Genomic DNA, 55,027 nt, shown 5'->3' with positions numbered 1-55,027 from the left:
GGCGCCGTCCTCCACCACCTCCGGGATCCCGCCCACCGCGGAGGCGACCACCGGGGTGCCGCACGCCATCGCCTCCAGGTTCACGATGCCCAGCGGTTCGTAGACCGAAGGGCACACGAACACCGCGGCGTGCGTGAGCAGTTGCACGACCTCGGGCCGGGGGAGCATCTCCGGGATCCAGATCACCCCGCCGCGCACCGCCCGCAGTTCCTCCACCAGTTCGCGGAACTCCCGGTCGATCGCCGGGGTGTCGGGCGCCCCGGCGCACAGCACGATCTGCAGGCCCGGATCGATCCGCCGGGCGGCCCGCAGCAGGTGCGGGACCCCCTTCTGCCGTGTGATCCGCCCGACGAACAGCGCGTACGGGCGGCCGGGATCGACGCCATGCGCGGTCAGTGCCGCGGTGGACGCGTCAGGCCGGTAGAGCCGGGTGTCGATGCCGTTGTGGACGACGTGCACCCGCGCCGGTTCGAGCGCGGGGTAGCTGCGCAGGATGTCCGCGCGCATCCCGTGCGACACGGCGATGACGCCGTCCGCGGCCTCGACCGCGGTCCGTTCCGCCCAGCTCGAGAGCGCGTACCCGCCGCCGAGCTGCTCGGCCTTCCAGGGGCGCAGCGGTTCGAGGGAGTGGGCGGTCAGCACGTGCGGCACGCCGTACAGCAGCTTGGCCAGGTGGCCGGCGAGGTTGGCGTACCAGGTGTGCGAGTGCACCAGGTCCCGTCCGGCCAGCGCGGCCGCCATCGACAGGTCCACCGACAGGCTGCGCAACGCCTCGTTGGCGCCCTCCAGCTCCGCGGCGGCGGCGTGCCGGGTGACGCCGGGAGCGTCCCCGCCGTCCGCCCCGGCCCCCCAGCAGTGGACCTGAAGCTCCGTCAGCGATCGCAGCTCTCGGGCCAGGAACTCCACGTGGACGCCCGCCCCGCCGTAGACGTAGGGCGGGTACTCCCTCGTGAGCAGTGCCACCTTCACGGGCGCCTCCCCGGGTCCCGTCGCCGTGTTGGGACATCCATGCCCCGCAGAACGGTGTTCGATCCGTGTTCCCCGCCTTTCGCCGCCTGATTCCCCGCCCGCAATTCCTTCGACTTCTCCGCCCGCTTCGTGGATCGTCGGACGCATGCGACAGGACGACATCTGGGACGCGGCGACCGCCCGGAGCTACGACACCCCCGGGACGGGCATGTTCGCCCCGGAGGTGTTCGGCCCGGCCGTGGACCGCCTCGCCGAACTCGCCGACGGCGGACGGGCGCTCGAATTCGCCATCGGCACCGGCCGCGTCGCCGTGCCGCTCGCGGCGCGAGGCGTGCCGGTCAGCGGCATCGACCTCTCAGGGCCGATGATCGACCGGCTGCGCACCAAGGCGGACGACGCGACGATCCCGGTCGTCACCGGCGACATGGCCACCACCCGAGCCCCGGGCACCTTCCGGCTGGTCTACCTCGTCTACAACACCATCTCCAACCTGCTCACCCAGGCCGAACAGGTCGCCTGCTTCCGCAACGCCGCCCGCCATCTCGCACCGGGCGGGCGCTTCGTGATCGAACTGTGGGTCCCCGAGCTGCGCAGACTGCCGCCTGGCCAGCAGGCCGTGGTCTGGCACTCCGAGTCCGGCTCCATGGGCGTGGACACCTACGACGTCCTGCGCCAGCAGGTCGTCTCGCACCACTTCCGTTTCGCCGACGGCGAGCGGGCACGGCTGTTCCGCTCCCCGCACCGCTACATCTGGCCCGCCGAACTCGACCTCATGGCCCGCCTCGCGGGATTCGGCCTGGAGTCCCGCCACGCCGACTGGAGCGGAGGCGAGTTCACCGCCGAATCCCGTTCCCATGTCTCCGTCTACCGGCTCCCCGCCGCCGAGCGGTGACCGGCGGGTCTAGTCCTCCTCCCCGCTCAGGGCGCCCGCGGAGGTGAGGGTGGCGGTGTCCGGGGCCGTGTCCGGGGTGGGGGCCGCGGGGACGGGGTGGGCGTCCGCGACGCGCTTCGCGGTGGCGCGGGTGAGGGAGACCGTGGGGGGAGCGGGGGGCGGCGCGAGGGAACGGGCGAGGTCGCGGTCGAGGCGGCGCAGCTGGGACTGCATGTGGGCGGTCAGACGGCCGCGGTAGGCGTGCTCGAAGGTGCGGAGGTCGTCGACCTTGCGCTGGAGCGCGGTGCGCGCGGAGGTCAGCGCGATCATCGCCTGACGGTGCTTCTCGCGGGCCTCGTGCTCGAGGGCCTGGGCGCGCTCGCCGGCGTCGCGGCGCAGGTTCTCCGCCTGGCCGAGGGCCTCACCGACGATCTTGTGGGCTTCGGCGCGGGCTTCGGCGACGGCCTGCTCGGCGGTGCGCTCGGCCAGGGCGAGCAGACGGGCCGTGCTGTCGACGGCGAACCCGGGCTGCTTCTCGGTCGACTCCTCGGCCTCCTCGGCTGCCGCGGGCTCGGCGGCTGCGGCTTCCGCTTCGGCATCGGCCGCGAGGGGGACGGGCTCCGGCTCGGGCACGACTTCGGGCTCCGGCTCGGGCTCGGGTTCAGGTGCGGACGCCACCTCGAGAGCGGGCTCCTCGTGCTGCCGGGCGGCTGCGGACGCGGCGGCGGAGAGCTCGGCGCGCAGATCCTGGTTGATCCGCAGCAGCCGGGTCAGCTCGGCCTGCACCTCGTCCAGGAAGTCGTCGACCTCGCGCTCGTCGTAGGCCTCGCGGAGGCGGACGGTGGTGAACTGCGTCCTGCGCACGTTCTCGGGGGTAATCGGCGTCTGTGCCATCTGCTCACCTCGAGGTGTTCGTCGACAAGTCCTGACCGCATCCGTCAACTCCAGCTTGGGCGGCGGGCCGGGCCGGGGCAGCCCGGGAACACCGCGCGGGCGCGGTGCGGGCGGTGTCACCAGCGCCGATCGTGGGACCCGGGTGAGCGGCGTGGAGGGCGCAACTACGGGCGGCGCAGTGGCAACTGTGATCATGCGCGTCGTCACTGCGCCCGCAGACAGCGTGGATTTCCCTCCGCGCTCGGCGAAAGGGCCGGACGGGTGAATGCGGTCCCCCGGGGCCCGGGTACGGACCGCGCATGGGGACCCGGGCGGGGACGAAGGGGTGTGGTTCGTCCCCCTGGCGATGGACCAGGAGGGGTACGGGGCGCTGCGCGACCTGCCGGTACCAGCGCCCGACGAGGACCGCACCGACCGGCACGCCCACGTCGGCCGGATCCGCGACGAATCGCGCGCCCTGTCGGCCGGCCCCGGGCACTGACCGGAGTCAGCGAGCGCCCCGCTAGGCTCGCGGCGACGTCGGACCAGTTCGTCGGGGGGTGTCGGCCCGCCGGCGGCCCGCGCGGCCCGACCCACCGTCGAAGGGAACGCCATGACGCAGCCCGTCATCATCGGAAGCGAGCGCAGTGAGGTCGGCCTGCCGGCCGGGATGGACGTGCTGCGGCGGGGCGGGACGGCGCTGGACGCCGTGGAGGCGGCGATGCGCCGCTGCGAGGACAACCTCACGGACCACTACGTCGGCACCGGCGGGCTGCCCAACGCGCAGGGCGTCGTCGAGCTGGACGCCTCCGTGATGACGGGCTCGGACCGCAGGTTCGGCGCGGTCGGCGCGCTGCGCGGGTTCCCCAACCCGATCTCGGTGGCGCGCGCGGTGATGGAGCGGCTGCCTCAGCACTGCCTGCTGGTGGGGGAGGGTGCCGCGTTGTTCGCCCGGGAGAACGGGTTCGAGGGCGCCGAACTACTGACCGACGAGTCCCGGGCCATGTGGCGCCAGCAGTTGCTGACCGCCGCCGAGGCGGTCGAGGGGGAGAACACCCCGGCGGTCGACGGTGACCACCGCTACCGCCGGGCGGCGCTGGAGCTGGTGCGGCGGATGGCGCCGCACGAGGGGCCGTGGGGGACGATCAACATCGTCGCGCTCGACGCGCACGGCGAGATGTGCGTGGGCGTCTCGACCTCGGGCTACCCCTTCAAGTACCCGGGACGGGTGGGCGACTCCGCCGTCCCGGGGGCGGGCAACTGGTGCGACCTGCGCGGTGGCGGGGCGGCCTGCACCGGCCGCGGCGAGCTGAGCCTGCGCGGCGGGACGGCGCGTACGGTGGTCGACCTGCTGGCGCTGGGCAAGGAGCCCGCGGACGCGTGCCGGGTCGCCCTGGAGGAGACGGCCGGCCTGCCCGACGAGTTCCGGTCCGAGCTGCGGGCGCTGGCGCTGACGCCGGACGGGCGGCACGGGGGCGCGGCGGGGCAGGAGGGCAGCGTCTACGCGGTGATGACCGATGCCTCCACCGAGCCGGAGCTCCGCCCCCGCACGCTGGTCTGAGGGCCGCCCGGGCCTGGGGCGTGTCGTCACATGCCCTCCCCCGACCTTCGGCCGGGGGTGCCCCCACTCAGCGGCGCCTGGCACGGCACTCCCCCGGCTCCGCTGGGAGGTGCCCCCACGCTGCGTTGTCGAATCGTCTGAGTAGCCCCCTACGAGGACGACTCTCCGCGTTGCGATGCACCGCACCTGGGGGCCCCTCCCAGCGGTAGCTGGGGGAGCCCATGTGACGACACGCCCTACGGCTCGGGCGCGATCAGTTCCCCGCTGGTCGCGTCCCGGATCGTGATCGCCTCCACCGGGCAGGACTCGGCGGCGTCGACCAGGAGCTCGTCCGGTTCGGCCGTCGGGTGCCTGGGGCAGGACTTGCGGTCGCGGAGCTCGAAGTGCTCGGGGGCGATGCCGGCGCAGGAACCGGTGCCGATGCAGGTGTTCCGGTCCACCTCGATCTGCCAGGTCATGGCGCGCCTCCTTCGGGGTCGTCAGGTGTCATCAGGTGCCGTCGGGTGTCGTCAGGCGTCTCGGCTCCGGTCCCAGGTGACCGGCATCCGTTCGGGTCCGCGCAGCGCGACGCCGGACTTCCACACGACGCTCTCCTCCGGCCCGGCCAGGCGCAGTCCGGGCAGCCGGTCGAGCAGGGTGCTCAGCGCCACCTGCAGTTCCATGCGGGCCAGTTGGGCGCCCAGGCAGTGGTGCGGTCCGTGCCCGAAGCCGACGTGGGAGGCCTCCTGACGCAGTACGTCGAGCCGGTCGGGGTCGGTGTAGACCGCCTCGTCGCGGTTGGCCGACACGGGGCAGACCACCACCGCCTCTCCGGCGCGCACGGTGCCGCCGCTGAGTTCGACGTCGTCCAGCGCGTAGCGGGGCATGCCGGCGCCGTTGCCCAGGGGGACGTAGCGCATCAGCTCCTCGACGGCGCCGGGGACGAGGCCGGGGTCGGCGCGCAGCGCCGCGAGCTGCCCGGGGTGGGTGAGCAGGGTATAGACGAAGTTCGGGATCTGCGAGGCGGTGGTCTCGTGGCCGGCGACCAGCAGCGATACCGCCAGGACCTGCAGCTCGCGTTCCGACAGGCGCTCGTCGTTGTCGCGGGCGTCGACCAGCGCGCCGAGGAGGTCCTCGTGCGGCGTGGTGCGCCGTTCGGCGATCAGCCCGGCCATGTAGGCCATCAGGGCGTCCGTGCAGTCCTGGATCTCCTGCGGGGTGTACTTGGTGGTGGACAGCAGCGCGTCGGACCAGGTGCGGAAGTCGGCGCGGTCGGCCAGGGGGACGCCGAGCAGTTCGCAGATGACGGTGACGGGCAGTGGCAGGGCGAAGTCCGCCACGAGATCGGCGGGTGCGCCTCGGGCGGCCATCCCGTCGGCCAGTTCGGCCGCGATCTGCTCGGTGCGGGGCCGCAGGCGCTCGATGTGCCGGGCGGTGAAGGCCTTGGCCACGATCCGCCGCAGCCGGGTGTGGTCCGGCGGGTCGAGGTCGAGGATGCTGCCCTCCAGGCCCCGGTGCGGCCGCAGGCGCGGCTCGTCGCGGTGGACGGCCTCGGCCCGGCTGAACCGGGGGTCGCCCAGGACGGTCCTGACGTCCTCGTACCGGGTGACCAGCCAGGCGGCCTCCCCGTAGGGGAACCGGACCCGGCACAGCGGCTCGTCCTTGCGCAGTCCGGCGAAGGCCGGGTCGACGGTCAGCCGGTCGGCTTCGGTGAAGGGGTAGTTCCGGGGCTCGGTCGCGGCCATGGCGCATGCCTCCAGTGGACTCGGGGGGTCGGGTGCGGCCCTCACGTCGGGCCGGGGGGACGGCGCGGCGCGGCGGGCCGGCCGGCGAGGGCGGGGCGCAGCAGGTGGCACAGGTCGTCGGCGAGGAGTTCCAGCGGGTCGTCGGTGTCGACCGGAAGGCCGCCGGCGATCCAGGCGGTGAGGAACGACCCGGTCTGGAGCACGGCCATCAGGGCGCGCTGCCGTGCCTGCGCGGGGGTGACGCGCCGCCAGCGGCGGGGCGCGGCGGTCAGCAGGGCCACGTAGCGTTCGTGCGCCGCGAGGTAGCGGTCGCGGGCGCTGCCGTCGTCACCGGCGGCCGACGGGGTGGCGGCCAGCAGAACGCGGATGGTCGGCGCGAGGGCCCGCCAGCTCGATGCCGCGTGCTCCAGCCACTCGCGCACGGCGGCGCGGGTCCACTCGGGGACGGCGGCCAGCTCGGCGTAGAGGGCGTCGGTGGCCTGGTACACCCGGTCCGTCAGGGCGGCGGCGATCTCCGCCTTTCCGCGGAAGTGCGCGTACACCGTGGCCCGGGTGACGCCGGCGGCGCGGGCGATGTCCTCCATGGTGGCGGCGACGGACGACTTCGCGGCGAAGACCTCGACCGCACCGTCCAGGACCCGGTTGCGGGTCAGGTCACGCTGCTCGGTGCGCAGGCTCACCCGCGGTGCGCCCACCGCGGTCGCGGATCCGGCACCGGCCGGCCGACGACGTTCCATAGGGAAAGCGTACAAAAGGGAGCGAGTCTATACATTTTGTGTACGGCGGGAGGGGGAGCGAGTGCGGGGGCAGGGCCGTGGCCCGTCAGCCCTGGTTGCGGGGGTGGGCGCGGGCGCCGCGTTCGTTGCCGCGCTTGTAGTTGCCGGTCCAGCGGGCCATGACCAACTGGGCGTCGCCGCGCTCCACCTCGTCCAGGAACCGCTCGGCGCGCTCCCCGCGCAGGACGGCGGCCGTGTGCGCGCCGTGGATGACGACCACGGTGCCGTCGCCGTACCGGCGGTAGGAGAATCCGTGAGGCCGGGGCATGGCGGCGAGCGTAGAGCCGGACCGGGCCGGCGCGACAGCGATTTACGCGGCGTCGCCGGCCGGGAGGTGCGGCCGGCGCACGGCCAGCGCGGCGATGTCGTCCTCGAGCCGCCCGCCGCTGTAGCGGACCAGTTCGTGGTGCAGCCGGTCCAGCAGTTCGCGGGGCGCCGCCGGGCCCTGGCGCAGCAGCCACTCCGGCAGGGGGAAGAACGCCCCGGTGCGGTCGCGGGTCTCGGTGACGCCGTCGGTGTAGAGCAGCAACTGGTCGCCGGAGGCGAAGGCATGGGTGTCGACGAAGTAGTCGTCCCCGATGAGGTCGGCGAGGTTCAGCGGCGGGGAGGCGGCGCTCGGCTCCAGTACCCGGATGCGGCCGGCGTGCACGATGATCGGCGGGGGATGCCCGCAGTTGAGCAGCCGCAGGCGGCCGCCGTCGTGCGGGATCTCGGCGATCACGGCGGTGGCGAAGCGCTCCGGCAGGTCCGGGCCGGGGTAGCCGGAGCTGTGGCGCCCGATGCTCGTCTCCAGGCGGTGGATGATGCCCCGCAGGTCCGGCTCGTCGTACGCCGCCTCCCGGAAGCAGCTGATCACGGCGGAGGCCGCGCCCACGGAGGACAGTCCCTTGCCGCGTACGTCGCCGATCAGCAGCCGCACCCCGTAGGGGGTGTCGACCACCTCGTAGAAGTCGCCGCCGATGCGCGCGTGCTCCTGCGCCGCCAGGTACAGCGACTCGATCTCCATGCCCTGGATGTGCCGCGGCAGCGGCCGCAGCAGTACCGTCTGCGCCGCGTCGGCGACCGTCCGGGCGTGGAAGAGCGCCTCCTCGCGCTGGATCCGTACATGGCTGGCGTAGGCCGCCGCCAAGGTGACCGCGACGATGGCGGCCCCGGTGTACGGGGTTCCCAGGTCCGTGTAGACGAAGCTCAGGCCCACCATGACGAGCAGGCAGAACGCGCCCAGCAGCACGGTCGCCAGCACCGGCCACATCGCGGCGGCCAGGGCGGGGGCCACGGGCAGCAGACGGCTGATCGCGATCTCGCGCGGGGTGGCGAAGGCCAGGGCGGCGATGAGCACCGTCAGGATCACCGGGGCCGGTCGCCCGACCCCCCAGCGGCCGTCGAAGCGGGCACGTCGGCGCCGCAGCCATCCGGACATGATCACGAAGCGCATCATACCGGGGCAAAAGGGATGAAGAACCGGCCCGCCCGGCCGGACGGAGCAGTCGGCCGCCCCGGGGCCGGGCCCCGGGGCGGCCGTGGGTCGCCGGCGGCGGCCGGGCGTACCGGCCCCGGCTCAGTCCTCGCCGCGGCGCCCCGGCAGGACCTGGATCGTGTCGCCGACGGCACGCTCACCGGTCGCGTCGGAGGGGACGTTGGCCAGGACACCGTCGACCACCATCGCCGACGAGCCGCCGCCGTCGAGGTTGAGGGCCTGCACCGCGCCCAGCGACCTCATGAAGCGGGCCGCCTCGCCGAGGGTGAAGCCCTCGCTCACCCCGGGCTGCCGTCCGTCCACCGTCACCAGCAGCAGACGGCCCCGCCGGTCGATGCCGGCCATCGTCCGCGGCTGGCGCACGTTGGACCACGCGAAACCGAACGAGAGGTCCAGCGGGTCCAGGGTGCCCTCGGCGGCGGCGTCGATGTGGACACGGCCGTCCTCCACCAGGGTGGGCGCCGCGCTCACGATGCTGTCGCCGCGGCCGAGCCGGACCTGACGCCCCTCGGCGTCCCGGACGACCTCCTTCACGACCAGCCGCCTGCCGGTCCGCGCGTGCTCGGTCAGCCACGCCGCGGAGGCGCCGGTGCCCTGCAGCACCGTGCCGCGCTCGGGGACGGACCCGCCGCGGGCGCCGGTGGAGAGCACGATCCCGTGCACGTCGAGCACCACCTGCGCGCCGCTGCCCGTGGGCAGCGCCGCACGGAACGCGGGGGTGAACTCCACCAGGTCGTCCGCCAGGGTGCAGGTCGTGTCGTGGCGGGGCTGCTCGGTCGGGACGCCACCGGGACGGCCGCAGTTGCGGGCCTTGCCGGGCAGGCGGTTGATGCCCTGCACCGCGTGGCGGGCGGAGCCGGCCCGCACGATGACCGTCGTGGACAGGTCCGCGATCCGCGGCCGCCGTCCGCCGTCGCCGAGGACCAGCGCCGCCCGCGAGCCGACCGCCATCGACTCCAGCTTGCCGTCCACCGCGGACAGACCCGCGACGGTGCCCTGGACGCCGTCGGAGTCCGAGGTGATGAAGAAGCCGCCGTTGACGCCGAGCAGCGATCCCAGCCGGCCGGCGACCGCCGAGGTCCTCTCCCGGTCGGCGACGTTGCCGCCGTCGCTGACCGCGACCGACCCGCGCAGCCGCGCCGGGTCCACCACGGCAACGTGGATGCGCTCGCCGTCGGCGGCCTGCCGGCCGTCGTAGCCCGTCCACTCCGTCGACGTGCGGAAACCGGCCGCCACGACCGCCGCGTTCGCCGTGCCCGCCTCGGCCTGTGTGGCGTACCGGCCGACCCGGACCTGCCAGCCCATCACGCCGCGCGGAGTGTCGGCGTAGGTGTCCCACTCCACCGCCTCCAGCCGCGGCTCGAGCCCGGCCTCGCGCAGCCGCCCGGCGGTCGCGTCGGCCCAGGCGCGGTCACCCAGCGGGGCCCACGTGGCGGCGCCCGTCAGCCGGTTGACGGCGGGGGCCTGCACGGTCACCGTCCACGCCCCGGCGGCCGACGGGTCCCGCAGCACGCCGCTGCGGACCTCCAGGCCGGGCGCCACCTGCTGCGTCGTCCACGCGATCCCGTGCGTGCCGGAGTCCGCGGGCGACTGCGCCCCCGCGAGGGCCGGCGGGACGACGGCGACCAGCGCCAGGGCGGCGGCGAACACCGCACCCCTTCGCGCGGCCTTCCCCGCCCGGCGTGCCCTGTCGCGCGGTTCGGCGGCTGTGACGGACATGCGTTCTCCTGACGTTCGTCTCCACCGGGCGGTGCGTGGCGCCGCCCGGTCCTTGATCCGTCATCCCAGACCCGCGCGGGGACGGGCAGCCCACGCGGCGACGGACCCGCGGGGAACCCTCGGTGACAACCGGGAGCGGTCACGGCGCAGTTGGCCCCGGCCGCGGCGGCGGGGCCGCCCCGGCCCCCTCCGTGGCACCCGCCCTGGCCCCCTCCGTGGCACCCACCCCGGCCCCGCCCCGGCCCCCTCCGTGGCACCCACCCCGGCCGCGGAGGCGCGGCCCGGGCCAGGTAAGAACGTGCCGTGACCTTCGCACTCTCCGCCCCCCGGCGGTCCTGATGCCCTCGCTCGACCCGGCGCAGTGGGCCGTGGCGCTGCTCGCCCTCTTCCTCGTCGGCTACTCCAAGACCGGGGTGTCCGGGGCGGGGACGGTGGGGGTGGCGCTGTTCGCGCTGGTCCTGCCGGCCAAGCTGTCCACGGGCGTGCTGCTGCCCCTGCTGCTCGTCGGCGACGTGGTCGCCGTGGCCGCCTACCGCCGGCACGCCGACTGGGGCCGGCTGGTCCGGCTCTTCCCATGGGTCGTGGTCGGGGTGCTGCTGGGCGCGGTGGTCGTCGACCGGGTCGACGACGCGCGGATGCGCGAACTGATCGGCGCGCTGCTGCTGTCGATGCTCGCCGTCCACTGGTGGAGCCGGCGCCGGGGCCCGGACGACCCGGTCGCCCAGCACCGGGCCGTCGCCGCGGGCGCCGGGATCCTGGCAGGCTTCGCCACGATGACGGCCAACGCGGCGGGCCCGATCATGGCGCTGTACTTCCTGGCCGTGGGGCTGCCCATGCTGGGCTTCCTCGGCACCAGCGCGTGGTTCTTCCTGCTGCTCAACGCCTTCAAGGTGCCCTTCAGCGCCGCCCTGGGGCTGATCACGCCCGACACCCTCCTCTTCGGCGCGATGGCCGCCCCGGCGGTGCTCGCGGGGGCCGTCGCCGGACGCGCGACCATCAGCCGTATCAGCCCGAAGGTCTTCGAGCGCGTCACGGTCGCCCTGACCCTGCTCGCGGCGATACGGCTCGTCACCCTTTGAACGTGGCCGGGGCGGGGACGGAGGCGTGCGACGGGGTGTGGCGCCTCAGGCGACGATCGCGGCGATGAGGCGCCGGCAGCGCTCAGCCATCTCCTGCGCGGACTCGCCGGGATGGTGGATCCACCAGGTGACCAGGGTGCTGACGGTGCCGGTCCACAGGTGCTTGAGCGCGTCGGAGTCCAGCGGGTCGCCGATCCCGCGGGCGGCGAGGAACTCCGCGCTGCCCGCGGCCGCCAGCCCGTCGATGGCGGCACGGTGGCGCTCGGCCGCCTCGCGCAGCGCACCCGTGGCGGGCAGGGTCCGGTCGTACAGCACGAACCAGGCGTGGCGTTGCCCCTCCAGCGTGCCGAAGATCGCGCCGAGCACGGACAGCGGCGTCCCCAGCGAGGTCGCACCGGGGACCAGCGCGCCGTTGAGCGCGCGGGTCAGCGAGCCGGCGACCCGCTCCAGGGCCGCGGCGTACAGCGCGCCCTTGGACCCGAAGTACTGGTACAGCAGGGGCTTGGTGACCCCGACCCGCTCGGCGACGGCCGCCATCGACGCGCCGCCGTAGCCGCGGCGGCCGAACTCCTCGACGGCCGCGGTGAGCAGTTGCTCCTCGCGCTCGGCGCGGGGTACGCCCTTGGTCCCGGCGGTACGGGTTCGCGCGCTCGTCACGTCCGTGATTGTAGGCAAGGAACTGACCTCATGGTCAGTTCGCCTCCCCAAGGATGTGACCCGGTGGTAATTTACTCGCTGGTCATATCGCAGCGAGGTGAGGGGCGGGACACGCATGACGCACGCCGGAACACGCTCGTGGTGGGGGTGGGGCACCGTCGAGCACGCGGTGCGCGGCGCCGAACGCACCGCGCTGACCGACCGGGTGGCCGGACTGCTCCCGGACGCCGACCTCACCGTCCACCTCCCCCCGGACGTCGCCTCCCTTGCCCTGCCGCCCGTACGGGTCACGGCGCCGCGGTCACTGGCCCACCTGTGCTCCACCACCCCGCACGACCGCGCCGCGCACACCCACGGCAAGGCCTTCCGGGACGTCGTCCGCAACCTCCACGGCGACCTGCGCCACGCCCCCGACCTCGTCGCCCGCCCCCGCACCGAGCAGGACGTCGCCGACCTCCTCGACTGGTGCACCCGCGAGGGGATCGCCGTCATCCCCTTCGGGGGCGGCAGTTCCGTAGTCGGCGGCGTGGAACCCCGCCTCGCCGGCGGCCGGCCGGCGGTGACCCTCGACACGGGGCGCCTCGACCGCGTCCTGGAGGTGGATCCCGTGAGCCGGTCCGCCCGCATCCAGGCCGGTGTGCTCGGCCCGTACCTGGAGGACCAGCTACGGCCCTCCGGACTGACGTTGCGTCACTTCCCGCAGTCGTTCGAGTACTCCACCCTCGGCGGCTGGCTGGCCACCCGGGCGGGCGGACACTACGCCACCCTCTACACCCACATCGACGACCTCACGCAGGCGCTGCGCGTCGTCACGCCGTCCGGCACCGGTGAGTCCGGGCGACTGCCCGCCTCGGGCGCGGGGCCGTCGCCCGACCGGATGTTCCTCGGCTCCGAGGGGATCCTCGGGGTCATCACCGAGGCCTGGATGCGCCTGCAGCGACGCCCCCGGTGGCGCGCGAACGCCTCCGTCCACTTCGCCGACTTCACGGCCGCCGTCACCGCCACCCGCGCCCTGGCGCAGTCCGGGCTCCACCCGTCCAACTGCCGTCTGCTGGACCCCGCCGAGGCGCTCGTCAACGCGGGCGTCACCACCGGCGCCAGCGTCCTGATCCTGGCCTTCGAGTCCGCCGACCACCTGCTGGGGCCCTGGATGGACCGCGCCCTGGAGCTGTGCCGTGACCACGGCGGCCACGTGCCCGCGCCGGCCCGCCACACCGACGCGGGTGCGGACGGCGCCGACCACGCGGGCGGCGGCGCCGGGACCGACCGCTCCTGGCGTTCGTCCTTCCTGCGCATGCCCTACCAGCGCGACGCCCTGGCCCAGCAGTCCCTGGTCGTGGAGACCTTCGAGACCGCCTGCACCTGGGACCGCTTCGAGGAACTCCACGCGGCGGTCACCCACGCCGCGAACGAGGCGATCCGCACCGTCTGCGGCACGGGCGTGGTCACCTGCCGCTTCAGCCATGTCCACCCCGACGGGCCCGCCCCCTACTTCGGGGTCTACGCCGCGGGACGCTGGGGCAGCACGGTGGCCCAGTGGGACGACATCAAGGCCGCCGTCTCCCAGGCCATCGCCGACCACGGCGGCACGATCACCCACCACCACGCGGTCGGCCGCGACCACCGCCCCTGGTACGACACCCAGCGCCCCGGTCCCTTTGCGGCCGCCCTCACCGCCGCCAAGTCCGCCCTCGACCCGGCGGGCATCCTCAACCCGGGCGTCCTGCTGCCCGCGCGTTGAGAGCGGAGGGCCGCTCGCGGGCAGGCTACCTTCAGCCGCCGCAGCCGCGATGGGGGGCCGCCCTGTCACGGTCCCGGTTCGCCCTGTCACCGCTGGCTGAGACCCTGGCGTCGCTGCACGTGCTGGGCGCCGGGTACTGCGACCCGTGGCTGGCCTCCTGGTACGACCGCCACCATGGCGCCTTCCGCGCCGTGCTCGACGCCGACCCCTTCGCGAAGGGCCTGGTGCGGCTGCTGAGGTCCACGAAGTGGATGCCGGCGCACATCGTCCTGCCGCCGGCGGGCGGCATGCGGACCACGATCGACGGCGAACTGGCCGAGGTGGCCCGGGCGCCCGACGCACTGGTGCGCGCCGAGCTGGAGAAGTCGGTGGCGCACAGCTGGGAGGAGCACGACCTCGGCTGGCTGACCGGACGCGACTGGGCCGCCAGGACCGCCGAGCTCTTCCGGCGCACCTGTACCGCGCACGTCGCTGCCGACTGGCCGCGCCGTCGCGCACTGCTGGAGCGGGACGTCACCTACCGGGCCGGGCTGCTCGCCGCCTACGGCTGGCCCCGCGCCCTGGAGCAGATGAACCGGCACAGTGCCTGGGTCGGCGCGGACGCGATTCGCTTCAGCCACCAGGGCTCCCCGGACCGGGTTGTCGGCGACGAGGGCATGCTGTTCGTGCCGGTCGCCGCCGTGTCCCGGGGCACGTGGCTGTGCGAGGCGCCGCCCGCGTCGTACGCGCTGGTCTACCCGGCGCGCGGAGCCGCCGCGAGCGCGGGCCGCAAGGGGCCCGGCCACGCTCTGGGACGCCTCATCGGCACCGGTCGTGCGGCGATCCTCCATGAACTGGAGCGCCCCGCCACCACGAGCGAGCTCGCCGCCCACCTCGGCCTGTCGCTCGGCACCGTCGGCGGCCACCTGGCGGTGCTGCGCGACGCCGGACTGGTCACCGGCACCCGTGTCGACCGCCGCGTGGTCTACCGGCGCACCGCCTCCGGTGACCTCCTCGCCGGAGGCGCGGACGGCTGAACGCAGCACTCCCCAGGCCACGGGGGGAGACCTGGGGAGTGTGCGGAGATCATCGTCCCTCGAACGGCTGTACGTCAAGCCGGTAGTGAGAAAGGGGCGTTGGGCATCGCCGGGTACGCCAACCGATGTTGGGGCGACGACCTCCGGACCGCGCAGGGTTGATACGGTCCAGGTTGCCGGGGGACGGCAACGGCGGGTGCCCGGAGGGAGGCCGGATCATGGGGGGCGTACCGGGGGAGGAGTTCGAGGCGTACGCGCGGATGCTGGACGAGGTCTCGGCGACGGGCCGGAGGCTGAGACGGGACGAACTCGACGCGCTCCGCGCCTCCGGCCGGCGCGCGGGCGGCGGGGGGAGCGGACTGCGCGGCCTCGTCGGCGCGTACGTGGCGGCGACTCGCGACGCGTGGGGCACGCTGCGCGGCGTGGCGGCCGCCGACACCGCCACGGAGGTGCAGCGGGCCGGTGAGGCGGTGCTGACCGCCCTGGACGCCGCGGTGCTCGCGCTCGGCGAGGGCCACCAGCGCGGGCAGCGGCTTCTGGTCCGTCAGGACGAGGCGGCCCGCGGGGAGTTCGTCGACGACCTGCTGTACGGGCGCAGCGACCCGGGACGCCTCGCCGAGCGCGCCGAGCGCTTCGGGCTGCGGCTGGGCCGCGGGCACGCGGTGGCGGTGGCGCGCGGCGAGGACGCCTACGAGGACAGCCAGCCCGTGGTGCGGCGCGTCGAGCGTGAACTGGTGGGCCGCTTCGGCCATCGCGACGTCCTGGTGGCCGGCAAGGACGGCCGGCTGGTGTGCATCGCGCCCGGCGGCGAGCGCGCCGTCTTCGAGGCGTTCGCCGACACGGCGCTGCGCCCCGGCCCCGGGTACGGTGCGGCCCGCCGCGTCGCGGTCGGCCGTACCCACTCCGGTACGAGCGGCATCGTGCGCAGCTACGAGGAGGCCCTCGGGGCGCTGGACGTCGCCGACCGGCTGCGGCTGCATCCCCCCGTGCTGCGGGCCGAGGAACTGCTGGTCTTCCCGGTGCTGATGCGGGACCGGGCCGCCATGGCCGACCTCGTCCACAGTGTTCTGGGGCCGCTGGAGCAGGCGCGGGGCGGGGCCGGACCGCTGCTGGAGACGATCACCGCGCACGCCGAGGCCGGGCACGTCAACGCGGAGGCCGCGCGCCGGCTCGGTGTAGGCGTCAGGACGTTCACGTACCGCCTGGAGCGCATCAAGGTGCTGACCGGCTACGACCCCGGCGACCCGCTGCACCGCTACACCCTGGAGACCGCCGCGATGGGCGCGCGGTTGCTCGGCTGGCCCGACCTGCCGCTCTAGTTCCGGGCGTACCGCCGCCGGCAGGCCGTCAACAAGGCGCCAACAAGGCGTCAACGCTGCCGGGAACCGGCAATGTGCACGGACCGTCCGCCCTGCCATCATCGTCATGGCACCGACAACGGGGCCACCGCACGAAGCGGGGGAGGGCGGGGGCCCTGCCCGTTCGGCTTCGCGCTCGTGAGGCCATCGGGGACCGGGGGAGCGTCCTGACGGGTGGCCTGGACGTCGACGCCCTCGGCGGGGGACACGGGGGCACGGGGGAGAGGGCGTCGACGCCCGTCACGGTGGCTGCGGGGCGGAGGGCTTCGCCGACGCCGCCCGCTACGGGGTTCAGCCCGGCGTGCGGGCGGATGCGCCGGGCCGGGTGTAGGCCTGCCGGGGTGCGAGCGCGTCATGGCCGCCGGCGCAGACGACGACCGCCTCGACGGGCTCGTCGCAGTCGCGGTGGCGGACCTCCAGGGGCGGGCCCTCGGGGTCGGCGGTGTACCGGTCGCCCCACTGCTTGAGGGCGATCATCGCGGGCCACAGGTCCCAGCCCTTGGGCGTGAGCCGGTACTCGTTGCGGGTACGGCTGCCCGGCTCCCGGTACGGGACGGTGTCGAGGATCCCCGCGGCGACCAGCTTGCGCAGCCGGTCGGCCAGCACCGCCTCGGACAGCCCCATGTGCCGGCGGAAGTCGTCGAAGCGGCGCACGCCGTTCATGGCGTCCCGCAGCACCAGCAGCGACCACTTCTCGCCTACGAGGTCGAGGGTGCGCTGCACCGTGCAGTTCTCGGTACTGGTGTCCAGCCAGGTCATGCGGTCATCGTAGGCTGGCTTCGGCATTGACATCCAGATGTGCGGCTGGCTAACTTCGTATGTCAAAGTCAGTCGGTCAGGGAGGGAACGCCCCATGGCGAGGTCGCGCACGTTCGAGTGGGGGGACCCCAAGGTCTCCGCGGCCGCGGTCGGCCGCACCAGCGGTCTTGAGTTCCTGCGCGACGTGCTGGCCGGGCGCCTTCCCGCGCCGCCCATCGCCTCGACCCTCGGCTTCACCCTGGAGGAGGTCGAGGAGGGCCGCGCCGTCTTCGCCATGGAACCGGGGGAGGAGCACTACAACCCCATCGGCAGCGTGCACGGCGGCGTCTACGCCACCCTCCTCGACTCGGCCGCCGGCTGCGCCGTGCAGTCCGTCCTCCCGGAGGGCATGGGCTACACCTCGCTCGACCTGAACCTGAAGTTCCTGCGCCCGATCACCGTCGACACCGGCAAGGTCCGCGCCGTAGGCACCGTCCTCAACCAGGGCCGCCGCACCGCCCTCGCGCAGGCCGAGCTGTTCGACGCCACGGACCGCCTCCTCGCCCACGCCACGAGCAGCTGCATGCTTTTCCCCGTCCCCGCACGCTGAGCGGGCCCGTGCGCGGGCACGGGAGCAGGGTGCCGGGTGCCCCCTGGTCCGACCCGGCATGCGCCCTGACCGCCTCCGCCCGGCGGCGGAACCCTTCCGGGCGGGCCCGCCCCGCGTGAACCGGCCGCGTGCGGTTCCCGCTGCCTGCGCTCACACGTCCGGGCGCGCCTCGCGTGCGGCACCGGCCGACGCCGCCACCACGCACAGCACCGCGATCCACTGCGACACGTGCAGCGACTCCTGGAGCACGACGAGGCCGATGAGGGCCGCCATCGCCGGTTCCAGGCTCATCAGGATGCCGAACACGCGCGGCGGGATCCTGCGCAGTGCCTCCAGGTCCAACGAGTACGGGAGCACCGAGGACAGCAGCGCCACGCCGAGCCCCGCGAGCAGGAACCACGGCTGGACCAGCGCCGTTCCGCCGTCGGCCACGCCGAACGGCACGGTCACCAGAGCGGCGACGGCCATGCCCAGGGCCAGGCCGTTGCCTTCCGTGGTGTGCCGGCCCAGCGCCGCGCCGACCAGGATGTACAGGCCCCAGCACGTTCCCGCCGCGAGGGCCAGCAGGAGGCCGGCGGGGTCGAGTTCACCGCGCCCCTCCGTCAGCAGGACCACACCGCCCGCCGCGAGCACCGCCCAGAAGGCGTCCAGCCACCGCCTCGACCCGGCCAGGGCCACCGCCAGCGGCCCGAGGAACTCGACCGTCACCGCGATCCCCAGCGGGATCCGGGCCAGCGCCAGGTAGAAGCACAGGTTCATCGAGCCGAGGATCACGCCGTAGCCGAGCACCACCGTCCACGCGCGGCGGTTCATGCGCAGTGACGGCCGCCAGAACAGCGTCAGCACCGCCGCCGCGAAGAAGAGCCGCAAGGCGACCGTCCCGAAGCTGCCCACCTCGGTGAACAGGTGCTTGGCCAGTGCCGAGCCCCCCTGCACGCTGACGATGCCGAGCAGTACCAGCGCCGTGGGCGGGATCGCCCCGTAGGCGCGCCCGGCCCGCGCGGTCAGGGAGGGGCGGGGATGCCGGCCCCGTTCGGTGCCGTCGGCGTTCATGGTGGCCACGCGCGGATTGTCGGGCACCGCTCGCCGCGTGGCACATGGTCTTCCGGCGCCGCCGGGTCGCGGAGGCCGACCGCGTCGTGCCGCCAGAACGGCTCGGAGTGGACGAGGGTGCCCGTCATCCAGGGTTCGTACGCGGGGAGCGTCATCGCCCGGAAGGCCGCGTCGGGGATGCGCAGGGACGGCTTGCGGAAGCCGTGGTCACCGGCGGGCAGGAACCCGAGGCGTGCGTAGTAGGCGGGATCGCCCTCGACGAAGACCACGGGCACCGCCCGCGCGGCCAGGGTCCGCAGGCCGTGCCGGACCAACGCTGCGCCGATGCCGGTCCCTTGATGCCCGGGCAGGACGGCCAGCGGGCTGAGCACCCGCACGTCGACCAGCCGCCGCGGGGCGTCGAGCAGGCCGCGGGTGAACATGACGTGCCCGACGACCCGTTCGTCGTGCTCGGCGACCAGCGAGAGTCCGTCGGCGGGCGTGACGCTCCCGCGCAGGGTGTCCACCAGACCGGCCACGGCCGGGCCGTGGCCGCCGAAGGCCCGGAGATGGACGTCCCGCACCGACTCGGCGTCCCCCGGCAGTTCCTCGCGAAGGTCCATGCCCGGAGGGTAGGTTCCCGTCCCGGCCGGCGCACACGGTTTTTGAGCGGGAGGGGCGACCCCGGGGCGCGACCCGTCAATCGACCGGCCGGCGTGCCCGCTGCACCTCCCGGTGGACGGCCCAGGCGTCGGCGACCGGGCCGAGGTGGCCCAGCTTGTCGGGGTTGAGCACCGTGCGGACGGCCTGGACCCTTCCGTCGAGCACGTCGAGGACGAGGGTGTGCAGGACCCTGCCGTCCCGGTCGCGGAAGATCGCCCCGGGCTGGCCGTTGACCTCGCGCGGCTCGAACGTCACGTCGACCCGGCTCAACAGGGGGAAGACCGCGCCCAGTACCCGGGCCACGTTCTCCGCGCCCACGACGGCCCGCGCCAGCTGCGGTGCCCTGCCGCCGCCGTCCCCGACGAGCTGCACGTCGTCGGCGAGCAGTTCCCGCAGCGCGCCGACGTCGCCGTCCTTCAGCGCGTCAAAGAACCGCCGCGCGAGCTCCTGCCGTGCCCTGCGGTCCGCCGCGAACCGCGGCCGCCCGGCCTCCATGTGCCGGCGCGCCCGGACCACCAGCTGACGGCACGCCGCCTCCGAACGCCCCACCGCCTCGGCTACCTCGCCGAAGCCGAAGCCGAACACCTCGCGCAGCACGAACACCGACCGCTCGAGCGGGCTGAGCCGCTCCAGCAGCAGGAGCGCGGCCATCGACACCGAGTCGGCGAGCTCCGCCGACCGTGCCGGATCCTCGTACGGGTCGCTCAGCAGCGGCTCGGGGAACCACGGCCCGACGTACTCCTCCCGCCGCACCCGCGCGGAGCGCAGCACGTCGATCGAGACGCGTGTCACCGCGGCCGACAGGAACGCCTTCGTCGACACCGGCCGGGTCGACGAGGCGTCGAAGCGCAGCCACGTCTCCTGCACCGCGTCCTCGGCCTCGCCCACGCTGCCCAGGATCCGGTACGCGATCGAGAACAGCAGCGGCCGCAGCTCCTCGAAGTCCTCCACCTTGCTCACGCCCCACCCCCTTCCCCCGGTCCCGGTCAGTGGAACCGGCCGGGCTCGTAGTCACCCGCCGGCTGCCGGGCGATGACGTTCAGCCGGTTCACCGCGTTCATGAAGGAGACCAGGAGGACCAGGGTGGTGAGCTGCTCGCCGTCGAAGTGCCGGGCGGCCCGAGCCCACACCTCGTCGCGGACCCCGGCGCCCGCGTCCGCGATCCGGGTGCCCTCCTCCGCCAGTTCCAGCGCGGCACGCTCGGCCTCGGTGAAGACGGTGGCCTCCCGCCACGCCGCGACCAGATGCAGCCGTACCGCGGTCTCGCCCGCTGCGGCGGCCTCCTTGGTGTGCATGTCGAGGCAGGCGGCGCACCCGTTGATCTGGCTGACCCTCAGCGCGACGAGCTCCTGCGTCGCGGCGGGCAGGGACGACTCCTTGAAGGCCCGGCCCACCGCCATGAAGTGCTTGAGGGCCCGGCCCGCGGTCGGGTCGGCGAAGTAGTCGAGTCGCGCGTCCATGGTGTGCTCCTCAGGTGTCGTGCCCGGCGTCGTCCGGCGTCGTCCGGCGTCGCGCGCGGCGTCCGTGGCCGTCCACGGACTCACCCCCTGGGACGAGGCAGCCCGCGGCCCTGTGACACGGCCTGGTGTGAGCTGCGTCTCCAAGCTGAGTAGGCGTACTCATGCGCCCTCGTGCCGCACCTCGCGACCCTGGGGGCATGACAGACCTCACCGTCCCCGTCCGGCGTTTCGGCCTGCCCGTGGCGGCCGCCGCCTTCGCGCTCGCCGCCCTGGTGGTGTCCGGGATCCAGCCCCGTGACCGCGGCACATGGGTGCTGGAGACCTTCTGGATCATGATCGGGCTGCCGCTCGCGGTCGCCCTGCGCCGCAGGTTCCCGCTGACCGGGCTGCTGTGCGCGCTGCTCGCCCTGCACGCCCTGGTCCTGTCGGTGGGGGGGGCACTACACCTACGCCCAGGTGCCGTTCGGGGAGTGGCTGCGCGACACCCTGGACCTGTCGCGCAACCCCTACGACCGGATCGGCCACCTCATGCAGGGCTTCGTGCCCGCCGTGCTGGTCCGCGAGGTCCTCGTCCGCACCTCGCCGCTGCGCGGCAGCAGGTGGCTCGCGCCGCTGACCGTGTGCGCCTGCATGGCCTTCAGCGCGTTCTTCGAACTGCTGGAGTGGTGGGCCGCGTTGATCGGCGGCGACGCCGCGGACGCATTCCTCGCCACGCAGGGGGACGTCTGGGACACCCAGTGGGACATGTTCTGCGCCCTGGTCGGTTCCGTGCTGGCGCTGCTCCTGCTCGGCAGGGTGCACGACCGGCAGCTGGACCTCCTCGAGCCGCGCGGCGACCGGTAGCGGGCCGAGGCGGAAGCGGGACCGCCACGGCCCGGCCACGGGTCGTCGTTCACACGAGCGGCTGGCCGCCGTCGACCGCGAGGGAGACCCCGGTCATGAACGTGTTCGTCATCGCGAACACCACGGCCTGGGCGACGTCTTGCGGCGTGCCGATCCGCCGCGCGGGACTGCTCCCGGACAGGCGGGCGAAGAGCTCCGACTTGCCCGCGTCGCCCAGTCCGTCCCATGCGCCGGTGTCGATGGTGCCGGGCGACACGGCGTTGACGCGGATCGGGGCGAGTTCGACGGCCAGCGACCGGGTGACGGTGTTCACCGAGCCGTTCGTCGCGGCGACGGCGAGGAAGCCCGGGTCGGGTTCGAGGGCCGCCACGCCCGAGAACAGGACGAAGGAGCCGTCCGCGGGCATGCGCGGGGCGAAGTGCTTGGCGAGCATGATCGGCCCGACCACCTTGGTGTGGAAGGAGAGGATGATCGCCTCCGGTGCCAGTTCCGACACCTTCCCGCGGGCCCGGGCGGACGCCGTGGAGACCACGTGGTCGACGCCGCCGAGGTCCTCGGCGAGCGCCGCGATCGAGGCCTCGTCGGTGAGGTCGACCCGTCGTACGGCGACGTCCGTGCCCCGGTAGGCGTCCTCCAGGTCTCCCGGCGTCCGTCCGGCGGCGACGACCCGGGCGCCCTCGGCGAGCGCCGCGTCGACGACCGCCCGGGCGATGCCGCTGCCGCGGCCCACGACCAGGACCGTCCGGTCCTGCAGAGAAGCTGACATGGGACTCTCCCTCGATCTCGTCACGTGCGTCGGTGCGCGGCCGTCAGCGGCGGCGTACTTCGTCGGTGTCCAGGCCACGGTCGACGCCGTGCGGAAGGACCTGCTGGCCCGGCTCCGGTTCCAGCCGCCTGCCGTCGAGGGTGACCTCGACCTTGTCCGGCTCGAAGGAGACCAGGTCGTCGACGCGGCCGACCTCCGGGTAGGCGTCGCGGTACGACCACGCCGCCTTCCGGACGCCGCCGATGTCGTAGTACTCGGCGATCCCCTTGTAGGGGCAGAAGGTCCGGTCCTCGACGGGGGTCAGCGCCGTCCGGTCGACGTTCGCGCGCGGCACGTACCACCGGGGCGCGAAACCCGACTCGTACAGCACCACGGGGTGTTCGGAGCGGGCCACGACACGGCCCTGGGAGCGGACCTCCAGCACGCGGGAGGTGCCGCGGATGTCGATGCGGTGGTAGGCGTCGGCGGCGTGGCCGAGGATGCGGTCGTCCTCCTCGTAGAAGGCGTCCATCGCCCGCCAGGCGAAGGCGATCCGTCCCCGGAGGTCGGCCGCGTGGTCCGGGAGGGCGACCAGTTCCCAGGCGGCGCGCTCGGTCGTCCGGCCGCCGGCCCGCACGGCGAACCAGGCGGTGTCGCCGAGGTCGTTGTGCCGCGTGACGCGGTCCCCGGCGACCAGCGCCTCCGGCAGGATGTCGGGGCGCGGGAAGTACGCGACGGGGTAGCGGCCCGGCTCGTGGAGAAGCACCACGTCCTCACTGTCGGCGATCCACTCGCCCGCGAAGCGGACCCTCATGCGGCGTCGCAGGCGCTCGGCGAACAGCATCCGCTCGGGGAGCGGATCGGGGAGCAGGAAGTGCCCGATCCGGGTGGTGGAAAGCGGCCCCTGCTGCCAGGACAGTCCCATGGCTCTTCCTTCCTCGTGGGCCGTTTTCTCATGCTCTTCTTGACGCTAGAACCGTTAGTGGTGCGGAACAAGTGATCGATGATTCGTCTTTTGGATACGACCGAGCGGTAAATCGACGGTCAGGCATTCTGCCGGGCCTCCGCGGGCCTCCGCCGGTCTGTCGCCGGGGCTGGATCGCCGACGTTCTAATGGATACCTTTGACGCGTGGGCGTTCAGGTGGGGATCGAGGAGCTGCAGGCCGCGGGCTTCCCCATGGGCGGGGAGCCCCTGGTCGTGCTGGACCTCGCCGACACCGTCATGACCGCGCGCCGCCCGTTCGTCGACCTGCTCGACTCCCCGGCCGCTGCCGCCGCGTGGTGGCGGATCCAGGCGAAGAGGCTCCCACCGGGACCGGCCCCCGATCCGGTGGCGACACGCAGGCTCCGCGCGGCCGTCCGGGAGGCGCTGGACGCCCATCTGGAGGGCCGACCCGTCGACCCCGCCGCGGTGGAGGACATCAACGCCGCGGCCTCCTCCGCGCCCGTCAGCCCCCGGCTCGTCGTCACCCCCGAGGGCCTGCGGGAGACCTCCCGGCGGCACACCGAGTACGGAGGGAACGCCGCCCTCGCCGTGATCGCGGCCGAGGCCGTCGCGCTGCTCGGCAGTCCCGGTCGGCTGGGGCTCCTGCGGCGCTGCGCCAACCCGGAGTGCTCGATGCTGTTCCTGGCGGGGAACAGCCGCCGCAAGTGGTGCACCGGCAACATCTGCGGGAACCGGACGCGCGTGGCCCGCCACTACCGACGCCGCCGCGCCGGTGGCACCGCGCCCGGTTGAGCCGCCGGCTGCCGGCAGGGCGCCCCGGCGGGGTCACGCGGCTCAGGTCAGGACCCGGCCGAGGAAGCCCCGGATGTGCTCCGTGACCGTCTCCAGGTGGCTCTCCAGCGCGAAGTGCCCCGACTCCACCAGGTGGACCTCGGCGTCCGGCAGGTCCCTCCGGAAGGCGCGGGCACCGTCGGGTCCGAAGATCTCGTCACGCTCGCCCCACACCGCCAGCAGCGGGACCCGGGAGCTCCTGAAGTACTCGTGGACCGCCGGGTACGCGTCGATGTTGCGCGGGTAGTCGCGGAACAGGCTCAGCTGGATCTCGGCGTTGCCCGGGCGGTCCAGCAGCGCCTGGTCGTGGACCCAGTTGTCGGGGCTGACCAGGCTCGGGTCGTCCACCCCGTTCAGATACTGCCAGCGTGTGACCTCGAGGGTGAGCGCCGCGCGCACCGCGGCCTCGGTCTCGGGGTTCGGGTCCTCGGCGTAGGCGAACAGGCCGTCCCAGAAAGGCCTCGCGAAGCCCTCCGTGTACGCGTTGCCGCTCTGGCTGACGATCGCGGTGATCCGCCGCGGGTCCGCCAGCGCCAGCCGCCATCCGATGGGGGCCCCGTAGTCCTGGACGTACATGGCGAAGCGGTCCACGCCGAGCTGTTCGAGCAGGCCGGAGGTGACCTTCGTGAGGGCGTCGAAGGTGTACGGGAAGTCCGTCACCGCCGGCATGGCCGACTGGCCGAAGCCGATGTGGTCGGGGGCGATCACCCGGTAGCGGTCGGCGAGGGCGGGGATCAGGTTCCGGAACATGTGAGAGCTCGTCGGGAAGCCGTGGAGCAGCAGCAGGACGGGGGCCCGGGGGTCACCGGCCTCCCGGTGGAAGACCTCCAGGCCGTCGACCTCGTCGGTGCGGTAGTGGACGGTGCCGGTCATCTCGGGCCTCCTCGGGCGATGTGATCGGGTTGTCTGTCCGGTGACCACCTGCGGACCGCCGAGCCGCGCGGGCCTAAGCGGTCGGGAGGGCGGCGGCCGTGTTGACCTCGGGGAGCCCCCGGCCGCGCAGGTCGGCGACGAACCGCCGGACCAGGGCGTCCGAGGGCGTGAGCGTGAGTGCCACGATCTCGCGGTGGACACGGGGCTCCAGTCGCCGGACGACCGCCGCCGGGCGACCCGCCAGGGCGGAGACCGGCACCAGGGTCACCCCCATGCCCGCGCCCGCGAGCTGGGCGGCGGTGCGCGGGCTGCGGGTGCGCAGTACGGGGCTGAGGCTGACCTGGTGCGCCGCGGCGAACCGGTCCACCCAGACCGCCATCCCGTTGTCCGGGTCGTAGTGCACGAAGGGCTCGTCGGCGAGTTCCTCGACCGCGACCGACACCCGCGAGGCGAACGGATGGGAGGCGAAGGTGACCACCACGATCTCCTCCCGTCCCAGCGTTTCGACATGGGCCGTGGTCGCGGTGGGTTCCGGGCCCACGACCAGGTCGGTGGCGCCGTTCATCAGGTGCTCCACCATGCGGTCGGCGCTGGTGAACTCCGCCAGTTCCAGCCGTACCCCGGGGCGGCGCGCGTGCCAGCGCCGCAGCACCGGCACCAGGAGCCACGCGGTCATGGTCTCCGCGCAGGCGATCCGCAGCCGCCCGTCGTCGCCCGCGCCGACCTGCCGTCCGACGCGGACGGCCCGGGCCGCGGCGTCCAGCGCGATCCGGGCCTCCTCGGCCGCGGCGCGTCCGGCCGCCGTCACCCGCACACCGCGGGCCAGCCGCTCGACGACGGGGGTGCCGAGTTCCCGCTCCAGCGCCGCCACCTGGTGGGAGAGCGCCGGCTGGGACATGTGCAGGGAGGCCGCGGCCCGGGTGACCGAACCCTCGTCGACCAGGGCCACCAGGCACTCCAGTGCCCGCAGTGTCGCCATACGTAAAATCTATCCGAACTGTTCGAAACGTACATAAGCCGAAAACGACCCCCGTGTGACGGCGGGCCCCCGTGGCGTCCTGTGGGCGCGCACGAGCCTCCGCAGGGACGCCGCCGGCTCCCAGCGGCTCATGCCGCTCGGCGGAAACCTCGCTCCTGCACCACCCAGGTGTTGCCGTCCGGGTCGGCGAAGCCGACGAAGCTGGCGTAATCACGGCGCTCCGGGTCCACCCCGGGCCGGAAACCGCCCCGCCATTCCCCGACCGGCCATTTGTGCCGCACCTCGCCGACGGCGACGCCCCGCTCCGCCAGATCCCGGCGCGCCCGCTCGACGTCGTCGACGACCGGATGCAGGTTGCGCAGCGACCCCGGGACGTTATCGGTGAGGCCGACGCCGATCTGCACCGAGCACGCCGACCCCGGCGGTGTCAGCTGCACGACGCGGAAGCCGTCGGCAGGCGCGTGGTCGACGTCGAGGGCGAACCCGGCGCGCTCCGTGTAGAACGCCGACGACCGGTCGACGTCGGCCACCGGGACGATGACGACCTCAAGGCTGTAGTCCATCTCTCCATCTTTGATCAACACCCCGGGAATCCGCGACCGATGGGGCATGCGCGGCTCGAATGGCCAACGAAGGAAGAGGGAATCCCGCACCCGAGCAAACGCACCGCCGCGCCGTGCCCCCGGCGCCGCCGCGGCCGACATGCTGTGCGACCTCTGATCGGCCCCGCACCCCGGTCCATAGGATCGCATCATGGCAAACCCGCCGGATCGTGACGTTCCGTCAAGCCCGGCCGCCGACGACGGCATGCGCCTGTCGGGCACCAGCCGGGTCGAGGGCTTCAGCGACGCCGTGTTCGCCATCGTGATCACGCTGCTCGTCCTCGACCTCTACGATCCGCACCACGGGCCCGGCGAGCTCGTGCCGGGGCTCGTCGCCGCGTGGCCCGCCTAGGTGGCGTTCCTCGTCTCGTTCGTCTACGTCGGCGTGATCTGGCTCAACCACCACGGGCTGTTCCGCCGCATCCGGCGCATGGACGTCGGCCTGCTGTGGATCAACCTCGCCATCCTCTTCAGAGCCGTCATCGTGCCGTTCCCCACCGCGGTGCTGGGGGACGCCCTCGGCGATGAGGGGAACCCTCACGGGCAGCGCGTCGCGGTGGTGCTGTACGCGCTGGTCGCGGCCGTCATGTCGGCTCCGTGGTGGGGGGTGTTCATCTATCTGCGGGACCGTCCGGAGCTGCTGCAGCCCGGGGTGTCGCCCCGTTACCTCCGGACGCAGCGGATCCGGCCGCTGACCGGTCTCGCCATGTACGTGGTCTGCGGCATCGGCGGCTGGTTCATCGCCCCCGTAGTGGGAGTGGTCTGCATCGCCGTGGTGATCCTCTACCACGCCCTCACCTGCGAGGGCCTCCACGAGGGTCCCCTCGGCAGGCTCCTCGGGGCGGCCGGGCGGCGGTGAGCCGCGGCGGACCCACGGCCGCGCCCCCGGTCGGACCGGGGTCCGGCCGGGGGCGCGGCGCCCGCGGCTACACCCACCTGCAGGTGAGCCACTTCTCGGGGTCGTAGAGGTCCTGCGACGGGTAGCGTTCGACTATGGGGACCACTTCGGTGGTGTCCTCCGGCCGGACGCGTGCGGGCAGGGCGCCGAAGCGGGCCTGCCGCGTCGCCGCGCCGCTGTCCGCGGCCACGACCACCTTCACGACCTTGACCGCATTCTGCGTGTTCGGCATGCCGGTCCTCTCTCTCGCTGCGTCGTCCTCAGAAGACCTGGAGGAAACACCCGCAGGCGACGGTGACGATGGCCACGGCCACCGTGGCCACTTTCATGACGTTGAGCACCTTCACGGGAATCCTCCGGTGGGGGATCGGCGGAGTCGGATACCACCGCGGCTGATGCCGACGGTCGCACAGCCATCGTCACCTGTCAAGCAGGTGACGATCTTCCGGCCGGGGACGGCCCCCGCGACACGACGCGGACGTCACGGCCGGTAGACCGACTGCGACTGCTGGTACGCCTGGAATCCCTCCGGGCCAGTTCCCGTCCGGGGCCGCTGGACTTCACACCCCCGTACGGGGAGCCGATGTCCGGCACGTATCCGTTCATTCGACGGTGCCGCTGCGGATGCGCCGTGCGACCCTCGTGCCGTGCTCGGGGTCGGCGTTCCGCCCGCGGGCCGCTGACCCAGTGCCGTCGCGCGCCCGAGCCGCCTGCAAACGCCGGCGGGCGGGACCGCTGCTCGCGGTCCCGCCCGCCGGGTGGTGCGCCGGTGCGTCAGCGCAGACCGAACGCCCGGGTGATCGTCTGCGAGACGGTGTTGCCCGCGTCGTCCCGGGCGGTGACCCGGAGCGTGGCGAAGCCCGCGGACTTCGGGGCACGCAGATCCGTCCGCCAGCCGTCACCGCGGCGGTCGAGGCCGGCCCGCTGCCAGGTCTTCCCGTCGTCGTAGGAGACCTCGAGCGAGGGCTTCCCGATGGCGGCGGTCGTGCCGGGCAGGTGCGAGGCGGTCACCGTCAGCCCGGCGTGCCGGTCGGCCCGGCCGGCCTTGTCGGTGTCCACGCCGTAGTCGAGCTGGATCAGCGGCAGGGACACCGCCGACTCGCTGCCCGTGACCGCGGAGGTGAAGTTCCACTCCGTCAGCGTGTGCGTCGAGTACGGGGCTTTCCATTCCGCACGGTCGTTGTCGACCACCAGCCGGTAGGGCAGCCGCTCCGGGGCGAGCCCCGTGACGGGCAGGTACTCGGCGTTGCCCCAGTCGAGCTGCCGGTCGCCCTGGTAGAGCGACATCCAGTCCTTCACCTTGAAGTTGGCGTAGGCCTCGCCGACGTGGCCCGAGCCCGAGTCGCCCCAGCCGGGGGCCGGGATGTACACCCCGTCGAGGTAGCGGACCGGCTGGTAGCCGATCGGGCCCATCCGGGGCCGCTGGATCGGGCCGAACCAGCTGACCTCGGCGGTCTTCCCGGCTGGGTAGCGCAGAAGGTCCATCGAGTGCTGCCCCGTCTCGCCCGCGATGAAGGCGTCGTCCAGCCAACTGGCTTCTGCGGTGACCCAGTCGGTCCGGTCGCCCTGGGCGGGAGCGGTGAGCTGGTTGCCGACGACCCAGCCGCGCCAGACGTCGGGGCGGAACTCCAGCGCCTTGCCCTGACGGTGGTTGCGGAAGGAGACGTCGACCTTGCCCAGGTCGCGCCGGGTGACGCGCCAGGTCGGATCCGCCGGTACCGCGCCCGACCAGTGGTGCACCACGTCGTAGACGTAGTCGGTCGTGGGGTTGGAGGTGACCTTCAGCCTGACCGTGCCGCGCCCGAGCGCTGCGATCAGGTCGGCGCCCTGGTCGGCGTCGAGGGTCGCCACCGTCAGCGGCGCCGGGCTCTCCGGGCTCCACGGGGACTCGTCCCACGGCTGCAGCCGGCCGATGCCGTCGTTGACGACGACGAGCACCTGCGCGCCCGCCGCCGCGGCGGCCTCCGCCTGTGCCTGGATTCCGGCCGGGTCGCCGCCCCGCACCACCACGGCCTTGCCGCGCGGCTTGTGGCGGGCCAGTTCGGCGGCCGTGCCCTCACCGGCGTAGACCGCCGTGAGCGTGCGGGTGCCGGCGGGCAGCGGCTCGGCCCCGCGCTTGACCAGCGGGTCGGCGTAGGTCTTCGTCGCCGTGCCCACCGTCAGCGCCGGCTGCTCCAGACGGAAGCGGGCACCGAACTCGAACTCGCCGTCGGTCACCTTCTTGCCGGTCGGGAGTGCCCAGATGCTGTCGTACGTCTCGTTGGGCAGCATCGAGGACTCGACCAGACTGTCGCCGAACGAGCGGTGGACGTCCAGGCGCGGGGCGACAGCGGTGGTCTGCTGCGGGGCGCGCGCCAGGATCTGGCGCATCCTGCGGCCGTCGAGGGTGACGGTGCGGTCCTGGTCCAGGCTCACGTCGTTGAAGGCCAGCAGCGCCATGCCCAGGGAGTGCGGGCCGTTGGCCCCCTGGACGTCCGCGGTGAGCCACCCGCTGTAGGTGCCGACGGGCAGCCGCGCGGTGCCGGTGCCCGACTCGTCGAGGTCGATCGTCGTGAACAGGCCCTCGGCGGTGAGCATGACCCGGCCCGCCAGGGGCTTGCCCGAGCGGTCCTTGGCGTTGACCGTCAGCGTCTGCCGGCGGCCCTCCTTGGCGGCGCCGATCAGGGTCCGGGCCCGGACGGTTCCGGTGCCGTCCGTGCCGGTGATCATGCCGCTGACCGACTGGTCGAGCGGCAGCCGGTCCAGCTCGGCGGTCAGGGACACCGTGGCGGTGCCGTGCGCCGGGATGGTGACCCTGTCCTCGGAGAGCGTGAACAGCCCTGCAGGGGCCTTCGAGTCGATCGCCAGGTCCAGGCCGACCGGTGCGCCGCCGGTGTTGGTGTACGTCACCTTCTGGACGTCGGTCTCGCCCGACTTCTGGGGCCAGGCGTAGAAGCCGGAGAAGGCGCTGACGGTCGCGAAGACCGACGTGCGGACGGCGGCCGGCGCGTCCAGCCGGCCCGCGCCCGCCTCGTAGGGGGAGTACGACGGGGTGGCCTTGGCGCTGCTGACCAGCGCCTCCTTCAACTGCGGGCCCGTCCAGTCCGGGTGGGCGGCGGCCAGCAGCGCGGCGGCGCCCGCGACGTGCGGCGTCGCCATCGAAGTGCCGCTCATCGTCGTGTAGTAGCCCGAGCCCCGCTTGTAGTGGGAGCGGGCCGCCAGGATGTCGACGCCGGGCGCGGTGATCTCCGGCTTCAGCCCGGCGTCGCCGTCACGCGGGCCGGTGCTGGAGAAGTCGGCCAGCCGGTCCGCGGAGTCCACGGCGCCGACGGTCAGTGCGGAATCGGCCGCGCCGGGGCTGCCGATGGAGTGCGGGCCGCTGTTGCCCGCCGCGATGACGAACAGCGCGCCGGTCTCGCGGCTGAGCCGGTCGACCGCCTGGCTCATCGGGTCGGTGTGGTCACCGCCGCCGCCCAGGCTCATGCTGATGATCCTGGCCTTCTGGTCCTGGGCCGCCCACTCCATGCCGGCGATGATCCAGGACTCCTGGCCGCTGCCCTCGCTGTTGAGCACCTTGCCGATGTCCAGGCGGACACCGGGGGCGACGCCCCGCTCCTTGCCGTCCGACGCGCTGCCCGTACCGGCGATCGTCGAGGCGACGTGCGTGCCGTGACCCTGGTAGTCGAGGGTGTCCGGCTCGTCCGGGATGAAGCTGGCGCTGGTGTCGATCCGGTCGGCGAGGTCGGGGTGTTCGGCGTCCACGCCGGTGTCGAGCACCGCGACCTTGACGCCCTCTCCGGTGTTGCCCTGCGCCCACACCTCCGGCGCGCCGATCTGCGCCGTGGAGTCGGCCAGGTCGGCCTTCACCTTGCCGTCGAGCCAGATCTTGGCGATTCCGCCCGCGAAGGAGGGCTTCGCCGAGCGGGCCGCGGCACCGGAACCCCCGGTGAGCGCGGACCAGAACTTCGAGGCCTGCGCGCGGTCCTGGGTGACGGCCGCGCCCTGGACGCTGTCCAGCCGGCGGACGACCTTCGAGCCGGCCATGGCCGGCAGGGTCCGGGACCGGGCCGCTGAGTCGGTGTAGCCGACGATGAGGGGCAGGCGGGCGGAGTGCGCGTCGTCGTAACCCTCGGCGATCAGCTTCGTCACGTTGAACAATTGCTTGTCCAGCGTGCCGGCGCCGACGAAGGGCAGGGCCGCGTCGGGGTAGACGTACGTGGCGCCGTCGACGACGGCGCGGTGGAAACCGGTGGTGGTCCCGTTCACGCCCTCGAAGGACCGGATGGCGGTGCCGTCGGGTGCGGTGCCGATGGTGACCTTGTCACCGGTGATCAGGGTGACGGTGTGCGTGCCGCCGTCGCCGGGCGGGCGTTGTGCGGCACCGGCGGCGGGCCCGCGACCGGCGTGGTCCGCGGATACGGCGGCCGTGGCCGGTATGACCCCGAGTGCCAGGGCGGCGACCACGCCGAGCGCGATCGCCCCGGGCCTGGGCCGGGGGATGTGAACCGTGGGCAAGGAAACTCCTCAAGCCATGTGAAGAGTGGACGGCCCTTGATCTTGGAGGCGGCCGCGTCCCGCGCTCAAGGGAATCCAGGCGTCGCTCTTGTGCCATGGCACAGTTGTGTCATCACGGGACCGCCCGAACGGCGTCGTGTGCCGACAAGACCCGCTATGGCCGGGAGTTCGGGGACACGGCGAGACCAGGATGCGGCCGGTAGGCGTCCGCGGGCAGCATGGTGCGGTGCCGGATCCTGTGGGACGACGTCCAGGACCTCTTCGACCCCGACCTGACGGGGGCTCTGCCGGACGTCGTCCACGTGCCCGGAACCACGGCCGAGGACTGGCAGGCGGTGTTCAATCTCGTCCGGTCGCGCGGATGGGCGCGGACGTACTTGGAGGGAGGCGTCGCCGGACGGCTGCCCCGGGCCGCCGAGGCCCTGGAACGTCAGGAGGGCGCGGAGACGGCGATGTTGCATGTCTCGTCGGTTCCCGGTGTGCTTGCGGTCTTCCAGCTCCTCTCGGCCGGCGAAGTCGGCTTTGACGTCGGCCTCCGCGAACTGCGGGGTCGAAGGGGCATGGACGTCCTGTGCGCCTTTCTCCGGGCCATCGGCCGCCGCCCGCGTGCTGCTGCTGGTGGACCCCCGATCCGGGCGGCAGCAGAGGCGTCGTCACGTGTGCTGTGAGGGACGGGGGTTCGTCGTCACCAGTCGCGGGCCGCGGCCAGCAGCCGTTCACGCACGGCGGTGACGGGCGCGCGGGCGGGCGCGCCCGCCCGGGCGACCAGGAAGCCGGTGTTGATCGGCGGATCCTCCGGCGTCAGCAACTCCACGAGCGCGCCGGACGCCAGCTCCGCCTCGCACAGATAGCGGGGGAGCACCGTCACGCCCGCGCCGGCGGCGACGGCGCCGAGCACGCCGCGCAGGTCGGGGACGACGACGGCGGGCCGGGCGCTCAGGCGGGTGCGGAAGACGTGGCGCCAGTAGCGGCGCAGGATCGGCAGGTCCTCCGCGTACGCCACCAGCGGGACCTCGCGCAGCGGGCCCGGGTCGTCGCAGGTGAGCGGCCCGATCCCGGCGGCCCATTCCGGCGTCGCCACCAGTACGAACTCCTCGTCCATCAGCGGCACCGCGGCCAGGGAACGGCCGCGCGGGCGCACCGCCGACAGGACGAGGTCGAATCGGCCGCCGTGCAGGCCCTCGAGCAGGTCGTCGGCGAGGCCGGTGGTGACGCGCAGCAGCACGCCCCCGGCCGCCAGCGGCGCGAGGACGGGCAGCGCCCGGACGGACAGCATCTCCGCGGGCCCCGCCAGGTGCACGGGTTCCGGGGGCGCATCCGGGCCCGGGCGTCCGCGGCCGGCGACCTCGGCCAGCGCGTCCAGCGGTCCGGCGATCCGCCCGGCCAGTTCGTCGGCCACCGAAGTGGCGGCCACGCCCCGCGGGAGCCGCTCGAAGAGCTGCCGGTCGAGCTGCTGCTCCAGGGCGCGCACCTGCGCGGTCACGGTGGGTTGCGAGATGCGCAGCGTTCGCGCGGCGGTGGTGAGCGAACGGGCCCGGTAGACCGCGAGGAACGTGCGCAGCAGCCCCAGGTCCAGTGGGGCGCCGGGAGGCGGGGCGGGGACCGAGCCGTCGTCCGGCCGGATACCCTTGCCATCGGCATTCTGATGAGCCATGTCGACGATCCTATTGGTAGGCCGATGGATGTGCGACCTAGGGTCGGGAACGTTCCGCCGCAGGTCAACGGGCGGATCGTCACCCCCGGCTCCACCGGGCGGCACCCGCCGTGCGCCCGAACCGAAAGGTGTACGACATGCCACGATCCTCATCACCGGCGCGTCCGACGGGCTCGGCCGCGCCCTCGCGGAGGACCTCGCCGCCGACGGCGGGCACACCCTGCTGCTGCACGGCCGCGACCCCGAGCGCCTCGCCGAGGCCGCGGCGGCCACCGGCGGCGAGCCCTACCGGGCCGACCTGTCCTCACTTGCCGAAGTCCGGCGCCTGGCCGCCGGCATCGCCGCACGGCACGACCGGCTGGACGTGCTCGTCAACAACGCCGGTGTCGGCTTCCACGCCGAGGGCACCCGGCGCCAGACGTCCGCCGACGGACACGAACTGCGCCTCGCCGTCAACTACCCGGCACCGGTGGTGCTGACCCGGGAACTCCTCCCGCTGCTCCACCGCGCGGCGCCCTCCCGGATCGTGAACGTCGCCTCCATCGGTCAGCAGCCGCTCGACCTCGACGACCCCGAGCTCACCCGCGGTTACACCGACGTCGCCGCCTACTGCCGGTCCAAGCTGGCGCTCATCTGCCACAGCCTTGACCTCGCCGGGGAACTCTCCGGCACCGGCATCACCGTCAACAGCGTCCACCCGGCGACCTACATGCCCACCGCCATGTCGCGGCGCTCGGGGATGGAGGTGGTCGACTCCCTGGAGCAGGGCGTCGCCGCCACCCGGCGCCTGGTCGACGCGCCGGAGACGGCGGGCGTCACCGGTCGGTACTTCGAGGGCGGGAAGGAGGCCCGGGCGGCCGCCGAGGCCTACGACGCGGAGTACCGGAAGCGCCTCGCCGAGGTCACCGCCTCACTGCTCTGAAACGGCGGAGCCGAGTCAGCAGCGCAGCTTGGCGTCCGCTCTGTGGATGTGCAGGAAGCAGTCGCGCCACACGCGCAGGGAGGGCTCTCGACCCTCCGCGTCCTCGAGGGTGAGCTCCATTTCCCGCAAGGCCTTGACGGCGGCCGAGAGCCGTCGGCCGTCTGGGTCCGTGCCGCCGACGGCCGCTGCTAGCTCCCCGAAGTGTGGCCGGACGGCCTCCCGACCCGGCTCGGGGGTGAAGCGGAGCAGGATGAACGGCATGTCGCGGCCGTCATGGCCGAGGTTGCCGTTCACGGTGTCCCCTCGCACCAGCCGCCACGTCATCGTGCCCCCTGTCCGCGACGAATGCGTTCATCGGCATCCCACGGCCCCGGACCCCGCGCCTCCGCGTGCCCGCGGCAGGGGGTTTGGGCCACCGCGGCGCGGGCACGCGGCCGGTGAGAGGTCGTGGAGGTGCCGAGATGAGCGCGGGAGAGAAGACCAAGGCGAAGATGGAGCAGGTCGTCGGGAAGTCGGTGCGGAAGGCGGCCCACGCGATGCACAAGGAGAAGCTCGCGGCCAAGGGCGCGGCCCTCGAATCGCGCGGCAAGATGCGGGGTGCGAAGGAGAGGACCAAGGACGTCTTCAAGCACTGACCCCTGAATGAACTACGGGCGCCGGGCGAGTCGCCCCCTTCGTCAGGAAGCCTCGCCGGGGTGCTCCGGGTCGAGTGCGGCCGCCAGGAAACTCTCACGGTCGACGACGGCACGGTCGATCTCGCCTGTCGCGACGAGCCGGCCCGCGTCGTCCACGGCCCGTACCCGGAAGGTGAGGCGGCGCCCGGTGGGGGAGGGTGGCGGGTCCGCGGAGACGTCCACCTTGCCGCCGACCGGGGTGGCGCGGACGTGCTCGACGCGCAGCGCCGTCCCCACCGTCGTCTGGCCGGCCGCCGTGAAGTGCGCCGCGGCGTGCACCGTCTCCGCCTCCATCCAGGCGATCAACTGCGGTGTGGACAGGACGGGTACGTCGCCGCTGCCCACCGTCGTCGCGGTGTCGGCATCGGTCACTACATGGCGCATGGCACCACGCTAGCGCGCCGTCGCGGGTCCGGGACGTTCGACGCCGAGGCGGGCGACGACCGGGGCTAGCGACCCGCGCCCCCCGCCGAGTCCAGCCAGCCGGCGAGGACGGCCGCCTCACTGTGGTCGACGTCCTTGGTGGCGGTCAGCAGGGTGACCCGGTCGTGGGCGGCGAGGTCGCGCAGCTGCTGGACGGCGGGCCGGTGATCGGCGTCCTCCAGTTCGGCGATGTACCGGTCGCGGAACTCGGCGAAGCGCTCCGTGTCGTGGTGGTACCACTGGCGCAGGTCGGAGGACGGCGCCACGTCGCGGAGCCACTCGTCCAGGTGGGCCCGCTCCTTGCTCACGCCCCGGGGCCACAGCCGGTCGACGAGTACGCGCTTGCCCTCCTGCGCCGAGGAGTCCTCGTAGATCCGCCGGTAGCCGAACCGTCCGGCCATGGCCGTCGCCGCCTTCCCGTGGTCGCCGGGCCCCGTGATCTTCACTCTATCGGCGGTGCGGCGGCGCGGCTCGTCCGAAGGGCGGCGGCAGGGCTCAGCCGGCCTGGTCCAGCTGCTGCTCCGCCCAGATGGTCTTGCCGCAGTCCGTCGGCCGGCTGCCCCAGCGGGAGGAGAGCTGTGCTACCAGGAAGAGCCCGCGGCCGCCCTCGTCGTAGGTGCGCGCCCGGCGCAGATGGGGCGCGGCGTTGCTCCCGTCGGTGACCTCGCAGATCAGGGATCGGTCCCGGATGAGCCGCAGACGGATGGGGGCGCGTCCGTGCCGCAGGGCGTTGGTGACGAGTTCGCTGACGATGACCTCGGTGGCGAAGGCCCGGTCCTGCAGTCCCCAGGCCGCGAGCTGCGCGCTCGCCTCCTCGCGTACCGCCGCTACGGCGGCGGGATCGGCCGGTACGTCCCAGTGGGCGACGTCGGCCGCGGCCAGCGCGCGAGGCCGTGCGACGAGCAGTGCGGCGTCGTCGCTGCCGCCCTCGGGCAGGAGGGCGTCCATGATGTCCTCGCAGACCGCCGTGATCGAGGACGTGGCCGTGGCCAGGGAGGCCTGGAGCCTGGCGATCCCCTCGTCGAGGTCCTGCCGCCGTGACTTCACCAGCCCGTCGGTGAAGAGGACCAGCAGGCAGTCCTCGGGCAGGGTCAGCTCGACCGACTCGAAGGGGAGCCCGCCCAGCCCCAGGGGCGGCCCCTCGGGGAGTTCCACCCGGTGGCTCGTGCCGTCGGGCAGCACCAGCAGAGGTTCGACGTGGGCGGCCCGGGCCATCCGGCACCGGCGCGAGACGGGGTCGTACACCGCGTAGAGGACCGACGCCCCGACCTCCGGGTCGGGGGCGTTGGCCTGCGTCTCCCGGTCCAGCCGGTTCACGATGTCGTCGAGGCTGGTGAGCAGTTCCTCCGGGGGGAGGTCGACGTCGGCGAGGGTGCGTACGACCGAGCGCAGGCGGCCCATCGTCGCGGCCGCCCGCACCCCGTGCCCCACGACGTCGCCCATGACCAGGGCGACGCGCGCTCCGGACAGCGGGATCACGTCGAACCAGTCGCCGCCCACGCCCGCGGCGAGGTCGGCGGGCCGGTAGCCGTAGGCGGCGTCGACCGCGTTCTGGGCGGGCGGTTCCCTGGGCAGCAGGCTCTGCTGCAGGGTCAGCGCGGTGCTGTGCTCGCGCTGGTAGTTGCGGGCGTTGTCGATCGAGATGGCGGTGGTGGCGGCCAGTTCGTCGGCGAGCAGCAGATCGTCGGCGTCGAACGCGGTCCCGCGGCGCAGGAACGTCACCACGCCCAGGGTGCTGCCCCGGGCGGTCAGCGGGGCGCAGACGGCTCCTCCGCGTGCGTCCCGGTCGAAGCCGCCCTCGCGCTCGACCCAGATCGCGGCCTCGTGCGGCAGGTCGACGCGTACGGCCCGCCGCTCGGACAGGGCCCGGCCGGGCAGGGACCGCCGGTCCACGACGTGCCAGGGGGGTGCGCCCGGGTCGTCGGTGAGGCGGCCAGGCCGGGGGAGGGGCCACTCGCGCCCGCTCGCGGCGGCGAGCCGGACCTCCACCGGGTCGCGGGAGGCCGCGCCGCCGCCTCCGAGTGCCTGGGGCAGCAGATGCACCATGGCGACGTCGGCGAGGTCGGGAACGGCGAGGTCGGTGAGCTCTTGGGCCGTCCTGCCCACGTCGAGGGAGAGCCCGATGGCGCGGCGGGCGTCGTTGAGGAGGACCAGGCGCCGGCGTGCCCAGAACTCCGCGGAGTTGTCGCGTGCCATGGAGCAGAGCCCGACCAGGGTGCCGCCCTCGTCCCTGAGGGGGTCGATGTGGATCGCCCATTCGCGGGGCCGCTTCTCGCCGGGCACCTGTTCGTGGGTGACGACGTACTGCGTCGTGCCGGTGTCGCGGGCGCGGCGGAGCGCGTCCTCGACGGCGAAGTGCTGGCTGTCGGGAGTGAGGATCTCCGTGAGCAGGCGCCCCCGCATTCCGTCGACGCCGGCCCCGAACAGCCGGACCGTGCGTTCGTTGGCCCACAGGAGGCGAAGGCCGGGGGACCACACGACGATGGCCGCGGACGACTGGAACCAGGCCCGCTCCAGCATGCCGCCCGTTCCGGTCCGGTCGCCGCCGGTGTCCTCGCCCGGCGCCGGACCGCGCGGTCCGCTGACGAACCACACGGTGGACCTTCCGTCCGCGGACGCCGGCCGGATCAGCACATAGGCCTCCACCGGCCGGCCCGCCTTGTCCCGGAACACGGCCCGGTCCGCCCAGCGGCGGTCGGTCAGACCCGATGCCAGGGCGCCGCGCGCGTCCGTGTCCACGAGGTCCAGCGCAGGGCGGCCGATCACCTCGTCCCGGCGGTAGCCGAGGATGCTCTCGGCTCCGGCGCTCCAGCCGTCGACGCGGCCGTCGGGGTCGACGGAGATGACCGCGCCCTGGTGCGCCGCCGAGCCGCCGTGTGTGCCCCCCGATTCCGCTGCGTGCATGTCGGGATCGTCTCGTCCTTGGCCGTGTGGTGGGGAGGCTCGCCTCCCCACGCGGAAACTGCCGCGCTGTGCGGCAGATTCCCCCGATCACCGGGGCCTACACGGACGGCGGCGTTCCGGATGTGGCGCCCGTGGCGTGAGTGGACGCGGACCGCCGGGCCGCCCGGCCCGGCGGGCGCCGGTCTCAGGCCTGGCCGGCGGCGGTGCGGGTGTCGCCGTGGGCCTGCTCGATGCGCCGGGCGGCGTCCTCGGCGGTGGTGCCGGTGAGCAGCATCACGATGGCCGTCTTGGCGTGGCCGCCGGCGGCGGTCAGGGCCTCGGCGGCGGTGTCGGGGTCGGCCCCGGTGGCCTGGACGACCATGCGCTGTGCGCGGTCCACCAGCTTGTTGTTGGTGGCGCGCACGTCGACCATGAGGTTCCCGTAGACCTTGCCGACGCGGACCATCGACGCCGTGGAGAGCATGTTGCAGACCATCTTCTCGGCGGTGCCGCCCTTGAGCCGGGTGGAGCCGGTGAGGATCTCCGGGCCGGTCGGCACCTCGATCGGGATGTCGGCGTAGCGGCTGACGAGTGCGTCGCGGTTGCAGGCCACGGAGACGGTGACGGCACCTCGCGTCGCGGCGTGCTTGAGGCCGCCGATGACGTACGGGGTGCGCCCGCTGGCTGCGAGGCCGACGACGGTGTCGCGTTCGTCGACGCCGATCTCGTCGAGGTCGGCGACCGCGCGGGCGGGCTCGTCCTCGGCACCCTCGACGGCCACGACGAAGGCGCCCGGGCCTCCGGAGAGCAGGCCGACGACCTGCTCGGGCGCCGTGCCGAAGGTCGGCGGGCACTCGACGGCGTCGAGCAGGCCGATGCGGCCGCTGGTGCCGGCCCCGAGGTAGATGAGGCGGCCGCCGCGGCGCAGGGACTCGGTGATGGCCTCGACGGCGGTGCCGATGTCGGGGAGCGCCTCCCGGACGGTGAGGGCGACGGTCTGGTCCTCGGCGTTCATCACGGTGAGGAGCTCGGAGACCGGCATGCGGTCCAGTTCGGCGGTCCGCTCGTTGCGGGTCTCGGTGCCGAGTGTGCTGAGGTCCACGGCGCGGTCGTCCTTTCGGTGGTGCTGGGGTGTGGTGCGGGGCCGGCCGTCAGTCGTCGGCCGGGGTGCGGCGCTGGGGCTGCGGGCGCCTGCGGCGCTGCACGGCTCCGTAGGTCTTCTGCAGGGCCGCGGTCGTGGCGTCGTAAGAGCGCTGGGCGACGCCGACGAACAGGCAGTCGATCACAGCGAGCTGGGCGATCCGGCTGACGGTGGCGCCGGACCTGAAGGGGGTCTCGCGGGCGCAGGTCGCGAGCACCAGGTCGGCGCTGTCGGCGAGGGTGGAGCCCGGGACGTTGGTGAGGGCGATGGTGGTGGCGCCGCGTTCGGCGGCCGCCTGGAGGGGCTCGACGGTGTCCTCGGTCTCCCCGGAGTGGGAGACGGCCAGTGCCACGTCGCCGGGGCCGAGGAGGGCGGCGGCGGTCAGGGCCGCGTGGCGGTCGGTCCAGATGAACGCCATGTGGCCGATGCGGTGCAGCTTCTGGTGCAGGTCCTGCCCGACGAAGGCGCTGGCGCCGATGCCGAAGATGTCCACGCGCCGGGCGCCCGCCACGGCGTCGACGGCCCGGCCGAGTGCCTCGATGTCCAGTCCGGCCCCGGAGTCCTCCAGGGCGCGGACCTCGTTGTAGACGATCTTGTGGACGATCTGTTCGAGGGTGTCGGTGGCGCTGATGTCGGTGCCCGGTGTCGGGCGCTCGCCGCCGAGCGCGTGCTCGCGGGCCGCGGCCGCGGCCAGGGCGAGCCGCAGCTGGGGGTAGTTGCCCAGTTTCATCGTCCGGCAGAAGCGCATGACGGTGGCCACGGAGGTGGCAGCCCGTTCGGCGAGGGCGCTGATGGACAGCTCCGCCGCCTGTGCCGGATCGGCAAGGACGGCTTCGGCCACCCGCCGCTCGGAGGGCGCCAGGCCGGGCAGGGCCGCGCGGATGCGGGCCAGGGTGTCGCCGCCTGAGGCGGTCTCCTGTGCCGGCTGCGCGGAGGTGCGGGTCGGGTCCTGGGAGGCCATGGATGGGTTCCCTCCTGAGTGGGTGGCGTCAGCGTAACCACGCCCCGTCGACTGCGTCAAAAATTTACGTGATGCATTTCGTGAAGTTACTTATTGACATACGGAGGTCTACCTTCCGATACTCGCTGCACCGCGATCCGCGCCGGTCACCGCCGACCGTGACCACCCGCCGTGCCGGATCCCGTACGACACGAGGGCGTGCCGCATGACAGCAGCAGTGGCTGTGGACCTGGGGAAGACGGGCTGCCGTGCCGTGCTCATCAGCACGGACGGCACCGCCGGCCCCGTCCACGAGGTTCCGGGGGCACCCGGACTCGCAGCCGAGGGCGGTGTCGAGGCCGCGCATGGCGCGGTGCTCGCCGCCGTCCGGCCGCTGATCGAGCAGCACGCCCCCGGCCGGCTCGCCGCCGTCTGTGTCGGTGCCGCCGGAGCGGCCGCGGCCCCCGAGGCCGCCCGCGCCCTCGCCGGACTGCTGCTCCAGGACCTGCCCGCGGACGAGGTCGCCGTCACCAGCGACGCCGTCACCGCACACGCGGGCGCCCTCGGCGGCCGTACGGGCGTGGTGCTGGCCATCGGCACCGGCTCGGTCGCCATCGGCATCGGCGAGGACGGCTCGTACGCCCGCGTCGACGGCTGGGGCCCGTGGCTCGGCGACGAGGGCAGCGGCGCGTGGATCGGGGTCACCGGCCTGCGGGCCGCGCTGCGCGCCCACGACGGCCGCGGACCGGACACGGCGCTGCTGGCCGCGGCCGGCCGGCGCTTCGGCGACCCGGACACGCTGCCCGCCGCGCTGGCCGCCGGCGGCAACCCCGCCCGTACCGCGGCCTCCTTCGCCCCGGACGTGGCCCACGCCGCCGCGTCCGGCGACCCCGTCGCCGGGGAGATCGTCCGGGACGCCGCCACCGCACTCGGCGAGGCCGTCCTCGCCGCGGCGGCCCGGATCGGCGGCGAGGTCCTGCCCGTCACCGTCACCGGCGGGCTGACCGGCCTCGGCGAACCGCTCATGGCGCCGCTGCGCGCGGCGCTCGAGGCCTCCGCGCGACCGCTGGACCCGCGGCCCCCGCTCGGGGACCCGCTGGACGGCGCGCGCCTGCTGGCACGGGACGCCACCGTGCCGCACGAACCCCACGTCGTCCGAGTCCGCCGGACGACGTCACCCACTGTCCCCACCACGCCGGTGATCCCGCCGGCTGTTGCTTAGGAGCGAGCGCGTGCGTCAACTCGACCTCGTCGTGATCGTCGTCTATCTGGTCGCCATCGCCTGGATCGGACTGCGACTGGCCGGACGGCAGAAGACGGCGAAGGACTACTTCGTCGGCGAGGGCCACATGCCCTGGTGGACCGTCTCCTTCTCCGTGGTGGCCACCGAGACCAGCGTGCTGACCGTCATCAGCGTGCCCGGCGGTGCCTACAGCGGTCAGGGCTTCGGCAACGTCGAACTCGCCCTCGGCTACGTCATCGGCCGCGTGGTCGTCGCCACCGTGCTGATCCCCCTGTACAAGCGCGGCGGGTTCGTCAGCGCCTACCAGTACCTGGGCAACAGATTCGGGTTGAAGCTGCAAGGACTCGCCTCGGTGACCTTCGTCTTCACCCGCCTCCTGGCCGAGGGCGTCCGCCTGTTCGCCTCCGCGATCCCGATCAAGCTGCTGCTCGACGAGTTCGGCGTGAACGCGAGCTACCGCGTGATCATCATCGTCCTCACGCTGATCACCGTCGTCTACACCTACCTCGGCGGCATCAAGGCGGTCATCTGGACCGACGCCATCCAGATGGGCCTCTACCTCGGCGGCGCCATCCTCGCCATCGCCGTGCTCTCCGGCCACGTCGGCACCAGCGGCTTCTCCGACGCCCTGCACTCGGGCCACTTCAAGCTGTTCGACACCAACTTCGACCTGGCCCACATCCTCACCAGCCCGTTCGCCCTGCCGACCGCGATCATCGGCGGCGCCATCTTCGCGATGGCCAGCCACGGCTCCGACCAGCTGATCGTCCAGCGCGTCCTGGCCACCCGCTCCCTGCGCGACGGCCAGAAGGCCATGATCGCCTCCGGCGTCTTCGTCACCCTGCAGTTCGCCGCCTTCTCCCTCGTCGGCGCGCTGCTGTGGTCGTACAACAAGGGCAAGAGCTTCTCCGAGCTGGGCCTGCACAGCTCCGACAACCTCTACCCGAACTTCATCCTGCACGGGCTGCCCGTGGTGATCTCCGGCCTGCTCGTGGCCGGCATCCTCGGCGCCGCGATGGGCTCCCTGTCCTCCGCGCTGAACTCCATGTCCAACTCGACCGTCGCCGACATCATCCACAGCTTCTTCCGCAGCACCCCGTCGGAGGAGTCGCTGCTCAAGCTCGCCCGGGTGATGACACTGGTCTGGGCCGTCCTGATGGCGGTCTTCGCCTGCGCCTTCAGCACCAGCACCGGCAACGTGTACATCACCGGACTGACCATCGCGGGCTACACCTACGGCGCGCTGCTCGGCGCCTTCCTGCTCGGCCGGATCGTCAGGCGCGCCAACGAGATCGACGCGGTCGTCGCCTTCCTGGTCACGGTCGGCGTGATGACCTACATCGTGCGCTCGGTGAAGATCGACGTCACCGTGGCGGGCGCGACGGTGCCGACCGCCATCGCCGCCCAGTGGCTGGTGCCGATCGGCGTGGTGATCACGCTGGTCATAGGCGGTGTGATGAGCCTGTTCCACAAGGCCCCCGAGGTCCGCGAGGTGCACGAGGCCGAGCTGACCGACGGCGGACCGGAGTCCGGTAGCGGTCCGGGTCGCGTCGCGGCGGGCGCCGGCGTCGAATGAGGACTCCCGGGGTGGGGGCCGCCGACGGGCGGCCCCCACCCCGGGGCACCACACGACCGCCCGCACACACGAGTTGGGAGAAGCAATGCGCGTGATCGGCCTGATGTCGGGCACCTCGTACGACGCCATCGAGGCGGCCGCCGCCGACCTCACCCTGGACGGCGAGACCCTGCTCATGCGGCCGCTCGGCCATCTGTCCGTGCCCTACGCCGACGGACTGCGGGACCTCATCACCGCCACGCTGCCGCCCGCGACGACGACCACCCAGGACGTCTGCGCCCTGGACACCGGAGTCGGCCAGGCCTTCGCGGGGGCCGCGGCACGCGCGCTCGGCGAGCTGTGCGGGGGCGACGCCGATCTGGTCGTGTCCCACGGCCAGACGATGCACCACTGGGTCGAGGACGGAACCGTCCGCGGCACCCTGCAACTGGGCCAGCCGGCCTGGATCGCCGAGGCCACCGGGCTGCCGGTCGTGTCCGACCTGCGCAGCAGGGACGTGGCCGCGGGCGGCCAGGGCGCCCCGCTGGTCGGCATGACCGACACCCTGCTGCTGCGCGGGCTCCCGGGCGTGCCCGCCGCGCTCAACCTCGGCGGCATCGCCAACATCACCGTCCTCGCCCCCGGCGCGGAGCCCCTGGCCTTCGACACCGGCCCCGCCAACGCCCTGCTGGACGCGGCCGTACGCCACTTCACCGGCGGCGCCGCCGCCTACGACGAGGACGGACGCCGCGCGGCCGCCGGACGCACCGACCCCGACCTGCTCAAGGTCCTCCTCGACGACCCCTACTACCGCAGGCCCGCGCCGAAGAGCACCGGCAAGGAACTCTTCCACCTGCCGTACCTGCAGCGGGCCCTGGCCGCCGTGCCGGCACCCGGTACCGACGACGTCCTCGCGACCCTGACCAGGCTCACCGCCGTCACCGTCGCCGACGCCTGCCGGGCGCACGGGGTCACCAGCCTGGTCGTGTCCGGCGGAGGCGCCCGCAACCCGGTGCTGATGCGCATGATCGGTGAGGAACTGCCCGGTGTGACACTGCGGCCCAGCGACGAGTTGGGCCTGCCCTCCGACGCCAAGGAGGCCCTCGCGTTTGCCGTGCTCGGCTTCCTCACCGTCAACGGCCTGCCCGGCACCCTCACCTCGGGCACCGGCGCCCGCCGCGCGACGCTGCTGGGCAGCATCACCCCCGGCCTGGCCCCGCTGCGCCTGCCCGAACCCGCCGCACAGCCGCCCCGCCTGCTGCGGATCACCGACCCCGCCCGCTGACCGTCGGCCGCCGTCGCGTCGCACCGTCGTACCCGAGGAACCATGAGCACCTCCGCAGGCACCCCCGCCACCACGTCCCGCACCGCCGACCCCGGCCCGGCCGCGTGGCTCGCCGACTGCGTGGCCGATCCCTCCCGGGTCTCCACCGACGTGCCCCGCAGGGTCGCGGCCGCCCACGACGCCTCGCCGTACCTCTTCACGCCGCAGGCCGTGGTGCGCGCCGCCTCCGCCGCCGAGGTGGGCGCGCTCATGGCCGGCGCGCGCCGGGCCGGGGTGCCGCTGACGCTGCGTTCCGGCGGTACGAGCCTGGCGGGGCAGGCCGGCGGTGACGGTGTGCTGGTGGACGTCCGTACGCACTGGCGCTCCGCCGAGGTCCTCGACGAGGGCCTGCGCATCCGGCTGCAGCCGGGACTGACCGTGCGTCAGGCCAACGCGCGGCTGGCCCGGCACGGGCGCCGGCTCGGCCCCGACCCCGCGAGCGAGAGCGCCTGCACCATCGGCGGGCTCGTCGCCAACAACTCCAGCGGCATGAACTGCGGCACCCGGGACAACGCCTACCGCACCATGGAGTCGCTGCAATTCGTGCTGCCGTCCGGCACCGTCGTCGACACCGCCGCAGCCGACGCGGACGCTGCCCTGCGCGCCCACGAGCCCGACCTGCACGCCGGGCTGCTCAGGCTGCGCGACCGGGTCCGCGGCTCGGCCGCCTCCCGCGCCACCATCGAGCGGCTGTTCGCGATGAAGAACACCATGGGCTACGGGCTCAACTCGTTCCTCGACCACACCGACCCCGCCGACATCCTCGCCCACCTGATGATCGGCAGCGAGGGCACCCTCGGCTTCGTCGGCGAGGCCGTCTTCCGCACCGTCCCCCTGCTGCCGCACACCGCCACCGGCCTGCTGATCCTGCCGGGCCTCGCCGAGGCGACCGACGCCCTGCCCGCGCTGCTGGCCGCCGGCGCCCGCACCGCCGAACTCCTCGACGCCGCCTCCCTGCGCGTCGCACAGCAGGCCGCCGACCCCGTCGAGGAACTGCGCGGGCTGCGCGTGGAGCGCCACGCCGCCCTGCTGGTGGAGTTCGCCGAGGACAGCGCCGAGGCGCTCGACGCGACCGTCGCCGCCGCCCGGCCCGTCCTGGACCGGCTGCCCGCCGTCACCGGGGCGGCGCTCACCCGCGACGCCGCGGTCCGCGGCCGCCTCTGGCACCTGCGCAAGGGCCTGTACACGGCCGTCGCCGGAGCACGCCCCGCCGGGACGACCGCGCTCCTGGAGGACATCGCGGTGCCCATGGAGCGGCTCACCGGCACCTGCGAGGGGCTGATCGGCCTCTTCGACCGGTACGGCTACCAGGACGCGGTCATCTTCGGCCACGCCCGCGACGGCAACCTGCACTTCATGCTCACCCAGGACTTCGACACCCGCGCCGAGACCGAGCGCTACGCCCGCTTCACCGACGCCATGGTCGACCTGGTCCTGGACGCCGGCGGCACCCTGAAGGCCGAGCACGGCACCGGCCGCGCCATGGCCCCCTTCGTCCACCGCCAGTACGGCGACGAGCTGTACGAGGTCATGCGCGAGCTGAAGCGGCTGTGCGACCCCCACGACGTCCTCAACCCCGGCGTGCTCCTGACCGACGACCCGGCCGCGCACCTGCGTGACCTGAAGAGCGTCCCCGCGGTCGACCCGGCCGTGGACGCGTGCGTGGAGTGCGGTTACTGCGAGCCGGTCTGCCCGACCGCCGACGTCACCACCACGCCCCGGCAGCGCATCGCCCTGCAGCGCGAGATCGCCCTGGCCACCGCCGCCGGCGACGAGGAACGCCGCCGCACCCTGGAGGCGGACTACGCCTACGCGGCTGTCGACAGCTGCGCGGCCGACAGCCTCTGCGTCACCGCGTGCCCCGTCACGATCGACACCGGCGCGGTCATGAAGCGCCTGCGCGCGCGGCGCCACAGCCCCACCGCCCAGCGCCTGGGCGACACCACGGCCCGGCACTGGGGGAGCGCGGTCACCGGGGTGCGCGCCGCCCTCAACACCGCCCATGTCCTGCCCGCCCCGGTCCTACGCGGCGCCACCGGCGCGGTCCGCAGGCTGGGGGCGACGGAGCTGGTGCCCACCTGGTCCGGCGACATCCCGCGCGGTGGCCCGGCCCGCCCGGCCCCCCGACACCCCGAAGGGGCGCGGGCGGTGTTCTTCGCCGCCTGCATCGGCAGCGTCTTCGCCCCCGAAGGGGACTCCGGCGGCGCGGCCGCCGCCTTCCTGCGGCTGTGCGAACGCGCCGGCGTCCAGGTCACGGTCCCCGACGGCCTGACCGGCCTGTGCTGCGGCACGCCGTGGCAGTCCAAGGGCTACACCGACGGGCACCGCACCATGGCCGGCCGGACCCTGGAAGCCCTGTGGGAGGCCAGCGACGGCGGGCGGCTGCCGGTCGTGTGCGACGCCTCCTCCTGCACCCACGGTCTCGAGCAACTGGCCGACACCCTCGCGGAGTCCGAGCGCGCCCGCTACTCGGCACTGCGGTTCGTCGACAGCGTCGCCTTCACCGCCGAGCACCTGCTCCCCGCCCTGCCCGCCGCGCGCCGCACGGGCTCCCTGGCCCTGCACCCCACCTGCTCCACCGTCCACCTGGGCATCGACGCCGCCCTGCGCCAGGTCGCGGCCGCGGTCAGTGACAAGGTCACCGTCCCCGACAACTGGGGCTGCTGCGCCTTCGCCGGGGACCGCGGCCTGCTCCACCCGGAGGTCACCCGGTCCGCGACGGCCGCCCAGGCGGCGGAGATCACCGCGGGCGCCTTCGACGCGTACGCCTCGTGCAACCGCACCTGCGAGATGGGCATGACCCGCGCCACCGGCCGCCCCTACCGGCACGTACTGGAACTGCTGGACGAGGCGACCGCCTGACGGGGCGGGCTCAGTGCCCGCCCAGCCCCGGCAGGCACGTCCCGTCCGCGGTACGCCCGACCACCTCGGCGTCCGCCTTCCCCGTACCGTCCACGGAGCCGTTGACGCAGACCCGCCCCTCGCCACCGCCGACCAGCACGTCGCGCAGAGGATCGAAGCGGGCACCCCGCAGCTCGATCTGATCGGACGTCAGCGACAGGGCCCGCGCCGCCGCCGCGCGCAGGGCGTCCTGCGAGGTGCCCGAGGCCGCCAGCTTCGTCAGGGCCGCTGCCAGGGCTTCGGCCTTCGGCGCCGCCTGCCGCCGCTGCTCCTCGGTGATCGGCAGGGGACTGCGGAAGGCGTGGTTCTCCGCCACCCGCTGGTTCCAGTCGAAGGTGATACATGGCGAGGGTTCCGCCTGCGGTGCCTCCGGCGGCGGGCAGAAGCCCTTCCCCGCGCGGTCGCGGCCCCCGGCCCCGGGAGTGGCGGCCGGATCGGCGCACCCCGCGAGGGCGACCGCGAGCAGGACCAGTCCCAGCGTGCCGGCGAAGCGGCGGCGAGCGTATGTCATGTCTCGATCATGGCAGGGGGTGTGAGCGCGGCGCCGGGCGGCCCCGCGTCACGCCGTCCCGTCCGCGCCGTCGTCGGACTCGTCCCATCCGTCGCCGTCCTCTTCGGGAAGCCGGGCGTCCACCCATCCCGCAGTGAGCAGCAGCCGGGAGGTCCGGTGCACCGTCAGGAAGCCGATCGGCCCGGTGAACTCGGCGCGCACCCGCCTGGCAGTGGACGCGGGTACGCCCCCGGCCGCGACGCCGAACGCCGTGACGGCGGCCGAGCGGTAGCCCAGGGCGCTGAAGGCGGCCGTCACCGTCTGCCCCGCGGCGCCCACCGCCAGCGGCTCACCGCTGATCCCGGGAAAGTGGCCGCGGGAGTCGTCCGTGGCCGCGGTGAGCCCGAACAGCCCCGCGTGGTCGAGCAGATCGTGCTGAGCCGTCACCTCGAACGGCACCGTGGTCACGGACAGATACGGCTGACGGCCTGAACTGGGCACCCGAGACACCGTCACCCCGGGCCCGGGCTCCCCGTACGGAAGCCGGTCCCCGGGCACGGCCGGGTACGCACGCTGCAGCGCGCCCACGCCCGCCGCGAGCACCTCGCCCCCGGACACGCCGGCCTCGCCCCGCAGCAGGTGCACGTCGATCCCGCCGGTGCCCAGCACCTTCAGCACCGTCACCCGGCCGCACGGAGCCTCCACGACTTCGACGCGGTCCAGCAAGGCGCTGGTCCGGTAGAGCACGCCGCCGTGCTCGTCGAACGGCCGGAGCCAGTTCGTTCCGACCGTCAGCGCACCGGCCAGCACGAGCTCCGTCCCCTCCCTGAGAAGGATCGGCAGCCGGGGGACCAGACCGCCGGAGCGCTTGTCGGCCCAGGCGTCCAGTGCCGCGCGGTCGGCGGCGACGTCACCGCTCAGCACCCCGTGCGCGGCCGGAGGCAGCGCGCCGGCCCATCCGGGCTCCAGCGGCACGGTGGCCTTGCTCCACAGCCCGATCGCGGAGGCCACGCCGGGCAGCGCGTCGAGTCGCGCCAGCAGCCGCCCCGCTGCCCCGGCGGCCTCACCGGCGTCCACCCCCGTCGCCCGCTCGAGCTCGTCCCGGGCCGCGCCGTCCGCACCGGCAGCCAGCAGGGCGAGCAGCGGCCACACTCCCGCGGCGGAGAACACCGTCTCCTCGCTCTGCCGCAGCGCCCGGCCCGCCCACCCCACGGTCAGCGCGTTGACCGCGCGCACCGTCCTCGCGTCTCCCATGACCGGCGATCATGGCAGCGTCGCCCTCCGACGCCAACCGGGTTTCCCACAAGCTCAAATGCGGCTCAAGGGGGAGGGACAGGCCACTGTCCCGGCGCTACGATGCAGGTCAAGTAGCTGTTGACACATGGGGGAGAGCTGCTGTGGTGGAACTCGGGATTCTTCTGTTCGTGCTCGTGTCCTTCGTGACGTTTCTGGTCGTCAAGCTCCTGCGCCGCAGCAACCGCCGCACCGAGAACGCCGACGGCCTGCTCATCGAGCAGGCCCGCCGCCGGCAGGCCACCGACGACCGTTGGACGTACAACTCGGCGTCCGTGCACAACGCCCCTCTCACTCACGACCCGAACGTGTTCCGCCCCTGACGGGCGACCGCGGTCGGCCAGTGGCCGGAACGCCGGTGACACTGCTTCAGTGCACCGGCTCGTCATCGGGGTCGTCCGGCTTCGGGCCGGGCGGCGTGAAGCACGCCGTTATCGTCTTGCCGTGGTGCTGGGCGTGCGTCTGCCAGTGGTCGGCGAGACCGTCCACGAGGGCCAGCCCGCGCCCGCCGGTGGCGTCCACGTCGGCGTCGCGCGGCGCGGGCACCGTGTCGTCGTCATCGTGGACGCTGACGTGCAGGCACCGGCTGTCCCAGGTGAGGACGACCTCGGCGTCGCTGTGGGCGTGGACGTGCGCGTTGGTGATGAGCTCCGACACGGCCAGCAGGATGTCGTCCACCGTGCCCGGCGCGTCCTTCGTCCAGTCCAGGGCGGCGAGATGGTCCCGGGTCCACCTGCGGCCGGCCCTCACCCCGCCGGACACGGGGAACGAGCGCGCCCAGCCGACTGCCCTCAATGATGCGTCGGCCATCGCAGTGCTCCCTTCTGCTCCCTGACGGCACAGGTACGCCTACCCCGCCTGCCGTCGCCCATGACGGCGCGAACGGACGGCGCAGGTCCCGGACACCCGACGGTGTCCGGGACCTGCGGGTCGGGAGTGTCCCCTACACCTCGCCGCGCCAGGAACCGCTCTCCATGCCGCGGGCCTCGATGTACGCCTTGAAGCGCTTGAGGTCGCCCTTGGCCTGGCGCCTGACGACGCCGAGCTTGTCGGCCACCGTGTCGGCCACGCCGTGCGGCTCGTGCCGGAGTTGCAGCATCACCTTGGTGTGCCGGTCGTCCAGGCGGTGGAAGGTGACCACCCCCGCCTGGTGGACGTCGCCGCCGACGGTGGTCCAGGCGACCCTCTCGTCGGGGATCTGCTCGCTGATCCGGGCGTCGAACTCACGCGTGACGCCGTCGACCTTGGCGACCCAGCGCGTCAGGGTGGGAGTGCGCTGGTCGATCCGTTCCACCCCCTCCATGAACCGGGGGAACTCCTCGAACTGCATCCACTGGTTGTACGCCGTCGTGACCGGCACCGCGACCTCGACAGACTCCTCAACCGTCGACATGTGCCCACCTTTCGGGTCGGCATCCGCTTCGGGATGCGGCGTCCTTCGCCTCGTGGCCCGCGCCTGCCCGAACGGGTCGGTGCCAAACGGCGCCGCCTGAACCAGCCTTCGGACCCGTACGAGGGTCCCCGCCGTGGAGGCACGGCGGGGACCTTCGTGCGGCGGCGGTTCAGACGGCGGCGCGGGTGCGCTGCTTGGCGGCGCTGATGACGTCGGGGCGCCCGCGGTGCTGCCGCTCGTAGTCCATGGCCTGCCGGGCCAGGAGCGGTTCGGCTCCGCGCAGCCGCGCGGTGATCTGATCCGGGCTCATGGTGTCGTAGCCGGGCCAGGGCTGGTTGCCGCGCAGGTTCTCGATGGCGTTGAGGATGCCGACCCGGTCGCCGTGCTCCCGTTCGTAGTCCTCGATCATGGAGAGGTCCGCCTGCGAGAACAGGCGCAGCCGCTGGATGATCTCGGCGACGGGCAGCCGGTCGTAGTCCGCCAGCGGCAGGTCCACGGTGCGGGCCATCGGCGCGTGGGCCCTCGGGGCCTTCGCGGCCGGGCGCTCGGCGTCCCCGGCGGGACGGGCCGTCGACTGCCCGCCCTGCCCGCCGCCCGTCCAGACGGCCTGCAGGCGCTGGGCGGTGGCGCGCAGCGTGCGGACGGCGGCGTCGGCGATGCCGGCCGCACCGTGGGGGTGGTGGCCGTCGCCGGCCGCCGTGGTGGCCAGCGCCAGCGCCTGGTCCTCGACGCTGGACTCCAGCTCGCGCAGGAGCTGTTCGTCCTGCCGGCGCAGCGTGCTCAGCAGCGCGGCGGCGCGGTCGTCCTGGGCGAGGGTGGCGATGCTCTCGCCGGCGCGGCAGGCGGCGAGCGCCCGCGCGGTGGCGGTGTACTCGTCCTCGGTGTTCCTGAGCAGCTGGCGCTCGTCGGCGTGCGCCCCTCCCGGCAGGATCCCGCAAACCATGCGGGCGCCGATGTGCAGGGGCGCCATCGCCGTGTGGAACGCGCCCGCCGACGCGGTGCGGACCATGTCGCCGGTGTCCCGGATCAGGTGGCGCGGGCGCATGTCCCGGACGTGGGTGTCGATGCGGGCGATGTGGTGCCGGGTCTGGGCGGCATGACGTTCCAGGGTCTGCCGATGGGGACCGGCCGGGGTGACGGCCATGTCGGCCCGGAACCGGTCGACCACCGCGGCGTGTGCCTCCCGCACATCCTCGAGCGCGGGTATGAGCGCATCCGTCGTCAAAGTCATGCCTGCTCCCTTGTGGGGGTTCGTGGCGGCAGCGAAGGCCGCCCTGCCGTGCGGCGGGCCCGCCGGGGTGGGCGGGCACCGGCACCAGCGTGGGCGACGCGGAGGAAGATCGCCCGGCGAGGGACCGGGGGCCGGGGCGTGCTCCGGCCCCCGGTCCCGGTCCGGGCGGACGGCCGAGGGGCGCCGCGGCCGGCGGACCCGTTAGACCGTCCAGGTGAAGGGCTGCCGGCGCGGCGCGTTCGGCGGGGGCCCTCGGACGCCGCGGCGGCCGCCGTCACGGGGACGGCGGCCGCCGGTGCTCGTACCGGACGAGGGGGAGTCAGCCCGAGGCCAGGCGCCTCGCAGCCTCCGCGATGTGGGTGCGGGAGATGCCGGCGGCGTCCATCAGTTCCTCCGCCGTGCCGGAGCCGGGCAGGTCGCGGACGGCCAGGTGCGCGAAGGCCGGCCCCTGGCGCCGTGCGGCGAGGGCCGACAGGACGGCCTCGCCCAGGCCGCCCTCGGGGTGGTGGTCCTCGGCGACGACGAGGGCACCTGTGTCGCGGGCGGCGCGCGCGAGGGCGTCGGCGTCGACGGGCTTGACCGAGTACAGGTCGATCACCCGGGCCGCCATGCCCTCGCCGGCCAGTGCGTCCGCCGCCGCCAGGCACTCGTGCAGCGTCACCCCGGCCCCGACGAGGGTGACCTCGTCGTCGCCGGACTGCCGCAGGGTCTTGGAACCGCCCACCGGGAAGGACTCGTCCGGCCCGTACAGGACGGGATACGCCCCGCGCGTGGTGCGCAGGTACGAGATGCCGTCGAGGTCGGCCTGGGCCGCCGTCAGCGCGGCCGCGGACGTGGCGTCGCTGGGGTAGAGCACCGTGGAGCCGTGGACGGCGCGCATCATCGCCAGGTCCTCGACGCCCATCTGCGACGGCCCGTCCGCACCGATCTCCACGCCGCAGTGGCTGCCCGACAGGGCCATCGAGATCTGCGAGATGGCCGCCATGCGGATGAAGTCGTGGGCCCGCGTGAGGAAGGCGGCGAACGTCGCGGCGTACGGACGGTAGCCGCGCACGGCCATTCCCACGGCAGAGGCGATCATCTGCTGCTCGGCGATGTACGTCTCGAAGTAGCGGTCGGGGTAGGCCTTGCCGAAGTCCTCCGCGTGGGTGGAGTTGCCGACCTCGGCATCCAGCACCACGACGTCGGGGCGGACGCCCACCGCCACGAGCGCCTTGCCGAAGGCGACCCGGGTGGCGACCTCGTCCCCGATCTGGAAGCGCGGCAGGTCCAGGCGGGCGGTCGCCGCCGTCGGCGGGCGCGGCGCGGCGTCGGGCGGCCGCGGGCCGCGGACGGTGAGGTGGCGTACGCCGCCGAGTTCCGCGATGGCGTGCTCCGCGAGGTCCGGCGGCAGCGGCTTGCCGTGCCAGCCCTCGTGGTCGGCGACCTCCGGGACGCCCTGGCCCTTGACGGTCCTGGCCACGATGACGGTGGGCGCCTGCCCGTCGGCGGCGGTGGTCAGCGCCCGGTCGACGGACTGCAGGTCGTGGCCGTCGACGACCAGGGCGCGGCAGCCGAAGGCCTCGACGCGGCGGGCGTACGCCGCGGTGTCCCACTGCAGTTCCGTGGGGCCGCGCTGGCCGAGCCGGTTGACGTCGACGATCGCCACGAAGTTGGGCAGTTGACGCTGGCCGGCCTTGTCGAGGGCCTCCCAGACCGAGCCCTCGGCCATCTCGCTGTCGCCGCACAACACCCAGACCCGGTACGGCTCGTGCTCCAGGTCGCGTCCCGCGGTGGCGATGCCCACGCCGTAGGCGATGCCCTGGCCCAGCGATCCGGTCGCCACGTCCACCCAGGGAAGGACGGGCGTGGGGTGGCCCTGCAGGCGCGCTCCGAACGTGCGGTACGTCGTCATGAGTTCGTGCTCGTCGACGGCGCCCGCGGCGTGGAACATCGCGTACAGCAGGGGAGAGGCGTGTCCCTTGGAGAAGATCAGGTGGTCGTTGGCCGGGTTCTTCGGCTGCTGCCAGTCGTACCGGAGATGACGGGCCATCAGCACGGCCATCAGGTCGGCGGCGGACAGGCTGGAGGTGGGGTGGCCCGAGCCGGCCGAGGTGCTGGCCCGCACGGAGTCCACTCGGAGCTGCTGGGCGAGTTCGAAGACCTGTTCCAGGTCGCTGTCGGGCCCGATCGGGCGGGCGGCGGCTTTCTGGTCCGTCATGACGGATTCCCTCTTCGTACGGAGGATTCTTCGTACCTGATGCCTGCTACCCACCGGTTCGGGCGGCACTCGTCTCGGCCGGCCGGCGTCAGCGCAGGAGTCCGCGGCGCGAACGCCGCCACCTGACCCCGACGAAGACCAGGTCGATCACGAGTACGACGATGCCGATGATCAGCAGGTAGAACAGACCGTCGGCGACCACGCCGATGAGGCCGAGGACGACGGCCGCAAGAAGCAGGAAGAGAAAGAGCGCCATGGTCGGAACACCTCCCCGATGCGACGTGGTGCGCTCAGCGCCGGGCGAGCTTGCGTTCGCCGCCGGCGCCCGGGTGGTAGGCCATGTCGTAATACTGAAAGATCTCCCCTTCCTGCTCGACGGGCAGGACGTCGTCCGTCCCGATGGACGGAGCCTTCTTCACCAGTCCCTTGGACCGGGCGACCTGGACGTAGCCGGGCCCGACGACCGCCTCGTCGAGGGGGACGAACACCAGCCGCTGCCGCGTGGGCAGCCCGGTGCGCACCGTCGCCATGGAGGGCTCGTCGGTGGCGGTGTCGACGTAGACCGCCTCCAGCGCGCCGATCTTGTGACCCTTGGGGTCGATGACGTCGCGGTCGCGCCACTCGCGGATATCGGCTGAATGGATCATGAGCTGCTCCTCGGTGGAGCGCCGGACTGGCGCCGTGCCCCGGCGCGGTCGCACCGGGACCGCCCTGGCCGGACCGTCGCAGGTGAGTGCGTTCCTGCTCGTTTTCTCATGCTACGTCCGGAACCCGGATCCGGCCGGGGGCGCCGGCCTTCGCGGAAACCGTGGCCGCCCGCGGACGGCTGGACGTGCCGGCCGCCACTCGCGGGCGCCGTTTGAGGCCGCCGGGGGCGGCAACGCGACCCCTGGGGGGTGAGTTCGCCGGCCGAGCGGCCCCGGAGGCTGTGATGGAAGCCGTCATGGAAGTCGTGGAAGAGGACCCCTACCGTTTCCGCATCGCCCGGCGCGCGCGGATGCGCGTGCCCGGCGTCGTGTTCGCCTCGCGCGACCTGCTGAGCCACGCCGAGAAGGCCCTGGAACAGGTCGTCAACGTCGCGGCGCTGCCGGGCATCGTCGAAGCCTCGTACGCCATGCCCGACGTCCACTGGGGCTACGGCTTCCCCATCGGAGGGGTGGCCGCGACCGACGTCGCCGACGGCGGCGTGGTCTCCCCCGGCGGGGTGGGTTTCGACATCTCCTG

54 protein-coding genes and 2 pseudogenes (2 of these 56 cut by a window edge) are annotated in these 55,027 nt (G+C 73.7%); 20 read left to right on the top strand and 36 right to left on the bottom strand.

The features are described 5' to 3' along the window. Window positions 1-969, bottom strand: the 5' portion of a protein-coding gene (gene glgA, locus PV342_RS04880; protein ID WP_500315884.1) for a glycogen synthase. It extends 213 nt beyond the left edge of the window; only the first 969 of its 1,182 coding nucleotides appear in the window; the start codon lies at window positions 967-969; the stop codon falls past the left edge of the window. Between the two features lie 145 nt (window positions 970-1,114). Between glgA and PV342_RS04875 the strand changes: the two genes are divergently transcribed. Continuing rightward, window positions 1,115-1,861, top strand: a complete 747-nt coding sequence (locus PV342_RS04875; protein WP_500315882.1) for a class I SAM-dependent methyltransferase — start codon at window positions 1,115-1,117, stop codon at window positions 1,859-1,861. Between the two features lie 9 nt (window positions 1,862-1,870). Here PV342_RS04875 and PV342_RS04870 read toward each other — a convergent pair whose 3' ends face one another. Beyond that, window positions 1,871-2,734, bottom strand: coding sequence for a DivIVA domain-containing protein (locus tag PV342_RS04870; RefSeq protein ID WP_500315880.1), 864 nt, complete (start codon window positions 2,732-2,734; stop codon window positions 1,871-1,873). Between the two features lie 325 nt (window positions 2,735-3,059). Between PV342_RS04870 and PV342_RS04865 the strand changes: the two genes are divergently transcribed. Next, the gene (locus tag PV342_RS04865; protein ID WP_400801067.1) at window positions 3,060-3,215 is read left to right on the top strand and encodes a hypothetical protein; all 156 of its coding nucleotides are present in this window, start codon (window positions 3,060-3,062) and stop codon (window positions 3,213-3,215) included. Between the two features lie 111 nt (window positions 3,216-3,326). After that, complete coding sequence (locus PV342_RS04860) at window positions 3,327-4,274, top strand: glycosylasparaginase (protein ID WP_361013180.1); 948 nt, start codon at window positions 3,327-3,329, stop codon at window positions 4,272-4,274. A gap of 236 nt (window positions 4,275-4,510) precedes the next feature. Here PV342_RS04860 and PV342_RS04855 read toward each other — a convergent pair whose 3' ends face one another. The 6 genes from PV342_RS04855 to PV342_RS04830 form a co-directional block, all read right to left on the bottom strand. Further along, entirely contained in the window at window positions 4,511-4,732 is a 222-nt protein-coding gene (locus PV342_RS04855) for a ferredoxin (RefSeq protein WP_018557771.1), read from the bottom strand. A 51-nt stretch (window positions 4,733-4,783) separates the two neighbouring features. Further along, window positions 4,784-5,998: a cytochrome P450 gene (locus PV342_RS04850; RefSeq protein ID WP_386992288.1), complete on the bottom strand. Its 1,215-nt coding sequence runs from the start codon at window positions 5,996-5,998 to the stop codon at window positions 4,784-4,786. 41 nt (window positions 5,999-6,039) lie between these two features. Then, window positions 6,040-6,735, bottom strand: coding sequence for a TetR/AcrR family transcriptional regulator (locus PV342_RS04845; RefSeq protein WP_386992290.1), 696 nt, complete (start codon window positions 6,733-6,735; stop codon window positions 6,040-6,042). An 85-nt stretch (window positions 6,736-6,820) separates the two neighbouring features. Then, a complete protein-coding gene (locus PV342_RS04840) occupies window positions 6,821-7,042 on the bottom strand; it encodes a hypothetical protein (protein ID WP_500315877.1) in 222 nt (73 codons plus the stop codon). Window positions 7,043-7,084: 42 nt separating this feature from the next. Further along, window positions 7,085-8,200: a PP2C family protein-serine/threonine phosphatase gene (locus PV342_RS04835; RefSeq protein ID WP_400801057.1), complete on the bottom strand. Its 1,116-nt coding sequence runs from the start codon at window positions 8,198-8,200 to the stop codon at window positions 7,085-7,087. A 132-nt stretch (window positions 8,201-8,332) separates the two neighbouring features. Then, a complete protein-coding gene (locus PV342_RS04830; protein WP_500315876.1) occupies window positions 8,333-9,970 on the bottom strand; it encodes a phosphodiester glycosidase family protein in 1,638 nt (545 codons plus the stop codon). A gap of 338 nt (window positions 9,971-10,308) precedes the next feature. Here PV342_RS04830 and PV342_RS04825 point away from each other — a divergent pair, with 338 nt between their 5' ends. Beyond that, a complete protein-coding gene (locus PV342_RS04825; RefSeq protein WP_018557765.1) occupies window positions 10,309-11,049 on the top strand; it encodes a sulfite exporter TauE/SafE family protein in 741 nt (246 codons plus the stop codon). A 45-nt stretch (window positions 11,050-11,094) separates the two neighbouring features. On the opposite strand, the gene PV342_RS04820 is transcribed toward PV342_RS04825, so the two are convergent. After that, a complete protein-coding gene (locus PV342_RS04820; RefSeq protein ID WP_500315875.1) occupies window positions 11,095-11,706 on the bottom strand; it encodes a TetR/AcrR family transcriptional regulator in 612 nt (203 codons plus the stop codon). A 115-nt stretch (window positions 11,707-11,821) separates the two neighbouring features. Here PV342_RS04820 and PV342_RS04815 point away from each other — a divergent pair, with 115 nt between their 5' ends. From PV342_RS04815 to PV342_RS04805, 3 genes are all read left to right on the top strand, one after another. Further along, the gene (locus tag PV342_RS04815; protein WP_500315874.1) at window positions 11,822-13,447 is read left to right on the top strand and encodes an FAD-binding oxidoreductase; all 1,626 of its coding nucleotides are present in this window, start codon (window positions 11,822-11,824) and stop codon (window positions 13,445-13,447) included. A gap of 119 nt (window positions 13,448-13,566) precedes the next feature. Then, entirely contained in the window at window positions 13,567-14,463 is an 897-nt protein-coding gene (locus PV342_RS04810; RefSeq protein WP_500315873.1) for an ArsR/SmtB family transcription factor, read from the top strand. Window positions 14,464-14,681: 218 nt separating this feature from the next. Beyond that, entirely contained in the window at window positions 14,682-15,782 is a 1,101-nt protein-coding gene (locus PV342_RS04805) for a PucR family transcriptional regulator (protein WP_400801046.1), read from the top strand. 330 nt (window positions 15,783-16,112) lie between these two features. Here the strand turns inward: PV342_RS04805 and PV342_RS04800 are convergent, their stop codons facing one another. Then, complete coding sequence (locus PV342_RS04800) at window positions 16,113-16,580, bottom strand: winged helix-turn-helix transcriptional regulator (protein ID WP_018557760.1); 468 nt, start codon at window positions 16,578-16,580, stop codon at window positions 16,113-16,115. A gap of 94 nt (window positions 16,581-16,674) precedes the next feature. Here PV342_RS04800 and PV342_RS04795 point away from each other — a divergent pair, with 94 nt between their 5' ends. Further along, entirely contained in the window at window positions 16,675-17,169 is a 495-nt protein-coding gene (locus tag PV342_RS04795; protein WP_018557759.1) for a PaaI family thioesterase, read from the top strand. 150 nt (window positions 17,170-17,319) lie between these two features. On the opposite strand, the gene PV342_RS04790 is transcribed toward PV342_RS04795, so the two are convergent. The 4 genes from PV342_RS04790 to PV342_RS04775 all read right to left on the bottom strand — a co-directional run bounded on the left by PV342_RS04790 (window position 17,320) and on the right by PV342_RS04775 (window position 20,324). Continuing rightward, window positions 17,320-18,222: an EamA family transporter gene (locus tag PV342_RS04790; protein ID WP_500316002.1), complete on the bottom strand. Its 903-nt coding sequence runs from the start codon at window positions 18,220-18,222 to the stop codon at window positions 17,320-17,322. Continuing rightward, window positions 18,219-18,824 (bottom strand): GNAT family N-acetyltransferase, encoded by a 606-nt coding sequence (locus tag PV342_RS04785; protein WP_500315872.1) that lies wholly within the window; start codon window positions 18,822-18,824, stop codon window positions 18,219-18,221. Before PV342_RS04785 ends, PV342_RS04790 begins: the two co-directional genes overlap by 4 nt. Window positions 18,825-18,900: 76 nt before the next feature. Next, window positions 18,901-19,824 (bottom strand): RNA polymerase sigma-70 factor, encoded by a 924-nt coding sequence (locus tag PV342_RS04780; protein WP_400801040.1) that lies wholly within the window; start codon window positions 19,822-19,824, stop codon window positions 18,901-18,903. 26 nt (window positions 19,825-19,850) lie between these two features. Next, window positions 19,851-20,324: a carboxymuconolactone decarboxylase family protein gene (locus PV342_RS04775; protein ID WP_018557755.1), complete on the bottom strand. Its 474-nt coding sequence runs from the start codon at window positions 20,322-20,324 to the stop codon at window positions 19,851-19,853. Window positions 20,325-20,521: 197 nt separating this feature from the next. Here PV342_RS04775 and PV342_RS04770 point away from each other — a divergent pair. Then, window positions 20,522-21,167, top strand: a pseudogene (locus PV342_RS04770) (DUF2238 domain-containing protein). Window positions 21,168-21,216: 49 nt separating this feature from the next. On the opposite strand, the gene PV342_RS04765 reads toward PV342_RS04770, so the two are convergent. Continuing rightward, window positions 21,217-21,933 (bottom strand): SDR family oxidoreductase, encoded by a 717-nt coding sequence (locus tag PV342_RS04765; RefSeq protein ID WP_361012631.1) that lies wholly within the window; start codon window positions 21,931-21,933, stop codon window positions 21,217-21,219. Between the two features lie 43 nt (window positions 21,934-21,976). Then, window positions 21,977-22,837, bottom strand: a complete 861-nt coding sequence (locus PV342_RS04760; RefSeq protein ID WP_500315871.1) for a DUF427 domain-containing protein — start codon at window positions 22,835-22,837, stop codon at window positions 21,977-21,979. A gap of 205 nt (window positions 22,838-23,042) precedes the next feature. Between PV342_RS04760 and PV342_RS04755 the strand changes: the two genes are divergently transcribed. Then, window positions 23,043-23,651, top strand: a complete 609-nt coding sequence (locus tag PV342_RS04755; protein ID WP_500315870.1) for a CGNR zinc finger domain-containing protein — start codon at window positions 23,043-23,045, stop codon at window positions 23,649-23,651. A 42-nt stretch (window positions 23,652-23,693) separates the two neighbouring features. Here PV342_RS04755 and PV342_RS04750 read toward each other — a convergent pair whose 3' ends face one another. The 3 genes from PV342_RS04750 to PV342_RS04740 all read right to left on the bottom strand — a co-directional run bounded on the left by PV342_RS04750 (window position 23,694) and on the right by PV342_RS04740 (window position 26,105). Further along, entirely contained in the window at window positions 23,694-24,563 is an 870-nt protein-coding gene (locus PV342_RS04750) for an alpha/beta fold hydrolase (protein WP_500315869.1), read from the bottom strand. A 73-nt stretch (window positions 24,564-24,636) separates the two neighbouring features. Next, window positions 24,637-25,542: a LysR family transcriptional regulator gene (locus tag PV342_RS04745; RefSeq protein ID WP_500315868.1), complete on the bottom strand. Its 906-nt coding sequence runs from the start codon at window positions 25,540-25,542 to the stop codon at window positions 24,637-24,639. A 128-nt stretch (window positions 25,543-25,670) separates the two neighbouring features. Then, on the bottom strand, window positions 25,671-26,105 hold the full coding sequence (locus PV342_RS04740; protein WP_500315867.1) for a VOC family protein: 435 nt from the start codon (window positions 26,103-26,105) through the stop codon (window positions 25,671-25,673). Between the two features lie 190 nt (window positions 26,106-26,295). Between PV342_RS04740 and PV342_RS04735 the strand changes: the two are divergent. Beyond that, window positions 26,296-27,003, top strand: a pseudogene (locus PV342_RS04735) (TMEM175 family protein). A gap of 67 nt (window positions 27,004-27,070) precedes the next feature. Here PV342_RS04735 and PV342_RS04730 read toward each other — a convergent pair. Both PV342_RS04730 and PV342_RS04725 read right to left on the bottom strand, forming a co-directional pair. Next, entirely contained in the window at window positions 27,071-27,274 is a 204-nt protein-coding gene (locus PV342_RS04730) for a hypothetical protein (RefSeq protein WP_018557749.1), read from the bottom strand. 542 nt (window positions 27,275-27,816) lie between these two features. Further along, window positions 27,817-31,536: a S8 family serine peptidase gene (locus PV342_RS04725; RefSeq protein WP_500315866.1), complete on the bottom strand. Its 3,720-nt coding sequence runs from the start codon at window positions 31,534-31,536 to the stop codon at window positions 27,817-27,819. Between the two features lie 218 nt (window positions 31,537-31,754). Here PV342_RS04725 and PV342_RS04720 point away from each other — a divergent pair, with 218 nt between their 5' ends. Continuing rightward, window positions 31,755-32,204, top strand: a complete 450-nt coding sequence (locus tag PV342_RS04720; protein WP_500315865.1) for a hypothetical protein — start codon at window positions 31,755-31,757, stop codon at window positions 32,202-32,204. A gap of 17 nt (window positions 32,205-32,221) precedes the next feature. On the opposite strand, the gene PV342_RS04715 is transcribed toward PV342_RS04720, so the two are convergent. Then, the gene (locus tag PV342_RS04715) at window positions 32,222-33,190 is read right to left on the bottom strand and encodes a LysR family transcriptional regulator (protein ID WP_400801019.1); all 969 of its coding nucleotides are present in this window, start codon (window positions 33,188-33,190) and stop codon (window positions 32,222-32,224) included. Between the two features lie 28 nt (window positions 33,191-33,218). Between PV342_RS04715 and PV342_RS04710 the strand changes: the two genes are divergently transcribed. After that, window positions 33,219-34,112, top strand: a complete 894-nt coding sequence (locus PV342_RS04710; RefSeq protein ID WP_500315864.1) for an SDR family NAD(P)-dependent oxidoreductase — start codon at window positions 33,219-33,221, stop codon at window positions 34,110-34,112. 15 nt (window positions 34,113-34,127) lie between these two features. Here PV342_RS04710 and PV342_RS04705 read toward each other — a convergent pair whose 3' ends face one another. Continuing rightward, a complete protein-coding gene (locus tag PV342_RS04705) occupies window positions 34,128-34,436 on the bottom strand; it encodes a hypothetical protein (protein ID WP_500315863.1) in 309 nt (102 codons plus the stop codon). Window positions 34,437-34,573: 137 nt separating this feature from the next. On the opposite strand from PV342_RS04705, the gene PV342_RS04700 reads away from it, so the two are divergent. Further along, on the top strand, window positions 34,574-34,747 hold the full coding sequence (locus PV342_RS04700) for a hypothetical protein (RefSeq protein ID WP_018557743.1): 174 nt from the start codon (window positions 34,574-34,576) through the stop codon (window positions 34,745-34,747). 42 nt (window positions 34,748-34,789) lie between these two features. On the opposite strand, the gene PV342_RS04695 is transcribed toward PV342_RS04700, so the two are convergent. The 5 genes from PV342_RS04695 to PV342_RS04675 form a co-directional block, all read right to left on the bottom strand. After that, window positions 34,790-35,170, bottom strand: coding sequence for a thioesterase family protein (locus PV342_RS04695; RefSeq protein WP_500315862.1), 381 nt, complete (start codon window positions 35,168-35,170; stop codon window positions 34,790-34,792). 65 nt (window positions 35,171-35,235) lie between these two features. Next, on the bottom strand, window positions 35,236-35,610 hold the full coding sequence (locus tag PV342_RS04690; protein WP_500316001.1) for a DUF488 domain-containing protein: 375 nt from the start codon (window positions 35,608-35,610) through the stop codon (window positions 35,236-35,238). A gap of 94 nt (window positions 35,611-35,704) precedes the next feature. Continuing rightward, window positions 35,705-38,113: a SpoIIE family protein phosphatase gene (locus PV342_RS04685; RefSeq protein ID WP_500315861.1), complete on the bottom strand. Its 2,409-nt coding sequence runs from the start codon at window positions 38,111-38,113 to the stop codon at window positions 35,705-35,707. A 184-nt stretch (window positions 38,114-38,297) separates the two neighbouring features. After that, complete coding sequence (gene murQ, locus PV342_RS04680; protein WP_018557738.1) at window positions 38,298-39,194, bottom strand: N-acetylmuramic acid 6-phosphate etherase; 897 nt, start codon at window positions 39,192-39,194, stop codon at window positions 38,298-38,300. Window positions 39,195-39,243: 49 nt separating this feature from the next. Next, window positions 39,244-40,194, bottom strand: coding sequence for a MurR/RpiR family transcriptional regulator (locus PV342_RS04675; RefSeq protein ID WP_500315860.1), 951 nt, complete (start codon window positions 40,192-40,194; stop codon window positions 39,244-39,246). Window positions 40,195-40,399: 205 nt separating this feature from the next. Between PV342_RS04675 and PV342_RS04670 the strand changes: the two genes are divergently transcribed. The 4 genes from PV342_RS04670 (at window position 40,400) to PV342_RS04655 (ending at window position 47,157) form a co-directional block, all read left to right on the top strand. Then, on the top strand, window positions 40,400-41,395 hold the full coding sequence (locus tag PV342_RS04670; protein WP_026250743.1) for an N-acetylglucosamine kinase: 996 nt from the start codon (window positions 40,400-40,402) through the stop codon (window positions 41,393-41,395). Between the two features lie 10 nt (window positions 41,396-41,405). Continuing rightward, a complete protein-coding gene (locus PV342_RS04665) occupies window positions 41,406-42,992 on the top strand; it encodes a sodium:solute symporter (protein WP_018557735.1) in 1,587 nt (528 codons plus the stop codon). Window positions 42,993-43,077: 85 nt separating this feature from the next. After that, entirely contained in the window at window positions 43,078-44,256 is a 1,179-nt protein-coding gene (locus PV342_RS04660) for an anhydro-N-acetylmuramic acid kinase (protein WP_500315859.1), read from the top strand. 42 nt (window positions 44,257-44,298) lie between these two features. Beyond that, window positions 44,299-47,157: an FAD-binding and (Fe-S)-binding domain-containing protein gene (locus PV342_RS04655; protein ID WP_500315858.1), complete on the top strand. Its 2,859-nt coding sequence runs from the start codon at window positions 44,299-44,301 to the stop codon at window positions 47,155-47,157. Window positions 47,158-47,167: 10 nt separating this feature from the next. On the opposite strand, the gene PV342_RS04650 is transcribed toward PV342_RS04655, so the two are convergent. Both PV342_RS04650 and PV342_RS04645 read right to left on the bottom strand, forming a co-directional pair. After that, complete coding sequence (locus PV342_RS04650; protein ID WP_500315857.1) at window positions 47,168-47,707, bottom strand: precorrin-3B C(17)-methyltransferase; 540 nt, start codon at window positions 47,705-47,707, stop codon at window positions 47,168-47,170. A gap of 48 nt (window positions 47,708-47,755) precedes the next feature. Then, window positions 47,756-48,940, bottom strand: a complete 1,185-nt coding sequence (locus PV342_RS04645; RefSeq protein ID WP_500315856.1) for a serpin family protein — start codon at window positions 48,938-48,940, stop codon at window positions 47,756-47,758. A gap of 143 nt (window positions 48,941-49,083) precedes the next feature. On the opposite strand from PV342_RS04645, the gene PV342_RS04640 reads away from it, so the two are divergent. Further along, entirely contained in the window at window positions 49,084-49,302 is a 219-nt protein-coding gene (locus PV342_RS04640; protein WP_361014325.1) for a hypothetical protein, read from the top strand. Between the two features lie 46 nt (window positions 49,303-49,348). Here the strand turns inward: PV342_RS04640 and PV342_RS04635 are convergent, their stop codons facing one another. From PV342_RS04635 to PV342_RS04610, 6 genes are all read right to left on the bottom strand, one after another. Next, on the bottom strand, window positions 49,349-49,789 hold the full coding sequence (locus PV342_RS04635; protein WP_400800993.1) for an ATP-binding protein: 441 nt from the start codon (window positions 49,787-49,789) through the stop codon (window positions 49,349-49,351). Window positions 49,790-49,922: 133 nt separating this feature from the next. Next, window positions 49,923-50,372 carry an SRPBCC family protein gene (locus PV342_RS04630; protein WP_500315855.1) on the bottom strand — a complete coding sequence of 150 codons (450 nt, stop codon included), beginning with the start codon at window positions 50,370-50,372 and terminating at the stop codon, window positions 49,923-49,925. Between the two features lie 169 nt (window positions 50,373-50,541). Then, window positions 50,542-51,603 (bottom strand): hypothetical protein, encoded by a 1,062-nt coding sequence (locus tag PV342_RS04625; RefSeq protein WP_500315854.1) that lies wholly within the window; start codon window positions 51,601-51,603, stop codon window positions 50,542-50,544. A gap of 319 nt (window positions 51,604-51,922) precedes the next feature. After that, the gene (locus PV342_RS04620; protein ID WP_400800986.1) at window positions 51,923-53,803 is read right to left on the bottom strand and encodes a transketolase; all 1,881 of its coding nucleotides are present in this window, start codon (window positions 53,801-53,803) and stop codon (window positions 51,923-51,925) included. 88 nt (window positions 53,804-53,891) lie between these two features. Beyond that, window positions 53,892-54,059, bottom strand: coding sequence for a hypothetical protein (locus tag PV342_RS04615; protein WP_406260498.1), 168 nt, complete (start codon window positions 54,057-54,059; stop codon window positions 53,892-53,894). 34 nt (window positions 54,060-54,093) lie between these two features. Then, on the bottom strand, window positions 54,094-54,450 hold the full coding sequence (locus tag PV342_RS04610) for a PRC-barrel domain-containing protein (protein ID WP_329190318.1): 357 nt from the start codon (window positions 54,448-54,450) through the stop codon (window positions 54,094-54,096). Window positions 54,451-54,746: 296 nt separating this feature from the next. Here PV342_RS04610 and PV342_RS04605 point away from each other — a divergent pair, with 296 nt between their 5' ends. Next, on the top strand, window positions 54,747-55,027 hold the 5' portion of the coding sequence (locus PV342_RS04605) for an RtcB family protein (protein ID WP_400800982.1). It continues 1,132 nt past the right edge of the window; only the first 281 of its 1,413 coding nucleotides appear in the window; the start codon lies at window positions 54,747-54,749; the stop codon falls past the right edge of the window.

This window comes from Streptomyces sp. PA03-3a (genome assembly GCF_033792735.1).
Taxonomy (GTDB): Bacteria; Actinomycetota; Actinomycetes; order Streptomycetales; family Streptomycetaceae; genus Actinacidiphila.
This window is presented reverse-complemented; position numbering and strand designations above follow the sequence as displayed.

What these genes read in the sequence shown, in the direction of transcription:
- PV342_RS04875 (WP_500315882.1), top strand. Translation starts at nt 1,115, where the DNA reads ATGCGACAGGACGACATCTGGGACGCGGCGACCGCCCGGAGCTACGAC.
- PV342_RS04870 (WP_500315880.1), bottom strand. Translation starts at nt 2,734, where the DNA reads ATGGCACAGACGCCGATTACCCCCGAGAACGTGCGCAGGACGCAGTTC.
- PV342_RS04860 (WP_361013180.1), top strand. Translation starts at nt 3,327, where the DNA reads ATGACGCAGCCCGTCATCATCGGAAGCGAGCGCAGTGAGGTCGGCCTG.
- PV342_RS04855 (WP_018557771.1), bottom strand. Translation starts at nt 4,732, where the DNA reads ATGACCTGGCAGATCGAGGTGGACCGGAACACCTGCATCGGCACCGGT.
- PV342_RS04850 (WP_386992288.1), bottom strand. Translation starts at nt 5,998, where the DNA reads ATGGCCGCGACCGAGCCCCGGAACTACCCCTTCACCGAAGCCGACCGG.
- PV342_RS04845 (WP_386992290.1), bottom strand. Translation starts at nt 6,735, where the DNA reads ATGGAACGTCGTCGGCCGGCCGGTGCCGGATCCGCGACCGCGGTGGGC.
- PV342_RS04840 (WP_500315877.1), bottom strand. Translation starts at nt 7,042, where the DNA reads ATGCCCCGGCCTCACGGATTCTCCTACCGCCGGTACGGCGACGGCACC.
- PV342_RS04830 (WP_500315876.1), bottom strand. Translation starts at nt 9,970, where the DNA reads ATGTCCGTCACAGCCGCCGAACCGCGCGACAGGGCACGCCGGGCGGGG.
- PV342_RS04825 (WP_018557765.1), top strand. Translation starts at nt 10,309, where the DNA reads ATGCCCTCGCTCGACCCGGCGCAGTGGGCCGTGGCGCTGCTCGCCCTC.
- PV342_RS04815 (WP_500315874.1), top strand. Translation starts at nt 11,822, where the DNA reads ATGACGCACGCCGGAACACGCTCGTGGTGGGGGTGGGGCACCGTCGAG.
- PV342_RS04805 (WP_400801046.1), top strand. Translation starts at nt 14,682, where the DNA reads ATGGGGGGCGTACCGGGGGAGGAGTTCGAGGCGTACGCGCGGATGCTG.
- PV342_RS04800 (WP_018557760.1), bottom strand. Translation starts at nt 16,580, where the DNA reads ATGACCTGGCTGGACACCAGTACCGAGAACTGCACGGTGCAGCGCACC.
- PV342_RS04795 (WP_018557759.1), top strand. Translation starts at nt 16,675, where the DNA reads ATGGCGAGGTCGCGCACGTTCGAGTGGGGGGACCCCAAGGTCTCCGCG.
- PV342_RS04790 (WP_500316002.1), bottom strand. Translation starts at nt 18,222, where the DNA reads ATGAACGCCGACGGCACCGAACGGGGCCGGCATCCCCGCCCCTCCCTG.
- PV342_RS04785 (WP_500315872.1), bottom strand. Translation starts at nt 18,824, where the DNA reads ATGGACCTTCGCGAGGAACTGCCGGGGGACGCCGAGTCGGTGCGGGAC.
- PV342_RS04775 (WP_018557755.1), bottom strand. Translation starts at nt 20,324, where the DNA reads ATGGACGCGCGACTCGACTACTTCGCCGACCCGACCGCGGGCCGGGCC.
- PV342_RS04765 (WP_361012631.1), bottom strand. Translation starts at nt 21,933, where the DNA reads ATGTCAGCTTCTCTGCAGGACCGGACGGTCCTGGTCGTGGGCCGCGGC.
- PV342_RS04760 (WP_500315871.1), bottom strand. Translation starts at nt 22,837, where the DNA reads ATGGGACTGTCCTGGCAGCAGGGGCCGCTTTCCACCACCCGGATCGGG.
- PV342_RS04750 (WP_500315869.1), bottom strand. Translation starts at nt 24,563, where the DNA reads ATGACCGGCACCGTCCACTACCGCACCGACGAGGTCGACGGCCTGGAG.
- PV342_RS04745 (WP_500315868.1), bottom strand. Translation starts at nt 25,542, where the DNA reads ATGGCGACACTGCGGGCACTGGAGTGCCTGGTGGCCCTGGTCGACGAG.
- PV342_RS04740 (WP_500315867.1), bottom strand. Translation starts at nt 26,105, where the DNA reads ATGGACTACAGCCTTGAGGTCGTCATCGTCCCGGTGGCCGACGTCGAC.
- PV342_RS04730 (WP_018557749.1), bottom strand. Translation starts at nt 27,274, where the DNA reads ATGCCGAACACGCAGAATGCGGTCAAGGTCGTGAAGGTGGTCGTGGCC.
- PV342_RS04720 (WP_500315865.1), top strand. Translation starts at nt 31,755, where the DNA reads ATGGTGCGGTGCCGGATCCTGTGGGACGACGTCCAGGACCTCTTCGAC.
- PV342_RS04715 (WP_400801019.1), bottom strand. Translation starts at nt 33,190, where the DNA reads ATGGCTCATCAGAATGCCGATGGCAAGGGTATCCGGCCGGACGACGGC.
- PV342_RS04710 (WP_500315864.1), top strand. Translation starts at nt 33,219, where the DNA reads ATGTGCGACCTAGGGTCGGGAACGTTCCGCCGCAGGTCAACGGGCGGA.
- PV342_RS04705 (WP_500315863.1), bottom strand. Translation starts at nt 34,436, where the DNA reads ATGACGTGGCGGCTGGTGCGAGGGGACACCGTGAACGGCAACCTCGGC.
- PV342_RS04700 (WP_018557743.1), top strand. Translation starts at nt 34,574, where the DNA reads ATGAGCGCGGGAGAGAAGACCAAGGCGAAGATGGAGCAGGTCGTCGGG.
- PV342_RS04695 (WP_500315862.1), bottom strand. Translation starts at nt 35,170, where the DNA reads ATGCGCCATGTAGTGACCGATGCCGACACCGCGACGACGGTGGGCAGC.
- PV342_RS04690 (WP_500316001.1), bottom strand. Translation starts at nt 35,610, where the DNA reads ATGGCCGGACGGTTCGGCTACCGGCGGATCTACGAGGACTCCTCGGCG.
- PV342_RS04685 (WP_500315861.1), bottom strand. Translation starts at nt 38,113, where the DNA reads ATGCACGCAGCGGAATCGGGGGGCACACACGGCGGCTCGGCGGCGCAC.
- PV342_RS04675 (WP_500315860.1), bottom strand. Translation starts at nt 40,194, where the DNA reads ATGGCCTCCCAGGACCCGACCCGCACCTCCGCGCAGCCGGCACAGGAG.
- PV342_RS04670 (WP_026250743.1), top strand. Translation starts at nt 40,400, where the DNA reads ATGACAGCAGCAGTGGCTGTGGACCTGGGGAAGACGGGCTGCCGTGCC.
- PV342_RS04660 (WP_500315859.1), top strand. Translation starts at nt 43,078, where the DNA reads ATGCGCGTGATCGGCCTGATGTCGGGCACCTCGTACGACGCCATCGAG.
- PV342_RS04655 (WP_500315858.1), top strand. Translation starts at nt 44,299, where the DNA reads ATGAGCACCTCCGCAGGCACCCCCGCCACCACGTCCCGCACCGCCGAC.
- PV342_RS04650 (WP_500315857.1), bottom strand. Translation starts at nt 47,707, where the DNA reads ATGACATACGCTCGCCGCCGCTTCGCCGGCACGCTGGGACTGGTCCTG.
- PV342_RS04645 (WP_500315856.1), bottom strand. Translation starts at nt 48,940, where the DNA reads ATGGGAGACGCGAGGACGGTGCGCGCGGTCAACGCGCTGACCGTGGGG.
- PV342_RS04635 (WP_400800993.1), bottom strand. Translation starts at nt 49,789, where the DNA reads ATGGCCGACGCATCATTGAGGGCAGTCGGCTGGGCGCGCTCGTTCCCC.
- PV342_RS04630 (WP_500315855.1), bottom strand. Translation starts at nt 50,372, where the DNA reads ATGTCGACGGTTGAGGAGTCTGTCGAGGTCGCGGTGCCGGTCACGACG.
- PV342_RS04625 (WP_500315854.1), bottom strand. Translation starts at nt 51,603, where the DNA reads ATGACTTTGACGACGGATGCGCTCATACCCGCGCTCGAGGATGTGCGG.
- PV342_RS04620 (WP_400800986.1), bottom strand. Translation starts at nt 53,803, where the DNA reads ATGACGGACCAGAAAGCCGCCGCCCGCCCGATCGGGCCCGACAGCGAC.
- PV342_RS04615 (WP_406260498.1), bottom strand. Translation starts at nt 54,059, where the DNA reads ATGGCGCTCTTTCTCTTCCTGCTTCTTGCGGCCGTCGTCCTCGGCCTC.
- PV342_RS04610 (WP_329190318.1), bottom strand. Translation starts at nt 54,450, where the DNA reads ATGATCCATTCAGCCGATATCCGCGAGTGGCGCGACCGCGACGTCATC.